At 63.4% G+C, this 57,671-nt stretch carries 49 protein-coding genes and 3 pseudogenes (2 of these 52 only partly in view); 30 read left to right on the top strand and 22 right to left on the bottom strand.

The features are described 5' to 3' along the window. A pseudogene (locus AWB79_RS38915) lies at positions 1-5 on the top strand (chromate transporter); its annotated part reaches 502 nt to the left of the window's first position; the annotation flags it as partial. A gap of 108 nt (positions 6-113) precedes the next feature. On the opposite strand, the gene AWB79_RS19335 reads toward AWB79_RS38915, so the two are convergent. Further along, positions 114-1,409, bottom strand: a complete 1,296-nt coding sequence (locus AWB79_RS19335; RefSeq protein ID WP_061169036.1) for an MFS transporter — start codon at positions 1,407-1,409, stop codon at positions 114-116. A gap of 212 nt (positions 1,410-1,621) precedes the next feature. Between AWB79_RS19335 and AWB79_RS19330 the strand changes: the two genes are divergently transcribed. From AWB79_RS19330 to AWB79_RS19320, 3 genes are all read left to right on the top strand, one after another. After that, positions 1,622-2,182, top strand: a complete 561-nt coding sequence (locus AWB79_RS19330) for a GNAT family N-acetyltransferase (RefSeq protein WP_061169035.1) — start codon at positions 1,622-1,624, stop codon at positions 2,180-2,182. 238 nt (positions 2,183-2,420) lie between these two features. After that, positions 2,421-3,695 (top strand): hypothetical protein, encoded by a 1,275-nt coding sequence (locus AWB79_RS19325; protein ID WP_157695807.1) that lies wholly within the window; start codon positions 2,421-2,423, stop codon positions 3,693-3,695. Between the two features lie 92 nt (positions 3,696-3,787). Continuing rightward, positions 3,788-4,519: a DUF2968 domain-containing protein gene (locus AWB79_RS19320; protein ID WP_061169033.1), complete on the top strand. Its 732-nt coding sequence runs from the start codon at positions 3,788-3,790 to the stop codon at positions 4,517-4,519. 110 nt (positions 4,520-4,629) lie between these two features. Here AWB79_RS19320 and AWB79_RS19315 read toward each other — a convergent pair whose 3' ends face one another. From AWB79_RS19315 to AWB79_RS19295, 5 genes are all read right to left on the bottom strand, one after another. Then, complete coding sequence (locus tag AWB79_RS19315) at positions 4,630-6,069, bottom strand: gamma-glutamyl-gamma-aminobutyrate hydrolase family protein (RefSeq protein ID WP_061169032.1); 1,440 nt, start codon at positions 6,067-6,069, stop codon at positions 4,630-4,632. A gap of 163 nt (positions 6,070-6,232) precedes the next feature. Beyond that, positions 6,233-7,990 (bottom strand): cation:proton antiporter, encoded by a 1,758-nt coding sequence (locus AWB79_RS19310; protein ID WP_061169031.1) that lies wholly within the window; start codon positions 7,988-7,990, stop codon positions 6,233-6,235. Between the two features lie 200 nt (positions 7,991-8,190). Continuing rightward, on the bottom strand, positions 8,191-8,529 hold the full coding sequence (gene glnK / locus AWB79_RS19305) for a P-II family nitrogen regulator (RefSeq protein WP_008342452.1): 339 nt from the start codon (positions 8,527-8,529) through the stop codon (positions 8,191-8,193). A gap of 77 nt (positions 8,530-8,606) precedes the next feature. Next, complete coding sequence (locus AWB79_RS19300; RefSeq protein WP_061169030.1) at positions 8,607-10,307, bottom strand: NAD+ synthase; 1,701 nt, start codon at positions 10,305-10,307, stop codon at positions 8,607-8,609. A 63-nt stretch (positions 10,308-10,370) separates the two neighbouring features. Further along, on the bottom strand, positions 10,371-11,513 hold the full coding sequence (locus AWB79_RS19295) for a GNAT family N-acetyltransferase (protein ID WP_061169029.1): 1,143 nt from the start codon (positions 11,511-11,513) through the stop codon (positions 10,371-10,373). A 175-nt stretch (positions 11,514-11,688) separates the two neighbouring features. Between AWB79_RS19295 and AWB79_RS19290 the strand changes: the two genes are divergently transcribed. Then, entirely contained in the window at positions 11,689-11,982 is a 294-nt protein-coding gene (locus AWB79_RS19290) for a GIY-YIG nuclease family protein (protein WP_061169028.1), read from the top strand. Between the two features lie 46 nt (positions 11,983-12,028). Here AWB79_RS19290 and ppa read toward each other — a convergent pair whose 3' ends face one another. Beyond that, a complete protein-coding gene (gene ppa / locus AWB79_RS19285; protein WP_061169027.1) occupies positions 12,029-12,556 on the bottom strand; it encodes an inorganic diphosphatase in 528 nt (175 codons plus the stop codon). A gap of 207 nt (positions 12,557-12,763) precedes the next feature. Here ppa and AWB79_RS19280 point away from each other — a divergent pair, with 207 nt between their 5' ends. The 4 genes from AWB79_RS19280 (at position 12,764) to AWB79_RS19265 (ending at position 17,876) form a co-directional block, all read left to right on the top strand. Next, entirely contained in the window at positions 12,764-14,203 is a 1,440-nt protein-coding gene (locus tag AWB79_RS19280) for an aldehyde dehydrogenase family protein (RefSeq protein WP_061169026.1), read from the top strand. Between the two features lie 21 nt (positions 14,204-14,224). Continuing rightward, positions 14,225-15,001 (top strand): SDR family oxidoreductase, encoded by a 777-nt coding sequence (locus AWB79_RS19275; protein WP_061169025.1) that lies wholly within the window; start codon positions 14,225-14,227, stop codon positions 14,999-15,001. A gap of 175 nt (positions 15,002-15,176) precedes the next feature. After that, entirely contained in the window at positions 15,177-16,493 is a 1,317-nt protein-coding gene (locus AWB79_RS19270) for an MFS transporter (RefSeq protein ID WP_061169024.1), read from the top strand. Between the two features lie 702 nt (positions 16,494-17,195). After that, complete coding sequence (locus AWB79_RS19265) at positions 17,196-17,876, top strand: GntR family transcriptional regulator (RefSeq protein ID WP_061169023.1); 681 nt, start codon at positions 17,196-17,198, stop codon at positions 17,874-17,876. Positions 17,877-17,896: 20 nt separating this feature from the next. On the opposite strand, the gene AWB79_RS19260 is transcribed toward AWB79_RS19265, so the two are convergent. Together AWB79_RS19260 and AWB79_RS19255 are read right to left on the bottom strand one after the other, a co-directional pair. Beyond that, on the bottom strand, positions 17,897-19,099 hold the full coding sequence (locus tag AWB79_RS19260) for a mandelate racemase/muconate lactonizing enzyme family protein (protein ID WP_061169022.1): 1,203 nt from the start codon (positions 19,097-19,099) through the stop codon (positions 17,897-17,899). A gap of 54 nt (positions 19,100-19,153) precedes the next feature. Further along, positions 19,154-20,458 carry an MFS transporter gene (locus AWB79_RS19255; protein ID WP_061169090.1) on the bottom strand — a complete coding sequence of 435 codons (1,305 nt, stop codon included), beginning with the start codon at positions 20,456-20,458 and terminating at the stop codon, positions 19,154-19,156. A 330-nt stretch (positions 20,459-20,788) separates the two neighbouring features. Between AWB79_RS19255 and AWB79_RS41060 the strand changes: the two are divergent. The 3 genes and pseudogenes from AWB79_RS41060 to AWB79_RS19250 form a co-directional block, all read left to right on the top strand. Further along, positions 20,789-20,917, top strand: a pseudogene (locus AWB79_RS41060) (ESPR-type extended signal peptide-containing protein); the annotation flags it as partial. 30 nt (positions 20,918-20,947) lie between these two features. Then, positions 20,948-22,498 (top strand): two-partner secretion domain-containing protein, encoded by a 1,551-nt coding sequence (locus tag AWB79_RS38320; RefSeq protein WP_374728554.1) that lies wholly within the window; start codon positions 20,948-20,950, stop codon positions 22,496-22,498. Continuing rightward, positions 22,383-24,133, top strand: a pseudogene (locus AWB79_RS19250) (ShlB/FhaC/HecB family hemolysin secretion/activation protein). Before AWB79_RS38320 ends, AWB79_RS19250 begins: the two are co-directional and overlap by 116 nt. Before the next feature lie 37 nt (positions 24,134-24,170). On the opposite strand, the gene AWB79_RS19245 reads toward AWB79_RS19250, so the two are convergent. Further along, on the bottom strand, positions 24,171-24,857 hold the full coding sequence (locus tag AWB79_RS19245; RefSeq protein ID WP_157695806.1) for a tyrosine-type recombinase/integrase: 687 nt from the start codon (positions 24,855-24,857) through the stop codon (positions 24,171-24,173). Positions 24,858-24,991: 134 nt separating this feature from the next. Then, positions 24,992-25,327, bottom strand: coding sequence for an Arm DNA-binding domain-containing protein (locus AWB79_RS19240; RefSeq protein ID WP_061169020.1), 336 nt, complete (start codon positions 25,325-25,327; stop codon positions 24,992-24,994). Between the two features lie 457 nt (positions 25,328-25,784). Between AWB79_RS19240 and urtA the strand changes: the two genes are divergently transcribed. From urtA to AWB79_RS19175, 13 genes are all read left to right on the top strand, one after another. After that, positions 25,785-27,092, top strand: coding sequence for an urea ABC transporter substrate-binding protein (gene urtA / locus AWB79_RS19235; RefSeq protein ID WP_061169019.1), 1,308 nt, complete (start codon positions 25,785-25,787; stop codon positions 27,090-27,092). Positions 27,093-27,183: 91 nt separating this feature from the next. Next, positions 27,184-28,788: an urea ABC transporter permease subunit UrtB gene (urtB, locus tag AWB79_RS19230; RefSeq protein ID WP_061169018.1), complete on the top strand. Its 1,605-nt coding sequence runs from the start codon at positions 27,184-27,186 to the stop codon at positions 28,786-28,788. 4 nt (positions 28,789-28,792) lie between these two features. After that, on the top strand, positions 28,793-29,986 hold the full coding sequence (urtC, locus tag AWB79_RS19225) for an urea ABC transporter permease subunit UrtC (protein WP_061169017.1): 1,194 nt from the start codon (positions 28,793-28,795) through the stop codon (positions 29,984-29,986). Beyond that, on the top strand, positions 29,983-30,837 hold the full coding sequence (gene urtD / locus AWB79_RS19220) for an urea ABC transporter ATP-binding protein UrtD (RefSeq protein WP_061169016.1): 855 nt from the start codon (positions 29,983-29,985) through the stop codon (positions 30,835-30,837). Before urtC ends, urtD begins: the two co-directional genes overlap by 4 nt. A 69-nt stretch (positions 30,838-30,906) precedes the next feature. Then, the gene (gene urtE, locus AWB79_RS19215; RefSeq protein WP_061169015.1) at positions 30,907-31,599 is read left to right on the top strand and encodes an urea ABC transporter ATP-binding subunit UrtE; all 693 of its coding nucleotides are present in this window, start codon (positions 30,907-30,909) and stop codon (positions 31,597-31,599) included. 30 nt (positions 31,600-31,629) lie between these two features. Then, positions 31,630-32,490 carry an urease accessory protein UreD gene (locus AWB79_RS19210; protein WP_061169014.1) on the top strand — a complete coding sequence of 287 codons (861 nt, stop codon included), beginning with the start codon at positions 31,630-31,632 and terminating at the stop codon, positions 32,488-32,490. A gap of 174 nt (positions 32,491-32,664) precedes the next feature. Next, positions 32,665-32,967 (top strand): urease subunit gamma, encoded by a 303-nt coding sequence (locus AWB79_RS19205; protein ID WP_008342482.1) that lies wholly within the window; start codon positions 32,665-32,667, stop codon positions 32,965-32,967. Between the two features lie 3 nt (positions 32,968-32,970). Beyond that, the gene (locus AWB79_RS19200) at positions 32,971-33,276 is read left to right on the top strand and encodes an urease subunit beta (RefSeq protein ID WP_061169013.1); all 306 of its coding nucleotides are present in this window, start codon (positions 32,971-32,973) and stop codon (positions 33,274-33,276) included. A gap of 21 nt (positions 33,277-33,297) precedes the next feature. Beyond that, on the top strand, positions 33,298-35,004 hold the full coding sequence (gene ureC / locus AWB79_RS19195) for an urease subunit alpha (protein ID WP_061169012.1): 1,707 nt from the start codon (positions 33,298-33,300) through the stop codon (positions 35,002-35,004). A 4-nt stretch (positions 35,005-35,008) separates the two neighbouring features. Beyond that, positions 35,009-35,620, top strand: coding sequence for an urease accessory protein UreE (gene ureE / locus AWB79_RS19190; RefSeq protein ID WP_061169011.1), 612 nt, complete (start codon positions 35,009-35,011; stop codon positions 35,618-35,620). After that, positions 35,607-36,287, top strand: a complete 681-nt coding sequence (locus AWB79_RS19185) for an urease accessory protein UreF (protein WP_061169010.1) — start codon at positions 35,607-35,609, stop codon at positions 36,285-36,287. The genes ureE and AWB79_RS19185 overlap by 14 nt, the downstream gene beginning before the upstream one ends. Positions 36,288-36,298: 11 nt before the next feature. Continuing rightward, on the top strand, positions 36,299-36,949 hold the full coding sequence (gene ureG / locus AWB79_RS19180) for an urease accessory protein UreG (RefSeq protein ID WP_061169009.1): 651 nt from the start codon (positions 36,299-36,301) through the stop codon (positions 36,947-36,949). Between the two features lie 213 nt (positions 36,950-37,162). Continuing rightward, positions 37,163-38,353 (top strand): glycosyltransferase, encoded by a 1,191-nt coding sequence (locus AWB79_RS19175; protein WP_061169008.1) that lies wholly within the window; start codon positions 37,163-37,165, stop codon positions 38,351-38,353. A 61-nt stretch (positions 38,354-38,414) separates the two neighbouring features. Here the strand turns inward: AWB79_RS19175 and waaA are convergent, their stop codons facing one another. The 4 genes from waaA to AWB79_RS19155 form a co-directional block, all read right to left on the bottom strand. Beyond that, positions 38,415-39,743, bottom strand: a complete 1,329-nt coding sequence (gene waaA / locus AWB79_RS19170) for a lipid IV(A) 3-deoxy-D-manno-octulosonic acid transferase (RefSeq protein ID WP_061169089.1) — start codon at positions 39,741-39,743, stop codon at positions 38,415-38,417. Between the two features lie 32 nt (positions 39,744-39,775). After that, positions 39,776-40,660 carry a Kdo hydroxylase KdoO gene (gene kdoO, locus AWB79_RS19165; RefSeq protein ID WP_061169007.1) on the bottom strand — a complete coding sequence of 295 codons (885 nt, stop codon included), beginning with the start codon at positions 40,658-40,660 and terminating at the stop codon, positions 39,776-39,778. A gap of 62 nt (positions 40,661-40,722) precedes the next feature. Beyond that, positions 40,723-41,718: a lipopolysaccharide heptosyltransferase I gene (gene waaC / locus AWB79_RS19160; protein WP_061169006.1), complete on the bottom strand. Its 996-nt coding sequence runs from the start codon at positions 41,716-41,718 to the stop codon at positions 40,723-40,725. Between the two features lie 157 nt (positions 41,719-41,875). Further along, positions 41,876-43,276, bottom strand: a complete 1,401-nt coding sequence (locus AWB79_RS19155; protein ID WP_061169005.1) for a phosphomannomutase/phosphoglucomutase — start codon at positions 43,274-43,276, stop codon at positions 41,876-41,878. Between the two features lie 482 nt (positions 43,277-43,758). On the opposite strand from AWB79_RS19155, the gene AWB79_RS19150 reads away from it, so the two are divergent. From AWB79_RS19150 to AWB79_RS19130, 5 genes are all read left to right on the top strand, one after another. Further along, positions 43,759-45,021: an oligosaccharide flippase family protein gene (locus AWB79_RS19150; protein WP_061169004.1), complete on the top strand. Its 1,263-nt coding sequence runs from the start codon at positions 43,759-43,761 to the stop codon at positions 45,019-45,021. Continuing rightward, positions 45,018-45,833: a glycosyltransferase gene (locus AWB79_RS19145; protein WP_061169003.1), complete on the top strand. Its 816-nt coding sequence runs from the start codon at positions 45,018-45,020 to the stop codon at positions 45,831-45,833. Before AWB79_RS19150 ends, AWB79_RS19145 begins: the two co-directional genes overlap by 4 nt. Positions 45,834-45,950: 117 nt before the next feature. Beyond that, the gene (locus AWB79_RS19140; protein WP_061169002.1) at positions 45,951-47,090 is read left to right on the top strand and encodes a glycosyltransferase family 4 protein; all 1,140 of its coding nucleotides are present in this window, start codon (positions 45,951-45,953) and stop codon (positions 47,088-47,090) included. A gap of 24 nt (positions 47,091-47,114) precedes the next feature. Continuing rightward, entirely contained in the window at positions 47,115-48,173 is a 1,059-nt protein-coding gene (gene galE, locus AWB79_RS19135; protein WP_061169088.1) for a UDP-glucose 4-epimerase GalE, read from the top strand. A gap of 67 nt (positions 48,174-48,240) precedes the next feature. Then, positions 48,241-49,350: an MraY family glycosyltransferase gene (locus AWB79_RS19130; RefSeq protein WP_061169001.1), complete on the top strand. Its 1,110-nt coding sequence runs from the start codon at positions 48,241-48,243 to the stop codon at positions 49,348-49,350. Positions 49,351-49,411: 61 nt separating this feature from the next. On the opposite strand, the gene AWB79_RS19125 is transcribed toward AWB79_RS19130, so the two are convergent. The 7 genes from AWB79_RS19125 to AWB79_RS19095 form a co-directional block, all read right to left on the bottom strand. Then, positions 49,412-50,107 carry a dienelactone hydrolase family protein gene (locus tag AWB79_RS19125; RefSeq protein ID WP_061169000.1) on the bottom strand — a complete coding sequence of 232 codons (696 nt, stop codon included), beginning with the start codon at positions 50,105-50,107 and terminating at the stop codon, positions 49,412-49,414. Positions 50,108-50,301: 194 nt separating this feature from the next. Beyond that, positions 50,302-50,790 carry a hypothetical protein gene (locus tag AWB79_RS19120; RefSeq protein ID WP_061168999.1) on the bottom strand — a complete coding sequence of 163 codons (489 nt, stop codon included), beginning with the start codon at positions 50,788-50,790 and terminating at the stop codon, positions 50,302-50,304. A 27-nt stretch (positions 50,791-50,817) separates the two neighbouring features. Beyond that, positions 50,818-52,722, bottom strand: coding sequence for a S8 family serine peptidase (locus AWB79_RS40830; RefSeq protein ID WP_157695805.1), 1,905 nt, complete (start codon positions 52,720-52,722; stop codon positions 50,818-50,820). 654 nt (positions 52,723-53,376) lie between these two features. Next, the gene (locus AWB79_RS19110; protein ID WP_061169087.1) at positions 53,377-53,838 is read right to left on the bottom strand and encodes a hypothetical protein; all 462 of its coding nucleotides are present in this window, start codon (positions 53,836-53,838) and stop codon (positions 53,377-53,379) included. A gap of 144 nt (positions 53,839-53,982) precedes the next feature. After that, positions 53,983-55,170, bottom strand: coding sequence for a polysaccharide biosynthesis/export family protein (locus AWB79_RS19105; RefSeq protein WP_198399053.1), 1,188 nt, complete (start codon positions 55,168-55,170; stop codon positions 53,983-53,985). A gap of 17 nt (positions 55,171-55,187) precedes the next feature. Then, positions 55,188-56,567: an undecaprenyl-phosphate glucose phosphotransferase gene (locus AWB79_RS19100; protein ID WP_061168997.1), complete on the bottom strand. Its 1,380-nt coding sequence runs from the start codon at positions 56,565-56,567 to the stop codon at positions 55,188-55,190. A gap of 139 nt (positions 56,568-56,706) precedes the next feature. Next, positions 56,707-57,671, bottom strand: partial view of a mannose-1-phosphate guanylyltransferase/mannose-6-phosphate isomerase gene (locus AWB79_RS19095; RefSeq protein WP_096031566.1) — the 3' portion only. 556 nt of this gene lie beyond the right edge of the window; 965 of the gene's 1,521 nt are visible here — the last part of the coding sequence; its start codon lies beyond the right edge, outside the window; it ends in the stop codon at positions 56,707-56,709.

Here is a 57,671-nt window from a genome sequence, read left to right as displayed (position 1 = left end):
CCAAGCACTCTGGATGTGACCCGCTCGCAAAAAAGCCCCCGAACGCCGGACGGTTGTCCGACGTTCGGGGGCCGTTCGATGCGCGGGGACTTATCGAGACGAATCGCCTCGCGTCACGCCGCCTTGTACTGATTGCGCGCTTCCGGCGAGCGATACAGCACGAGCGTCGCGATCAGGCCGCAGACCGCGGCCAGGCCCATCCACAGACCGGGCGCGGCCTTGTTGCCGGTCGCGTGAATCAGATATGTCGAAATCGCCGGCGTGAACCCGCCGATGGTCGTCGCGAGACTGTAGGCCATCGAGAAGCCCGTCGTGCGCACGTCGACCGGCATCACCTCGGTGAGCGCCACCACCATCGCGCCGTTATAGCTGCCGTACAGGAACGACAGCCACAATTCGCACATCAGCAGGCGCATGAACGACGGATCCGCGACCAGCCACTGCACCGCCGGATACGAGGTCAGAATGGTGAGAATCGTGAACACGAGCAGCACCGGACGACGACCGACGCGGTCGGACACCGCGCCCATCAGCGGCAGCCAGATCAGATTCGAGATGCCGACGCAAACCGTGACGACGAGCGCGTCGATTGCGGAAAGCTTGAGCACTTCCTTGCCGAAGGTCGGCGTGTACGCCGTGATCATGTAGAACGACACGGTCGTCATGATGACCATGCCCATGCCGGCGAGCACCACGCCCCAGTTCTGCCCGATCGAGCGCGCGATCTCGCCCATGCTCGGGCGATGCTTCCTCGCGAGGAACTCGTCGGTTTCGCGCAGCGAGCGGCGGACGATGAACAGGAACGGCACGATCAGACAGCCGATCAGGAACGGCACGCGCCAGCCCCACGCGGTCATCTGCTCGGGCGGCAGCAGCCGGTTCATGAACACGCCGATCAGCGCCGCGAACACCACGGCGACTTGCTGGCTGCCGGACTGCCAGGAGCAATAGAATCCCTTGTTGCCCTTGGTCGCAATCTCCGACAGATACACCGAGACGCCGCCCAGTTCCACGCCTGCCGAGAAGCCTTGCAGCAGCCGCCCGCCCAACACGATGATCGGGGCGAGCGCACCGATCGTCGCATAGCCCGGCACGAGCGCGACGCACGCGGTGCCGACCGCCATGAGCGCGAGCGTGAGAATCAGGCCCTTGCGCCGCCCGTGATGGTCGATGTACGCGCCGAGCACGATGGCGCCGACCGGCCGCATCAGGAAGCCCGCGCCGAACACGGACAGTGCGAGCATCAGTGACGCGAATTCGTCGCCGCTCGGGAAATAGGTCTTGGCGATTGCGGAGGCGTAATAGCCGTAGACCATGAAATCGTACATTTCAAGGAAGTTTCCGCTGACGACGCGAAACACCGTCTTGAATTTCGATTCGTTGGCGGGTGCTACGTGGGCTGAGGACATGGACTTTCTCGGGAGGCGGGCTGTGGGCGCACATCGGTTTCGCGTGGGTACGCAAGAACCGTACACGGCCGTGGCGAACCCACGACCGAATCAGAGATCGACTCTGTTTCACTGTGTGTAAATGCGACGCCCTCAATCTTAACGCCGCCGTCCGCATCACTGCACACAACTTCGCCCAATTGCCCTTAATCAAGCTTAAATTACGATTACATATGTCTAACTCGAAGCTGACGAACGAACGGGACGCCCATCTGCAATCTGAAGCCGCCGGGCTTTCCCTGCGTGCCGCGACATCCGACGACACCGTGCTGATTGCCTCGATGCACGCGCAAAGCTGGGCGCGCGCATACCGCGGCATCCTGCCGGACGACTGGCTCGATCGCGACCTGCAGGCCGAGCGCGCCGCGCACTGGCAGACACGCATGCAGGAAATCGTCGCGGGGGCGAGTTGCCTGCTCATCGCGGAGCACGCGGGCGAGCCGGTCGGATTCGTTTGCTTCGACCAGCCGGATGCATCGGGCAGCGTGTACATCGACAATCTGCACGCACTGCCCATGGGACGCGGTCTCGGCGCCGGCACCGCGATGCTGGCTGAAGCAGCACGCTGGGCGCGCTCGCGCGGTGCGCACCAGTTGCATCTGCTGGTGCTGGAGCAGAACACGGCGGCGATCGGCTTTTACGAGTCGCGCGGCTGGAAGCGGGAGGCGCGCCTGGCGGAGCAGATGGCAGGCATCGATGTCTTTTCGCTGCGCTACGTCCTGCCGCTCGAATAGGTTCGCGCTTCTTCGAAAGTCACTCGTCCAACCACGAAGCCGCACGCTCGTCAATAAGCATTCCTGTCAAAAAAGATGAATAGGAATGCTCTGGTCGCCGTAAATCTGACGGTTTCGTATGATCGCGGGTCACAATTTCGGCCATTTCGCGCCGATCCCGCGGTGCGTTCCCTGCGCCGCGAAGGTCCGTGCGGGCCGCCTTGTTGCCCGCGCTCCCGCGCACGCATGTGGAATCTTCATGACCGAAACCTTGATCGCCGTCGAAGGCAATCTCCGTCTGCCGACGCTGCGTCCGCTGACGCATCCGTCCCTGAGTTTCGGTCAGCAATGGTTGCCAGCGCGCGCGCGTCCCGTTCGATCGCAGACCGAAATCGAGTTGTTCGGCGCTCGCCTCGAAACCGGCTATGTCGCCGCGCTGAGCCTGTCTGATACCGATTCGCCCTACAGCGCAGTGAGTCTCTGGGGCGTGTTCGTCAAGGAAGAAATGTCGCACGGGATGCTGAGTCTGAGGGAAGTTCTCAAGCGCCCCGCCGCGGACCCCCTCGTCGAACCGATCCATCTTGCCGTCGCTGCGCCCGTGGCCGCCGGCACGCGCAAGAGCTTCTTCAGCAAACCGGTCGCGGCGGCTATCTCCATTGCGTCCGCCGGGTTCATCCTCTGGATGATCTTCGGGACCGAACCAGGCTCGTCGCGCAAGACGCCGTCGTCCGTTCCGGATGCGCGAGCGCAAGTCGGAGCGCAACAGGCAACGCCAGAAGTGGATCGGCCGCGCAGCGTCGGGAAAACCACGAAGGACGATCCGGTCGTCACGCGGACAGAAACCGTTCCGGCTGTCGTCGATGCAGGGATCGACAGCGAGAAGAGTGCGACGGCATCGGGCGCGAATCCCGCAAAAACGGACGTCGATCTGGCCGCCGAGCGCGCGGCTAGGCGTGAGGCCGTGCGGATGGAAGCAGCCAGACGCGAAGCCGTCCGGCTCGAAGCGGCGCATCGCGAGGCCGCGAAGCGTGAGGCCAAGAAACAGGAAATCGCCAGTCGCGCGGCCGCGAAGCGCGAAGCAAGAAAGCTCGAACTCGAGAAACGCGAGACTGCGAGACGCGAAGCGCTGGCGCGCAAGGCTGCGAAGCGCGAGGCGGCACACCGCGAGGCCATGGCGCGCGCGGCGGAACGGCGCGAGACGATGGCCCGCGAGTCCGCGAGGCGAGAAGCAGCAAAGCGCGAAGCGATGGCAATGGCCCGCGAAACCGTGCGGCGCAAGGCCGCTGAGCGCGAAGCCATGGCGTCCGACCGCGAATCCGGAATGCGCCGGGCGGCGTTGCACGCGCCGGTACAGCGGGAGCCGGCAGCAAGCGAGCGGCTGAAGTCCGTCCGAGCAACATCGGTCGACATCGCCCGAAATCAGTCCGCGAGAACGACCGACTCGCTGAACGCCGCGACGCTATACGAAATGCTTCAGCATTCGCCGACGCTCGACAGCAATGCCACGTCCCGCAGCACGGCAAACACACAGTAACTATGCAGATGAGGCCGTCTTGCGAACCTGCGCGTGCGCGCCCCCGGACGCCTTCACTGCCCGATCTCAACCTTTCCGGCCATGACGCCAACATGAAGCAACTTCGTTTTATCCGATACGCGACGCTCGCGCTCGCCTTGTCCCTTTGCGGCATCCTCGCGCCGATCGCGAGCACGTTCGCAGGCTCGCTGTCAGCACAACCCGCCTCGAACGCGAATCAGCCGATACGGCCAGCGCAACCCGCTCAGGCCGCGGCCGAAGACCTTTCCGATCTCAACGCGGACAGCAGCGCGCCGCGCGTCGACGGCAACATCGCCGAGCTGCAGGCGCTCGTGCAGGCGGGAACCGTCACGGAAATGCGCGCGACCCGCAACGGCAGCTACGGCGCGAAGCTCTTCTTCCTCGCTCAGGACATGGTGTATTACGTCGCGCTGTCGCAGGATGCGAGCTGGTGGCGCGTCGTGAAAACGCAGGACGTGGGACGCGCGGAATCGATCTATGCGCAGTTCGCGCGCAAGAGCTTCGACCTCGCCGATGGCGAAATCCGTCGCACGCAGTTGCAGGCGCAGAAGGCGCTGATCGAGCGCGTCATCGCAAAATCGGCGGATCGGGCGAACCGCCTTTCCGCGGATCTGGCGCTCGCGCAGCAGCAGGACTCGCAGGTCTCGCAGCGTCAGCAACAGTTGCAGGCCGAGTCGGCAGTGCTGCAAACCGACAAGCTCGAGGCGGAACGAAAGCTGCGCACCTTGCAGCTCCAGGTCGAGCAGTTGCAGAAGCAGACGGAAGCCGGACTCACGCCACTGAGCCCGACTCCATCGCGCTGACAGGCGCGGCGCGCGTCCGAAACACGTCCGAAACACGCCCGAAACACAAGAGGCCCGCTCGATTCGAGCGGGCCTCTTCGCTTGATGGCTTGCCGGACCGCGCGCGGAACTCAGAAGCGCGTTTCCCGTGCGACGCGCAGGAAAGTATCGAGGAGCGGCGTGCAGTCGAGCAACTCGGCCCCACCCGCGCGATGAAACTCCGGATGCCACTGCACGCCGACGACGAACGGCGCCTTCCGGTAGCGCACCGCCTCGATGATCCCGTCCGAAGCCGATACGGCCTCGATGTTCAGATCGCGCCCCACCGTCTTCACCGCCTGATGGTGGATCGAGTTGACGATCGCCTCGCGCTGATGCGGGAACATGTTGGCGAGTGTCGAGCCGTCGGGGAAACGGATCGAATGGCGATGCTGGTCGTATTGCTCGTTGACGTGGATGCCGGCCGTCGGCACGTCCGTGGCGATATCGCCGTAGAGCGTGCCGCCGAACGCCACGTTGATCAGCTGGCAGCCGCGGCACACGCCGAGCACCGGCTTGCCCGACTCGATGAACTCGTGCAGCAGCTCGAGCTCGTACATGTCACGCACGCGGTCGCCGGGCCATTCGGGACGCGTCGTCACTTCCTCGTAGGACTGCGGCGACACGTCCGCGCCGCCTTGCAGCAGCAGGCCGTCGAGATGCTTCGCGTAATCGCGCAGGCGAATGTTGCTCGTGTGCAGCATGCCCTGATTGCCGACTGTCGGAATCATGAAGACGAGCACGTCGCGCGACATCACCCAATGCGCGATGGATTCCTCCAGATATTGCAGCGTCTTGCCGCGCAAGCCTCGTGCGCCCGGCTCCGGATGAAAGATCCGCGCCGATACGCCGATGCGCAAGGTGCGTTGCGTGACCCGCTGTCCCGCGCGATCGAAAATCTGCCGGGCGCGCGCCGCGATGATGCGGCCGAACACCGACCACGCCGAATCGGATTGCTTCAGATAGGCGGGCTGCGGCGGCGCGGCATGCTCGGGCAGCGGCAGCGGCGGCGCGTTGAGCTTGCCGAAATCGGGCGCCGCGGTGAATTCGGGCGGCAGACCGACCGCGGGCTGCGAAGCGGTGCGGCCCATCGGGGAATCGGATGACGCGGAATGTGAATTCGCGGCGCTCGCGGCTTGCGCTTCGGTTGCGGTTTCGAGGTTCTGCGCGAGGCTGGCGCGGGAATCCGCGCGCCTCGTTTCGGGCACCACCGCTTCCTGCGCGGCCGTGGCGCTCGCCGACGAGGCGCGGGCCTCGCGCGTGGCCTGCCGCGCTTCATCATGCCGTGCCTGGGAAGGGTCGACCGGTTCGACATTCGATGCGCTCGAAGGCGCATCCGTCGATGCCCGCTCGGTCGCGCTCGCCTGCGGGCCGGGCGCCGAGGCCGCAGCCGCCGCTTCGGGCGGCGCGGTGGGATTCGCGCTGCGCCTATCGCGTGTCTCGTCTTGCGAATGACCCGCGGCTGAGGAATCGGCGCCGCTTCGGCGCGCGTCGGTGCTGCTCGAGTCGTTGGACGTTTTGTTATCGCTCATTCCGGGTTCAGGCGGCAAGGCGCCGTAAGGAGAATGGACAGACTCCTGATTATCCGCCTCCGATCAGCACGGGGCAAACCAGCACACAATTGGTCACATTGGGTCACATTATCGCGGGAACCCGGCGCGCGCCGCTGTCAGGGGTATCCCGCGAAGCACCGGGTCAGTGGTCGCGCGGCTCCTCGAAGGTCTCGCGCAGGGCGATCTGCATCGTCGCATGAATCTTCACGCACCAGCGCCACAACACCGTCAGCAACAGCGCCGCGCATAGCAGCACGCCGATCATCAGGCCGAACGGCGGCAGGATGGCGCCCGAAAGCGCCGCGACCAGCAGAAAGACGCCGAACATCGCGACGATCGGAATCAGCCCGGAAATCGCCGAGCGGATCGCGCTCGTGAAGCGCCCCGCCTTCGCCGGCTGCACGCTCACTTCCGCCAGCAGCAACGCGAGCGATTCGAGCTTCCGATACACCGCGACCAGAAACGGCAGCGCGACGACCAGCGCCGCGCCCCACAGTACGACGCGCTGCGCGTTGTCGGTCTCGAGCCAGCGCGCGAGATAGCCAGACGCGAACGGCGCGGCATATGACGCACCGAGAAAGATCGCCGCGACCATCGCGAGATTCACCGCGATCTGCACGACGATGCGCCTGGTCATCGAGAACAGCGTCGGGCCGCCGGAGACGGGTGTGAGGCTCGCGAGCCATTGCGAATAGAGGCCGAAGGTATTCACGATCGGCGCGGGCATCGCGCGGGCGAGACGCGCGGTGAGCGGATCGGCGGCGCGGATCAGATACGGCGTGAAGAGCGTGGTGAGCGCCGACACGGCCACCGCGATCGGATAGAGAAAACTGCTCGTGACTTTCAGCGAAAGCCCGAGCGACGCGATGATGAACGAGAATTCGCCGATCTGCGAGACGCTCATGCCGACGCGCATCGACGTGCGTCCGTCCTTGCCCGCGAGGAACGTGCCGAGCCCGCACGACACGATCTTGCCGAGCACGACCGCGATGGTGATGACGGCGATCGGCCATGCGTAATCGACGAGCACCGTCGGATTCAGCAGCAGGCCAATGGTGACGAAGAAGATCGCCGAGAACATGTCGCGCACCGGCGCGATCAGATGCTCGATGCGCGCGAGGTGCTTCGATTCGGCCATGATCGCGCCGATAAGGAACGCGCCGAGCGCGATCGAATAGTCGAGCTTCACGCACAAGAGACAGAAGCCGAAGCAGAAGCCGAGCACGGTGACGAGCAGCATCTCGTCGCTCTTCGCCTGCGCCACGTAATTGAGCGCGCGCGGCACGGTGAGAATGCCGACGACCAGCGACACCGTCATGAAGAGCAGCAGCTTGCCGAGCGTCACGACCGCGACGCCCGCGCTCACCGATCCGGTCTGCGCGATACCCGACAGCAGCACCAGCATGGCGATCGCCAGAATATCCTCGACGATCAGAATGCCGAACACGATCTGCGCGAAATGCTCGCCCTTCATGCCGAGCTCGGAGAGCGCCTTGACGATGATGGTCGTCGACGAGATCGCGAGCATGGCGCCGAGGAACATGGAGTCCATCGCGTTCCAGCCGAACCATCGGCCGATCTCGTAGCCGATCCAGATCATCAGCACGATTTCCGAGAGCGCGGCGACGAAAGCCGTCGCGCCGACCTTGAACAGCTTGCGCAGGCTGAATTCGAGCCCCAGCGAGAACATCAGGAACACGACGCCGAGCTCGCCCAGCGTCTGGATCGTCGCTTCGTCGTGGATCAGGTTGAAGGGCGGCGTGTACGGCCCGATGATCACGCCCGCCGCGATGTAACCCAGCACGACCGGCTGCCGCAGGCGGTGAAACAGCACCGTCACGACACCCGCGATGGCCATGATCACCGCGAGATCCTGAATGAAGCCGATCGCGTGATGCATCCGGTGATTCCTTACAAAATAATTATGAGATAGCCGATGTTACCGCACGGATGCAACATCCTGCGTTCTGGCGAGAGAGACGGCGGAAAAAAACGGCGCTGCGGCGCGCATCGCGCTGGTGCGTGCGCATGGCGCAACACTGAAAAACAAGGCCCGCGCGAACGGCGGGCCGGAGATGGCGGAGGAAGAAAGCGCGCCGTTCAGACGGCCGCTTCGTTTTCCTCGCCGGTGCGGATGCGGATCACGCGCTCGACATCGGCCACGAAAATCTTGCCGTCACCGATCTTGCCGGTGCGCGCCGCGCCGATGATCGCGTCGATCACCTGATCGGTCTGATCGTTCGCGACGACCACTTCGATCTTCACCTTCGGCAGGAAGTCGACCACATACTCTGCACCACGATAGAGCTCGGTATGCCCTTTCTGGCGGCCGAAGCCCTTCACTTCCGTGACCGTCAGCCCGGTCAGACCGACTTCGGCCAGCGCTTCGCGGACTTCGTCGAGCTTGAACGGTTTGATGATGGCGGTGATGCGTTTCATGGCGTGCCTCGCTTCGATATGAAATGGGTGTCCCGGATGGACGGATTCGGAGAGATGCTTTCGATTCTAGTCGCGTTTCATCGAGCGAGTGACTCGGCGAGTGATTCATTGAAGCGCGAAGTAATCGGATAACGCCAGTCGCGGCCGAACGCGCGATGCGTGACGCGTATGCCGATCGGCGCCTGCCGGCGCTTGTATTCGTTGATCTTGATGAGGCGCGTGACGCGCTTCACATCGTCCGCGCCGTAGCCCGCCGCGACGATCTCCGCGAGCGAACGGTCTTCTTCCATATACATGCGCATGATCGCGTCGAGCGCTTCGTAGGGCGGCAGGCTGTCCTGATCGGTCTGGTTCTCGCGCAGCTCGGCGGAAGGCGCGCGCGTCAGAATGCGCTCGGGGATGACGTCGCGCCGGCCGTAGGCATCGGTCGCGTTGCGGTAATGGCAGACCTTGTAGACGAGCGTCTTCGCAATGTCCTTGATGACGGCGAAACCGCCCGCCATGTCGCCATAGAGCGTGCAATAGCCGACGGCCATCTCGCTCTTGTTGCCGGTCGTGAGCACGAGCGAGCCGAACTTGTTCGACAACGCCATCAGGAGCGTGCCGCGAATGCGCGCCTGAATGTTCTCTTCGGTCGCGTCTTCCGGGCGGCCCGCGAATTCATCGGCGAGCACGCCGCGGAACGCCTCGAACATTGGCGCGATCGCGATCTCGTCGTACTTCACGCCGACGCGTTGCGCCATGTCGCGCGCATCGGTCGTGGAGATGTCCGCTGTGTAGCGCGAGGGCATCATCACGGCGCGCACGCGTTCCGGGCCGAGCGCATCGCAGGCGACGGCGAGCACCAGCGCCGAGTCGACGCCGCCCGACAAGCCGATGATCGCCCCGGGAAATCCGTTCTTGCCGATGTAATCGCGCACGCCGACGACCAGCGCCTTGTACACCTGCGCCTCCAGCGACAACTCCGGCGCAACGGCGCCGCGCACCGGCGTGGTGCCGTCGAAATCGACATGGCCGATGGCTTCGTCGAACTGCGCGAGCTTCGTGACGAGTTCGCCGTTCGCATCGAGCACGAAGGAGCCGCCGTCGAAGATCAGTTCGTCCTGGGCGCCTGCGAGATTCACGTAGATCATCGGAATGCCGGTCTCGCGAATGCGCGCGCGCAGAATGTCGAAGCGCACCGATTCCTTGTTGAGATGAAACGGCGAGCCGTTCGGAATCAGCAGCACTTGCGCGCCCGCCGCCTTCGCGAGTTGCGCCGCCGACGCGTGCCACGCGTCCTCGCAGATCACGACGCCGTAGCGCACGCCATCGAGATCGAACACGAAGGGACGCGGGTCGGTGGCGAAGTAGCGCTTCTCGTCGAAGACTTCGGTGTTGGGCAGATCCTGCTTCAGATATGTGCCGACGATTTCTCCGTCGGCGATCAGCGAGGCCGCGTTGTACGTATCGAGCGGCGGCACGCCGCGCGCGATGGGCGCATCCATATTCGCGCCCTCTTCCCGCATGCGATGCGGATGGCCGACCAGCACGTGCAGTCCCGCGAATTCCTTCAGTTGCGCGGCGAGGTTGGCCAGCGCCTGCGCATTCGCCCGATAAAACGCCGGGCGCAGCAGCAGATCTTCCGGCGGATAACCCGACAGCGCCAGTTCCGGCGCGATCATGAGCCGTGCGCCTTCATGGTGCGCGACGCGCGCGGCATCGACAATACGCGTGACGTTGCCGGTGAAGTCGCCAACCGTGACATTGATCTGGGCTAGTGCGATGCGGGTTTTCATATCGATGGCGTGCGATGAAACGGGGCGCGATGAGGGCCGATTATCGCACGCGAAAATTCGCGTTTAAGCCTTCTTCCTGAACGGTGTATGGGCTTCGAGCGCTTCGATGTGCTGGTCCATCGCTTCGGTTTCGGTATCGAGAAATTCGGCGATCGCGTGCGCGAATCGCTGATCCGCGATCCAGTGCGCGGACCACGTCGGCGTCGGCAACAGACCGCGCGACATCTTGTGCACGCCCTGCGCGCCGCCCTCGAAACGCGCGAGACCGTGCTCGATGCAATACGCGATGCCCTGCATGTAGCACGTCTCGAAGTGCAGGCCCGAGACGAACTCGCGCGTGCCCCAGTAGCGCCCGTACATGGTGTCGCCGCCGATCATGTTGAGCGCGACCGCGAGCCGCTCGCCGTCCGCTTCGGCGATCACGAGCAGCATGCTGTCGGGCGCATCGGCATGAATGCGGCCGAAGAACTCGCGCGACAGATACGGCGCGTTCCAGTGCTCGCGATACGTGTTGTCGTAGCAGTCGTAGAAGAAGTCGAGCGCGCTCGCATCGATCTGCGCACCGCGCAGCCACGTGTACGTGACGCCCGCTTCCGTCACGCGACGGCGATCCTGCTTCACCTTCTTGCGCTTGTCGTGGCTCATCGTCGCGAGGAACGCGTCGAAGCTCTCGTAGCCCTCGCCGGGCAAGTTCTCCCAGTGAAACTGCACGCCTTCGCGCAGCATGTAGCCCGCGTCGGTTAGCGCCTCGACGTCTCGCGCGTGCGGAAACAGCACATGCAGCGACGACAGCTCCAGCCGTCGCGTCAGCTCGATCGCGCCGCGTGCGAGCAGCACGCGATCCTCGTGATCGGCGGCGATGAGGCGCGGGCCCGTCACCGGCGAGAACGGCACCGCGGCCAGCGCCTTCGGGTAGTAGCGCAGGCCGTGACGTTCGAAGGCGTCGGCCCAGGCGTGATCGAACACGTATTCGCCACGCGAATGAGACTTGAGGTACAGCGGCATTGCGCCGGCGAGTTCGCCGCCGCGCCTGAGTATCAGATGATGCGCGCGCCAGCCGGTGCGCTTCACCGCGCAGCCCGTCTCCTGCAACGACGAGAGGAACGCGTGACGCACGAACGGATTGTCGCCGGCGAGCCGGTTCCAGTCGTCGGCCGGGATGTCGTCCAGCGCATCGACCACATGAATTTCGACTTCGCGATTCAACAGGCTACCTCGCAGAAATATCGATGGGCGCACGCAAGACGATACCGCGCCCGAAAGCGGCTATTCTCGCGCAAGTCGCCATGGCACGCCGAAGCGGATAAAAGCGCCCCGGCGTGGTGCTTTCAGCGATAATGCGCGGCAACTATTACACCCGGACACCCAGCCGACCGACGCGATGCCGTGGTTCCTCTATCTGATCGAATGCGCCGATGGCAGCCTCTACACGGGCATCGCCACGGACGTCGAAGCGCGTTTCGTCGCGCACGCGAGCGGCAAGGGCGCGCGCTATACGCGGGCGAGAAAGCCCGTGCGCGTCATGGCGTCGTTCGAGCTGGCGGGAAGATCGGAGGCGTTGCGCGCCGAATATCGCGTGAAGCGGCTGACCGCGCAACAAAAGCGCGCGTTGATCGCGGGGGATTTTTCGATCGGATCGTTGCTGCCTCAGACCGAGGCGAGCGACGAAGAATGAAGCGCCGCCGCTTCGAAAGCATGCAGCGGCGCCCGGTGCGCGAGACTTACTTCTTGTAGTTCGCGACGCCTTCCGAGATTTCCTTGTGCGCGGCGTCGATGCCCGCCCAGCCTTCGACCTTCACCCACTTGCCCTTTTCGAGCGCCTTGTAGTTCTCGAAGAAGTGCTTGATCTGATCCTTCAGGTATTCGGGCACGTCGTCGATCGACTTGATGTTCGCCGTCATCGGGCAGACCTTGTCGTGCGGCACGGCGAGCAGCTTCGCGTCCACGCCCGATTCATCGGTCATTTGCAGCATGCCGAGCGCACGCGCGCGCACGACCGAGCCAGCCAGCAGCGGGAACGGCGTGATGACGAGCACGTCGACCGGGTCGCCGTCACCGGAGAGCGTCTGCGGAATGAAGCCGTAGTTGACCGGGTAGCGCATTCCGGTGCCGACGAAGCGGTCGACGACGAGCAGGCCCATGTCCTTGTCCGCTTCGTATTTGACCGGATCGCTCTGCGCGGGAATTTCGATGATGACGTTGAAATCCTGCGGGAGATCCTTGCCGGGAGGTACGTTGTTGAAGCTCATGAGCGCTCTCTGGAGAAGTTGAGTCGGAGATGGAATCGCACGGGCGGACGGTCTCGGGCAGCACTACCGTGCCCTCGCGCATGTCTGCGCTTGAATACGCCATTATAGCCAATCGACCCCGACGGCCGGCGCGCGGCGGGCGTTGGCGCGATAATCGGTTTCAGCATCGGTTTTCGGCAGCAGAGCATCCGATTTCAGGAGACATGCATGGAAGACGCGAAGCATTTCATCGGCAATCGCTGGGTCGCGGCATCGGGCCACGAGACGATTCCCGTCGTCGATCCGTCCGACGGCCAGATCTTCGCGCAGATCGCGCGCGGCACCGCGGCCGACATCGATCTGGCCGTCGGCGCCGCGCGTGAGGCGTTCGACGGCGACTGGGGCGCAATGAGCGCGGCGGAGCGCGGACGCATCCTCGCGCGCCTTTCGATGCTGATCGCCGCGTGCCACGAGGAGATCGCGCAGATCGAGGCGCGCGACACCGGCAAGCCGCTCAAGCAGGCGCGCGCCGACGCCACCGGCATCGCGCGCTATTTCGAGTTCTACGCGGGCGCCGCCGACAAGCTGCACGGCGAGACCCTGCCCTATCAACACGGCTACACCGTGCTCACGATCCGCGAGCCGCACGGCGTCACGGGGCATATCGTGCCGTGGAACTATCCGCTGCAGATTTTCGGGCGCAGCGTCGGGGCGGCGCTCGCGACCGGCAACGCGTGTGTCGTGAAGCCGGCGGAGGACGCGTGCCTGTCGCTGTTGCGCATAGCGGAGCTGGCGGCCGAGGCGGGATTGCCCGATGGCGCGCTCAACATCGTCACCGGTTACGGTCAGGAAGCGGGCGCGGCGCTCGCGCGGCATCCGGGCATCGATCACATATCGTTCACCGGCTCGCCCGCGACGGGCGCGGCGGTCACGAAAATGGCCGCCGACAACCACGTGCCCGTCACACTGGAACTGGGCGGCAAGTCGCCGCAAATCGTTTTCGCCGATGCCGATATCGACGCCGCGCTCCCCGTGCTCGTCGCCGCGATCGTGCAGAACGCCGGACAGACGTGCTCGGCGGGCAGCCGCGTGCTGATCGAGCGCGCGGCGTACGAGCCGCTGATCGAGCGTCTGTCGCAGGCGTTCGCGGCGCTCAAGGTCGGGCCGAGCAAGCTCGATCTCGACTGCGGTCCGCTCATCAGCGCGAAGCAGCAGCAGCGCGTGTGGGACTTTCTCTCCGATGCACAGCACGACGGCATCGCGATGGCCGCGCACGGCGAAGTCGTCGGCGATGCGCCCGAAGCGGGCTTCTATCAGGCGCCGACCTTGTTACGCGATGTCCCGCCGACGCACCGTCTCGCACGCGAGGAAGTGTTCGGCCCGGTGCTCGCCGCCATGCCTTTCAACGACGAAGCCGACGCGTTGAGACTCGCCAACGGCACGGACTACGGGCTCGTCGCGGGCATCTGGACGCGCGACGGTGCGCGTCAGATGCGTCTTGCGCGGCGCGTGCGTTCGGGGCAGGTGTTCATCAACAACTACGGCGCGGGCGGAGGCATCGAATTGCCGTTCGGCGGCGTGAAGCATTCGGGGCACGGGCGCGAGAAAGGCTTCGAGGCGCTGTATGGCTTCACGACGCTCAAGACCATCGCGATCAGACACGGATAACGGAACTTACCGGAGGCACGTATGCGACTGCAAGGCAAGACGGTGATCGTGACGGGCGGAGGCTCGGGATTCGGCGAAGGCATTGCGAAGACCTTCGCGCGCGAGGGCGCGAACGTGGTCGTCAACGATCTGAACGGGCCGGCCGCCGAGCGCGTGGCGAGCGAGATCGCGCTGGCTTCATCGGCGGAGGTGAAACACGGACGCGCGATCGCCGTTCAGGGCGACGTCACGAAGCGCGCCGACTGGCAAACGCTCTTCGATGCCGCGATCCAGGACTTCGGCAGCGTGCAGGTCGTGGTGAACAACGCGGGCACGACGCACCGTAACAAGCCCGTGCTCGACGTGAGCGAAGCCGAGTTCGACCGCGTCTATGCGGTCAACGTGAAGAGCCTCTACTGGAGCGTGGAGCAGTTCGTGCCGTATTTTCGCGAGCGCGGCGGCGGCGCGTTCATCAACATCGCATCGACAGCGGGCGTGCGGCCGCGCCCCGGACTCGTCTGGTACAACGGCAGCAAGGCGGCGGTGATCGTCGCGAGCAAGGCGCTCGCGGTCGAGCTGGGCGTGGATCGCATCCGCGTGAACTGCATCAATCCGGTGATGGGCGAAACCGCCCTGCTCACCGAGTTCATGGGCATGGAGGACACGCCGGAGAACCGCCGCAAGTTCCTCGCGACGATTCCGCTCGGGCGACTTTCGACGCCGCAGGATGTGGCGAATGCCGCGCTCTATCTCGCCTCCGACGAGGCCGAGTTCATCACCGGCGTCGCGCTCGAAGTGGACGGCGGCCGCTGCGTGTGAGCGTGGTGCGAGCGCGCCGCGCGACGAGTGCGGCGCGCGTTTACATCAGTGCTTTCCCTAGCGAAAACAAGCGCTTAACGTCGATGCCGACGGGCTAGAATCCTTACGCGACCGTAAACGAGAGCGGGCCCATCCGCTCAGCCTGGCGCACACAAAAATATCGGAGACAAGCAACATGGCCAGCACCGCCAATCCCATGCCTCGCCCCGGCGCGGGGACGCCATCCGCGTTCGAGGAGGCTACGTATAAAAAGGTCGTCTGGCGGCTCGCGCCGCTTCTGCTCATCTGTTATGTGGTCGCGTATCTGGACCGCGTGAATGTCGGCTTCGCCAAGCTTCAGATGGCCGCCGACCTGCAACTCTCGGATGCCGTGTACGGCTTCGGCGCGGGCATTTTCTTCTTCGGCTATTTCATCTTCGAGATTCCGTCGAACATCATCCTGCATCGCGTCGGGGCGCGCGTGTGGATCGCGCGGATCATGATCACGTGGGGCATCATTTCCGCACTCACGATGTTCATCACCACGCCGACCATGTTCTACGTGATGCGCTTCCTGCTCGGCGCGGCGGAAGCGGGCTTCTTCCCCGGCATCATTCTTTATCTGACGTACTGGTTCCCGGCGCGACGTCGCGGGCGCATCACGACGCTGTTCATGACGGCGATCGCGCTTTCCGGTCTGATCGGCGGGCCGATCAGCGGCTGGATCATGGACGCCTTCCACACGAAGAACGGCTGGCACGGCTGGCAATGGCTGCTGTTGCTCGAAGGCATTCCGTCGATCATCGTGGGCATCGTCGTGTTCCTGAAACTCGATGACCGCATCTCGGAGGCGACGTGGCTCACGGCGGAAGAGCGCGAACTGCTCGAGCGCAATATCGCGAGCGATAACGTCGAGAAGGAAGACATGCCGCTGGGCAAGATTCTGTCGAGCCCGAAAGTCTGGCTGATGAGCATCATCTACTTCTCGTTCGTGATGGGACTTTATGGTGTGAGCTTCTGGCTGCCGACCATCATCAAGTCGATGGGTGTGTCGGATGCGCTGCACGTGGGGCTTTTGTCGGCGATTCCTTATGGCGCTGCGGTGATCGGCATGTTGTATGCGGCGCGAAGCGCGGATCGTTCCGGCGAGCGTCGCTGGCACATTGCGATTCCGGCGTTGATCGGCTCGATCGGTCTCGTGCTGTCGGTCGTGTGGTCGTCGAACACGACGCTGGCGATGGTCGGCCTCACGCTTGCGACGATGGGAATTCTTACGACGTTGCCGCTGTTCTGGAGTCTGCCGACGGCGTTTCTCGCAGGCACCGGCGCGGCCGCCGGGATCGCGATGATCAACTCGCTGGGGAATCTTGCGGGGTTTCTGAGCCCCTATCTCGTGGGGTGGTTGAAGCAGGCGACTGCTTCGAATGCCAGCGGCATGTATATGCTCGCGGGGTTCCTCGTGCTGGGTGCGTTGCTGGTGTTGAGCGTGCCGGCGCGGATGGTTAATCGGTAAGGGTTCTTTTGCTTTGGGCTGGGGGCGCTTGGGCTTTCGTGAAATCCTGATTTCGCGTCGGACTATTAGCGTCGCCCCTCCCCAGGGCGGGGGTAACTTTCTTTGCGGCTGCAAAGAAAGTCACCAAAGAAAGCAGCTTCTTCAGGCCCGCAGTCACACGCAATTTGGCCACGCTTACTCCTTCCCAATGGCCCTCGCCTAAGTGTCGCCCTCATAGGCCCCAACGGGCCTGGATCGCGGACCCACTGCCACATCGCGCAATTCAACTGACTGGTGCAGCGCCAGCAAGCTCCGGCGCTGCGCTTCGCGCCGCCGATGGGTCAATCGGGTCCGCGCGCACTCCCCTTCTAATGTCTCCATCTCGCTGCATTCGCCGCACGATGGTTTCCCCTGCATACCCAACGGCAGCGCGTAGCGCTGTGCCGGAACTCTTCGGTGCTGAACCCCAGCCACCTATAGCAACTAGCTGGTCAGACCGTGCGCGATCCACTTCGCGTTAGACCCGTGCGCGGGAACGACATCGATGTGAGCGACGTCGGCGGGCATGGCGGAGGACTCAAGATCCCCGCGCCCGAACATTCGGGCATACTCCAACTCAAACATTGAGGCGCACATAAAATTACAAACACGCGTTTCACTAACGTCTCGAAAGTGTCGTAATCTGCAACTCATCAAACAATATAGCTGAGAGAGAGGCAGAGGATGAAAGGAGCCGATAGCGACGCGATCGATCTACCGACATTAGGCGACGCCACGGAGGAACGGCTTCGACAATTAATTATCAGCGGCGACCTGGAGTTCGGCGAGCAGGTCACAGGACGCCGTCTGTGCGCTCGCTTTGGCTTGAGTTCCACTCCCGTTCGTCAAGCGTTGTGGCGTTTGAGCGTCGGTGACCGCCTTGTCGTCATAGAGCGGCGCAATACTGCAACGATATTCGCGCCGACAATAAAGGACATCAACGACATCAGCGCGGTACGCATCACGCTTGAACAGGCCGCCATACGCGCGGCAACGCGCGAGAACCGGTTGCCACTTGTGACGGATCTCAAGCGGAACATCGCAGCGTCCATGTCTCTCGTGGACACGCTCGATCTTTCGAGTTATCGCGCCCTAGACCATGAATTCCACAATATGATTCTGCGTCACGCGGATAACGCTTATCTCACAGACTGCTACTCGGCCATCAGTAGCAAGGTGCTGGCGATGCGTAACCGCTTGAGTTTCTCGCGCGAGTACGTGGGAAAGTCGATCGATGAACATCTGGCGATCACCAATGCTTTGCAGGACGGAAAAGTAGACGATGCTTGCGAGATAATCGCGCGGCACGTCAACGCGGGATTCACTGAGCGGACGCGACGCCTTTTGGCAGACATCGCATCCTGACAATAAGCCCCTCGTAGCACTTACTCGATGGTGTAGGCGTGATAGTCCCGCATCACTGATTCGTTGAGATCCAGCCCCAAACCGGGAAGATCCGGGATTGCATAGTATCCGTTATCCGGTTGATAGTCCTGCACGCATAGCTCGCGAATGCACTGTTTGAGGCTGTGCGTGTGGTGCTCGTGAATGATGAAATTCGGTATCGCTGCCTCAAGGTGCAAGGCCGCAGCGGTCGAAACCGGGCCACCGCATATGTGCGCCTGGACAGTTGCGTCATAAAGATTCGCGTAGTCGCAGATTTTCTTTGCTTCGGTCAGACCGCCACACAGGCAGACATCGGGTTGAATGACTGCGACGGCTTGCTTTTCAAGCAGTTCACGAAAGCCCCACCGTGTATAGGACCGTTCGCCGGTTGCAACGGGAATGTTGATGCTGCGCGCCACCAGCGCCATGTTGTCAGAGTTCAGAGGGTGTACAGGTTCCTCATAGAAGAAGATTCGATGTTTCTCGACGGCTCGCGCAAACTGAATGGCCGCGTTGGTTCCCAAAAGCGAGTGAATCTCGATGATGATGTCGACGTTGGGACCAACCGCTTCACGCATGGCAGCGATGCGTTCCTCACCCATGCGCAACTGATCCTCGTACAACAAGCCGAAGTAGTTTTGGTTTATCTCCCAATCGAGCGGCGGGCCTCCGTTTCGGTCCACTTGCAGCGGATCGACCTTGATTGCCGTGTAACCCTGCTCGACGGCTTGCCGTGCCGCTTCTGCATACTGCTCGGGTCGGGTGAGCATTTGATGAACGTCGCTCCAACCGAACTGGAGCTGGCTCGCGTAGGTACGCAGGCGCGTATTTGTCTTTCCGCCAAGCAACTGATAGACCGGCGCATTCAGAGCCTTACCGCGAATGTCCCAAAGTGCAATGTCGATTGCGCTCATGCCGGCGTACATCACATTGCCGCCCCCCATCCCCCAAAAGGTCGCCCGGAACAGGTTCTCCCATATTGCCTCGACTTTCATCGGGTCTTTCCCGATAATGCGCGGCGCCAGGTCGCGCACAATGCCGACGCCGGCTTTCGCTCCCGCCCCATACGCCAATCCTACTTCCCCAAGCCCGCTAATGCCTTCATCCGTGTGAACACGAACGATGATCGGATTGAAGCGCGCCATTCGTGGATCACGTCGATTGACCTCACAATCAAAAATTTCAACTTTTCTGATTTTCATTTATTCGTATTCCTTATTTATATGCGTGAACGTTGACTAGTTTGTGTGCCGGCGTTACGCCGCTGCCTCTTGTTCGACAGTGCGAATGCTGCGCGGAATGCGCATTGTTACAAGCACGACGAATGCGACCACGCAAAGGGCCGATTCCACGGCGAATACTCCCGCCGACCCGAGCTTTTGGTAGATCTGACCGAGCGCCTGATTCGCGAGAAATCCACCAAGGCTCGAACATGAGTTGATGAACGCGATGCTCAGAGCGAGACCTGCTGGTGAAAGCAAGGCGGGGGGGATCGCCCAATAAGGTCCGTAGAAGCTGAGAATTCCAACGCCAAACAAGGCCAGACCTACGAGTCGCAAGGGCATGATGGCCGCGCTAGCGATGACGTAGAAGCCTATGCCGGCCAGAAGCATCGGTAGTGCTGCGTGCCACTTGCGTTCTCCGGTTCGGTCCGAATGGGCAGCCCATAGCGGCATTGCGACCATCGCGCAGACAAACGGCAACGCCATAATGATGCCCACCTGGGTATCGGTCAAAGACGGGTCGAATTCCTTCACCTGGCCGGGAAGCCAGTAATTTGACGCTTGAGAAGCTGCCTGGATCAGCATGTAGGCGATCGCGAGTCGCCAGAGAGTGGCGTTCGAAAACACCATCTTGAGTGTCGGCTTTTCGACCTGCTGGTGCGACCCTGCCTCGCGTCGAAGTTCCGATTCGAGCCATGTTCGCTGCTGCTCCGTGAGCCATCGGGCCTCAGAAGGTTTATCGACCAGTACCACGAAGGTCAGAAATCCGAGCAGAACTGTCGGGACGCCTTCGATTGCAAACAGCCAACGCCAGCCATCGTATCCGGAAATGTGAACGTGCTCGACGATCCAGCCGGACATTGGGCCTGCAATCACTGAGGCGAAGGCGATTGCCAGCATGAAAAGGGAAGTCACCTTTGCGCGCTCCCGAGCCGGAAACCAGCATGCCAGATAGTAGATCATGCCGGGAAAGAAGCCCGCTTCAAATACACCAAGCAGCAGGCGCGCAAGTGCTAAGTGAGTTGCGTTCTGAGCAAAGAACGTCAGTGTTGTCACCACTCCCCAAGCTACGATGATGAAGCCGATCCATCGACGCGGCCCGAAGCGCTGAAGCGCAATATTTGCGGGAATCTGAAAAAGCAGATATGAGGCGAAGAATATTGAAGCGATGGTGCCAAATTCCGTGGGCGTTATGTTCAAAGCCCGATTCATTTGAAGCGCCGCAAACCCCACGTTGACGCGATCTAGATAATTGAAAAAATAGAGCACAAATGCGAAAGGAACGATCTTCCACCGTAGTGTATTGATAACCTGCTGACTAAACCTCTGAGAATCCACGCGACCTCCAAGTGACGAACCGAGTGTATGTTGGTAGACGACAGGGGCACGGTATATAGCGAACCGTTTGCCGTCAATGCGTTTGTCTTTTGTCTTATACAACGTTTCGCAATCCATATTATTACATCATCGAACCGGGTCTGAAATTGATTGCCTCGGTCTAGATCCGAAGCCTTGCCGCTCCTTTTTGGCCCTGCCTGCGCCCCCTCCTTAGCAGCCAGGGCTCTTTTTTTGACAAGTGCAGATTCAATTTTTCAGAACGTTCTGAAGGCAGCGAATTGATCGGGGAATCAAAGACCAGGATGGAATCAAAATTCGGACAGCCGAGATATGAATAAAAACGCTCACAGATTGGTCTACAACCGAGTGCGCCAGATGATCGTCGCGGTGGCTGAATTCGCAACAGCACACGGTAACGGCAAGGCGCGCGGGGAAACAGCCGCAAGAACCGCATCGCAAGCTTCGGTCTTTGGGCCTTCAATCCGAATCATGGCGTGGGCGGCGATGCTGCTGCTCGGCACTGCATCGACGTACTCGATCGCGCAGATCGTCGCCGCGCCGGGCTCGGGCGCGCAAGTCATCGAGACGCGAAATGGCCTTCCACAGGTAAACATCGCCACCCCGAGTGCGGCGGGTGTCTCCGTCGGTACGTTCAGCCAATTCGACGTCCAGCGTCAAGGCGCCATCCTGAACAACTCCGCGACCATCACGCAGACTCAACAGGCCGGCTTCATCAATGGAAATGCAAACCTGACGCCCGGCAACGAAGCGCGGATCATCGTCAATCAGGTGATGTCGAATTCGCCGTCGCAGTTGCGCGGCGCGCTTGAAGTCGCCGGTCCACGCGCGGAAGTCATCATCGCGAATCCGAATGGACTCGTGGTCGATGGCGGCGGATTCATCAACACGTCCCGCGCGGTCCTGACGACCGGGACGCCGAGTTTCGGGCCGTCGGGCAACCTCGCGGGCTTCAACGTAACGGGCGGCAACATCACCGTGCAAGGCGCGGGGTTGAATGCAACAAATGTCGATCAGGTGGACATTCTGGCGAGAGCGATTCAGGTCAATGCGGCGATTTACGCGAACAACCTGAATGTGATCGCCGGTTCAAATCGGCTCGATCACGATACCCTCACCGCGTCGGGCAATGCGACGGTGCGTGCGCAGAGCATCGACAACCATACCGGTAGCATGACGGCGGGCCGCGCGCTGAACGTCGCCACACCCGGCGCGCTGAATAATGCGGGCGGCACGCTTTCGGGTTCCACGACGACCGTTTCGGGCGCGAGCATCGACAACACCATCGGCAGTATCGACGGCGATACGCTGTCTGTGTCGACGCCGGGCAATCTTAACAATCGCGGCGGCAAACTCACGCAATACGGCGCGGCCGATCAGACGATTGACGTGGGCGACAAGCTGGATAACAGCGGCGGCACGATCGCGACCAACGCGACGAACCTGAACGTCGAGGCTCAGGACATCACGAACGACAAGGGCAAGATTCAGCACGCCGGCAGTGGCACGCTTGCCGTGATCGCGAACGGCGCCCTTTCGAACGTCGGCGGCAATGTGCAGACCAACGGCGCGCTCATCGCCGCGGGCACGAGCATCGACAACACGTCTGGCACGTTGCTGGCCATGAGAAGCGCGCGCGTGAATGGCGCAACAGGCATCGTGAATCGCGATGGTTCGTTCTATGGCGGCAATGGTCTGAATGTCGATGTGCAAGGCGATTTCGACAACGCGAATGGCTCTGCACAGACAGCTGGAGATCTGTCCATCAACGCGGGCGGCGCGCTGAACAACGCGCAAGGCACGATCGCCGCCAACGGCGCGCACGGCACGATGGCCGTGACGGCGGCGCGCGTCGACAACACGAGCGGCAAGCTCAACAACGCAGGCGACGGCGCGATGAACATCAATTCGTCGAACACGACCGTCAACGCGACGAACGCAATGTCGAATGCGGGCCGCATCGAAGGCGATGCGGTCACGACGAACAGCGCTACAGCAGCAACGCGAAGCACAGCAGCGTGACGCCACCGTGCAAGCGCCGGCGGTGCGCTCGACTTTGCCGAAAGCCAAAGCGTTTCCCGATCTGCCAAAGAGTCGCCGTGCTTTCGCATCGACACGTTCGCACTCGTCGTGCCGGAGACCTTGCCTGATTCGGTTCGTGACAAGGGCGCATCGTCTCTTCCGCTCGACCGCTTCGCCTTCGCACGCGAATGGCTCGACCACTACATGGGCCAATGCGTCGGCAAGGAAGGCGTGAGTCTGCTGATGAAAGGATTACAGCAAGCGATCCTTTCGCGCGGCTACATCACCACGCGCGTGCTGGTCCCCGAGCAGGACATGTCCGACGGCGCGATGGTGTTCGCACTCGTGCCCGGCGTCATTCGGAATGTGCGTTTCGCGGAACCTCTGTCATGGGGCACATGGAAGACGGCATTCCCGACGAGACCCGGCGACGTGCTCGACCTGCGCGACCTTGAACAAGGGCTTGAGCAAATGAAGCGCGTCGCGAATCAGGATGTCGCCATGAAGATCGAGCCGACCGACACGCCCGGCGAAAGCGACGTCGTGCTCACGGTCAAACGCACCAAGCCGTGGTCGCTCGTCGCGTCGGTCGATAACTCGGGGAGCCGCGCCACCGGCAAGCTACAAGGCAATCTCAGTCTCGGCGTGAACAACCTACTTGGCCTGAACGACGTGCTGAGCTTGGGCGTGAATCAGGACTTGTACATTGCAGACAAAGGACTCGGGTCGCACGGCTTCAACGGCGCGTATTCCGTGCCATGGGGGTACTGGACTGCGACGCTGTTCGGCAACTCGAACACCTATTATCAGCAGATCGCCGGCGCGAGTCAGACGTTTGTTGCAAGCGGAAATTCGCAGTCTGCCGGCTTCAAGCTGGCGCGCGTGCTGCGACGTAGCCAGAGCGATGTGTTCGGCGCGTATGCGCAACTGTCGAAGCGCTTCGGTGCAAGTTTCCTCGAAGACGCGACGATTCCGCAACAAGGGCGAAACAACACGTTCTTCGAAGCCGGTCTGACCGATCGTCATTACTTCGGCGGCGCGCAGCTCGATGGCTCACTGGCATACCGCCAGGGCATAGGTGCCTTCGGCGCGACGCCGGACCCTGTGTTCGATGCAGACCTGAGCCCTTCTCCATCGGGAGTAGCGACGAAGCCGGCCAGTCCGACGTATCGTTTCAAGATGGCGGTGCTCGACATGAACCTGTCCGCGCCGTTCGCGATCGGCGATCAGGCGTTCCGCTACGCGACGACCTTCCGCGGCCAGTACACGAACGATACGTTGTTCTACGTCGACGACCTGACCATCGGCGGCCGCTACTCGGTACGCGGTTTCGACGGTGAGCAGATGCTTGCTGCGGAGCGCGGCTTCTACTGGCGCAACGAAGTTCAGGTACCGATCGGCAAGACTGGCCATGCGCTTTATGCGGGCATCGACTATGGCCGCGTGTTCGGACCGAACACTGCGTTTCTTGCAGGCACGCAGCTCGTCGGAGCGGTAGTCGGCATTCGTGGAGGCTTGCCGATGAAGTACGCCGGTTTCAGCTATGACGTGTTCGCCGGAACGCCGATCTATAAGCCGTCGGCGTTCGAAACATCGCGTGTAACGTTTGGCTTTCAGATGACGGCGCAGTTCTGATCCGCGCAACGCCAACGCCTGATTCATGCAGGATCGGTCATACCGGATCTTTTGTCTCGGGCGGACTGATGGACAGATAGCGGCGTAACAGTATCAATTCGTCATCGGTTCGGCAGCGTTCCATGACCAACTGGACAGTTTGGCGTTGCAAGCGGTCTGCTCTTTCAACCTGTTCGCCGATCGGCTTGCTGGCGTCGTAAGGACGAGGCGCCTTGTACCGCATTTGCAAATCCAGAATCTCGGCGGGTGCCAGGCTCGTCAGATCATCGTCCTGCAAACGCAGCGCGCCGTTCAGCGGCAAAAACCGCCGCGTGCCGGACTTTGCGTTACCGTCGATGACCGCTATCGTGCGGTGAATCAGATCGATGTGTTCGAGCTCAAGTCTCAGCAGCTCACCGCGGCGCACGCCCGTGTTGAGGCTGACGAGAATCTTCACGCGCAGTTCGTCGACCGCGCGCTCGTCGTCGAGTCTGACACGCAAGGCGTGCTCCCGTGCATCCAGCGCCGCGTGCAGCCGCGCGTCTTCATCGTCGTGCAAGAAGCGCACGATGCCCGACGGCTCCCGCAGCTTCTTCACCTGCGACATTGGATGCACGGCGAGCACTTCGGCGTCCACGGCGAGCGAAAACACGCCGCGCATACCGTTCGTCTTGCGGTTGATGGTCGCGTCCGCATAGCCCGCGTCTTTCTGGTCCGAGATCCAGTCGATGAAATCCTGCTTCACGATGGTATCGAGCCGTCGAGCGAGCAAACACGGAAACCCCTTGCGCACCGTGCCGGTGTTGGCCTCGACGCGATGCTTCTTCTGCTTGATGTTCAGGTGCTTCGTGTACGGGCCGTCGATGAAGTCGCCAAGCGTCAGCATGTCGACGACGGCGCGGGCGTCGACGCGGCGCTCCCGGCGCGCAACTTGTTGGGTGAGCGAGTCGCCCTTATGGTCGAGCAACGTGGATTCCTGACGCGCGAGTTCGCGGGCTTCGCCGGGTTGCAGGCGTGGTAGTGCCCGATGATCTTGCGCGGGCGCGAGCCGTCGGGCGCGGTATAGCGGTAGGTGTAAGCAACCGCACCGGTCGGCGTGACCTTCACGCCGAAGCCCGCCAGTTTGTTGTCGGCGTATTCCTGATACTTGCCGGTCGCGACGATACCGCGGAGAAAGTCGCGGTCGATCGTGATGGAGTTCTTCTTGCGGCTCATGCGTGCCTCCGAGTGCATCCCCGGTGATGCCGCCGCGCCCGACCCACATTAGGGGATTTTTAGGGGCAAACATGCGGTGATACGCAGGGTAATGCGGGGTTACGGGAGACGCAAGCGTAAGCCTAAGTCATTGATTTTTGGACACTATAGGGCCTCGTAGAACACGCTGGAACAAGATGTTTTTCCGGGGACGGGCAGTGCTAATAGACCGACACGAAAACAGGATTTCACAAAAAGCCCAAGCGAACGACAAGACCGCACCGCAACGATGCACGCCCTTGCCCGCGTGCACCAAAACCCCGCCGCCGGGCGCGAATCCCACGAAGTAAAACTTCCTTCAAACAAGCTTCAACCCTTTGCCACACGGGCATTTCACCCTGATTGGCATAACCCTTGCAGAACGCCACGAGCAATCGTCATTGCTCAAACAAACACATCGGCAAGGGGAACACACATCATGAAACGACGCAGTCTGCTGAAGTTCGGCTCCATGTCGGGCGCGCTCGCCCTCGCGGGTCAGCTTCCGATCACGAAAGCCCATGCCGCCGATACCGGTCCGATCAAGGTCGGCATCCTGCATTCGCTGTCGGGCACCATGGCCATCTCCGAGACGTCGCTCAAGGACACGGCGCTCATGACCATCGCCGATATCAACAAGAACGGCGGCGTGATGGGCCGCCAGATCCAGCCGGTGGTCGTCGACCCTGCGTCCAACTGGCCGCTCTTCGCGGAGAAGGCGCGTCAACTGCTCACGCAGGACAAGTGCGCAGTCGTGTTCGGCTGCTGGACTTCGGTGTCGCGCAAATCGGTGCTGCCGGTCTTCGAGGAACTCAACGGCCTGCTGTTCTACCCCGTGCAGTACGAAGGCGAAGAGATGTCGCGCAACGTCTTCTATACGGGCGCGGCGCCCAATCAACAGGCGATTCCCGCAGTCGAATATCTGATGGGACCGGAAGGCGGCAGCGCCAAGCGCTTCTTTCTACTCGGCACCGACTACGTGTACCCGCGCACGACCAACAAGATCCTGCGCGCGTTCCTCCACTCCAAGGGCGTCAAGGATGCGGACATTCAAGAGGTCTACACACCGTTCGGACATAGCGACTATCAAACCATCGTCGCGAACATCAAGACCTTTGCCCAAGGGGGAAAGACGACCGTCGTCTCTACGATCAACGGCGATTCCAACGTACCGTTCTACAAGGAGCTCGGCAACCAGGGCCTGAAGGCGACCGACGTGCCCGTCGTCGCGTTCTCGGTCGGCGAGGAAGAGCTGCGCGGCATCGACACCAAGCCGCTCGTCGGCCATCTCGCCGCGTGGAACTACTTCATGTCGGTGAAGAACCCGAACAACAAGAAGTTCGAAACGCAGTTCGCCGAATGGGTCAAGTCGCAGAGCCTGCCGGGCGGCGCCAAGCGGGTCACCAACGATCCGATGGAAGCGACCTTCGTCGGCATCCACATGTGGAAACAGGCCGTCGAGAAGGCGAAGAGCACTGAGGTAGACAAGGTGCGCGTCGCGATGGTCGGTCAGTCCTTCGCCGCACCCTCGGGCTTCACGCTGACCATGGACGGCAACCATCATCTGCACAAGCCCGTCATGATCGGCGAGATTCGCGGCGACGGCCAGTTCAACGTCGTGTGGAAGACCAAGACCGCGGTGCGTGCGCAGCCGTGGAGCCCGTTCATCGCGGGTAACGAAAGCAAGCCGGATGTCGTCAGCTCGATTCCGTCGTTCCTCCGGCGTCAGCGCGTGCGTGTCGCGTAACGCGTCCGAGTCCTGATGTAACGAAGCCGCGCGCTCGTCCTGACGCAACGAGGCCGCGCGCGGCGCCTCGCGTTCCACAAGAAAGGCCACCATGACTGGTTCCATCGTGCGCGCCCTGCTCGCGCTTGCTTTCGCGCTGTCGTCCCTGACGGCTCACGCGCTCACCAGTGACGAACTCGCCCCTCTCGCGGGCGATGACTTCGAAGCCAGATCCGCCGCCATCGACAAGGTCATCGCCAATGCGGACGCGCCCTCCATCGCCATGCTGAATGCGTTGTCGGATGGCTCGGCCGTCGCAACCGACGACGGCCATGTCTACATCCAGACCGACGACGGCAACAAGGACCCGCTCACGGGCAAGATCGTCGAAGCACCGGACGCGCAGGCGATCACACTCAACAATCTGCTGCGCTCGAAAGTCGCGGGCGCATTGTCGGGGCTGCAACTCGCTTCGACCGACGTGGCCAAACGCCGCGAAGCGATCGCCGCGCTGCTGAAGAACCCCGACGCGTCGATGAAGCCGATGATCGACCGCGCCCGCGCTGCGGAGCAGGACCCCGACCTGAAGAAACGCCTCGACACCCTCTGGGCGATGACCGCGCTGCACGATCCCGACGTGAACAAGCGTCTCGAAGCGGTGCAGCTCGTCGCCGCGCGGCATGACCTCGACATGTACGAACTGCTGCGTCCGCTGGTCGCGAAGCAAGCCGGCGGCGCTTACAACGAACCCGACGAGCGCGTGCGCAACGCAGCGCAGGACGGCATCCGCGCGCTCGATTCGATCCAGCGCCGCAGCGAAATCTTCGGCACGCTCTTCGCCGGCCTGTCGCTCGGCAGCGTGCTGCTGCTCGCCGCGCTCGGGCTCGCGATCACGTACGGGCTGATCGGCGTCATCAACATGGCGCACGGCGAATTCCTGATGATCGGCGCGTATGCGACCTATGTCGTGCAGAACCTCGTGCAGCATTACGCGCCGGCCGCGTTCGACTGGTATCCGCTGTTCGCGGTGCCGGTATCGTTCGTCGCGGCGGCGCTGGTCGGCATCGTGCTGGAAAGGCTCGTGCTGAAGCATCTGTACGGGCGTCCGCTCGAAACCTTGCTGACGACATTCGGCATCAGCCTGATCCTGATTCAGGCGACGCGCACGCTGTTCGGCGCGCAGAACGTGCAGGTCACGAATCCGTCGTGGATGAGCGGCGGCGTCGCGATCATGCAGAACCTGATCCTGCCGTACAACCGGCTCGCCATTCTCGCGTTCTCGCTCGCGGTCGTGCTGATCGCGTGGGGCGTGCTCACGAAGACGCGTCTCGGCCTGTTCGTACGCGCGGTGACGCAGAACCGCCGCATGGCCGCGTGCGTCGGCGTGAAGACCGCGCGGGTCGATTCGTATGCGTTCGCGTTCGGCGCGGGCATCGCGGGACTCGGCGGCTGTGCGCTTTCGCAGATCGGCAACGTCGGCCCGGACCTCGGCCAGAGCTACATCATCGATTCGTTCATGGCAGTGGTGCTGGGCGGCGTCGGCCAGCTCGCGGGCACGGTGATCGGCGGCTTCGGGCTCGGTCTCGTCAGCAAGGCGGTCGAGCCGTTCTGGGGCGCGGTGCTCGCGAAGATCGCGGTGCTCGTGCTGATCGTGTTGTTCATCCAGAAGCGTCCGCAGGGCATGTTCGCCCTGAAGGGCCGCAGCGCGGAGGCCTGAAGTCATGACTGCTTCATCCAATCTCACGGCCAGTCTCAACGTCGCGCCGCAATCCGATGCCGGCGCCGCACACGCGGGCTTCGCCCTGGGCCTGCCGCCGCGCGCCGCGTTGCTGCCGCGCAATGGCTGGATCGCGTTGATCGCGCTGATCGTCGCGATGGGGGTCTTCGTTCCGGTCTCCGCGCTCGTCTTGCCCGAAACGAGCACGTTCCACCTGTCCGCGTACGCGATGACGCTGATCGGCAAGCTCATGTGCTATGCGATCGGCGCGCTCGCGCTCGATCTCGTGTGGGGCTACTGCGGCATCCTGAGCCTGGGTCACGCGCTCTTCTTCGCGCTCGGCGGTTATGCGATGGGCATGTACCTGATGCGCTCCATCGGCCGCGAAGGGACGTATCAGAGCGATCTGCCGGACTTCATGGTGTTTCTCGACTGGCACAAGCTGCCGTGGTACTGGGAAGGCACCGAGCATCTCTGGTATGCGCTTTTGCTCGTCGTGCTGGTGCCGGGCGTGCTCGCGTGGGTATTCGGCTTCTTCACGTTCCGTTCGCGCGTGAAGGGCGTATATCTGTCGATCATCACGCAGGCGATGACCTTCGCCGCCATGCTGCTCTTCTATCGCAACGAAACGGGCTTTGGCGGCAATAACGGCTTCACGGATTTCAAGCGCATCGCGGGCTTTTCCGTCACGCATCCGGGCACGCGCACCGCCTTGTTCCTGATGACCTTCGCGGTGCTCGTTCTCGCGTTTCTCGCGGCGCGCTGGATCGTCACGTCGAAGCTCGGGCGCGTGGTCACCGGCGTGCGCGACGGCGAAGCGCGCCTGATGTTCCTGGGCTATTCCCCGCTCGCGTACAAGCTGTTCATCTGGACGGTATCGGCGGTGCTGTGCGGCATTGCGGGGGCGTTGTATGTGCCGCAGGTGGGCATCATCAATCCGGGCGAGATGTCGCCAGCGAACTCGATCGAAATGGCGATCTGGGTCGCGGTCGGAGGGCGCGGCACGCTGATCGGGCCGATCATTGGCGCGTTCGCGGTGAATGGCGCGAAGAGCTTTTTCACGGCGCATTTCGCGGAATACTGGCTGTTCTTCCTCGGCCTCATCTTCACGCTCGTGCCCTTGCTCTTGCCTAACGGCATCATGGGTCTAATCGATCTCGCGCGCCGCAAGAAGGCGCATGGAGACTCCGCGGAATGACTGCACACAATGCGTTGATCGTCGATCTGCCGCCGGATCTGACGAATGTGAATGGCGTGGCGGGCCTCGGGCATGTGCTCGCGCCGGGCGAGATCGACGTGTCGCACGGCACGATTCTGTATCTCGAAGACGTGACTGTGAGCTTCGATGGCTTTCGTGCGCTGAACAAGCTGACGCTTTCGATCGATGCGGGTGAATTGCGCTGCGTGATCGGCCCCAACGGCGCCGGCAAGACGACGATGATGGATGTCATCACCGGCAAGACGCGACCCGACGATGGCCGTGTGTTTCTCGGGCAGACCTTCGATCTCACGCGCATGTCGGAGCCGGTGATCGCGCGCACGGGCATCGGACGGAAGTTCCAGAAGCCGACTGTGTTCGAGAATCATCCGGTGTGGGAAAACCTCGAACTTGCGATGAAGACGGAAAAGCGCTGGTTTGCTTCGTTACGCGCGCGGCTCGATCGGCAGGCGCAGGCGCGGATAGGGGAGACTTTGGAGCTGATTCGCTTGCAGCATCAGGCGACGCGGCTTGCAGGCGAGTTGTCGCATGGACAGAAGCAGCGGCTCGAGATCGGCATGTTGCTCATGCAGCAACCGGCGCTTTTGTTGCTCGACGAGCCCGCCGCGGGCATGACGGATCACGAGACGATGGAACTCGCTGAGTTGCTCAACAAGCTGCGCGGCTCGTGTTCGATGATGGTCGTCGAGCACGACATGGAGTTTGTTGCGGCGCTTGCTGGCGATAGCGGGAAGGTCACGGTTATGGCCGAAGGCAGCGTTCTTGCAGAAGGCGCACTCGATGATGTCAAGCGTGACGATGCAGTCATCGAGTCTTACCTTGGACGGTGAGCCTTTTTGCTTGCTTGTGGTTTCGTGAAGCGCAAGCAAGCGATGAACCCAAGATAGAGACAAAGAGAAATGCTAGAAGTCGAAAACTTGAACCAATACTACGGCGGCAGCCACATCCTGCGCGATGTGAAGATGACCGTCCCCGAAAGAAACCTCACCGTCCTGCTAGGCCGCAACGGCGTCGGCAAAACGACGCTTCTGCGTTGCCTGATGGGTGTTGTCCCCGCCAAAACCGGCGCCATTACCTGGCGCGGCAGCAAAATTTCATCGCTGCCCACGCATGCGCGCGTCGCGAGCGGCCTCGCCTACGTGCCGCAAGGACGCGACATCTTCGGCCGCCTGACAGTCGAGGAGAACTTGCTGGTGGGCGCGGCAAGCCGCAAAGCGCCATCGAAAATTCCCGATCGCATCTACGAACTGTTCCCGGTCCTCAAGGACATGAAGCACCGCCGAGGCGGCGACCTTTCCGGCGGTCAACAGCAGCAACTCGCAATCGGCCGCGCGCTGATGAGCGAACCGCAACTGCTGATTCTCGATGAACCCACCGAAGGCATCCAGCCATCCATCATCCGCGATATCGGCCGCACGCTGCGACAGCTCGTCGAGGAAATGGGCATGACCGTGCTGCTCGTCGAGCAGTATTACGACTTCGCGCGCGAGCTCGCGGACCGCTACTGGGTGATGAGCCGCGGCGAGATCGTCGCGGGCGGCGCGGGCTCGGAAATGGATGCGCATGGAGTGCGCGAACTGATCGCCGTATGATGGCGGCTCACTCTCTATCGTCTCGCTCCCATGCTGCATGAACCGCACGCGACGCTGCTCGACCCCACCGTCTGGCGCGGCTCGCTCGAACTCGGCTATGCGCGTCAGCATGGCCGCACGGTTTGCGTTCATCGCAAACACGAGGGACCGCTACGCCTGCAGCGCCCGCTCTATCCCGAAGGCGATATCTGTCATTCTGTCATCGTGCATCCGCCCGGCGGCGTCGCGGGCGGCGATCGGCTGCATATCGACGTGCAACTGCAGGAGCACACGCACGCCGTCATCACCACGCCCGGCGCGACCAAGTGGTACAAGGCCAACGGCCGGCTCGCGACGCAGCGCATCGATATCGGTCTCGCACCGCACGCGAAGCTCGACTGGCTTCCGCAGAACAACATCGTGTTCGAAGCATCGAACATCGAACTCGAATTCGATCTGACGCTGGGTGAAGGCGCGACCGCCATAGGCTGGGATGCGATGCTGCTCGGCCGCGCCGCCGCCGGCGAGACATGGACGCAAGGTCACATCAAGGCGACATCGCGTATCGCTCACAGCAACGGCGGGACGCTCTGGTTCGAGCGCACGCTGCTCGATGCAGCCGATCCGCTGCGCGCGGCCGCGCAAGGCCTCGCCGGCTTTCCCGCCTACGGCGCGCTCTGGGCGATCGGCCCCGCTTGCGACGATGCACTCGCCGAAGCGCTCACCGCGCAACTGCCCTTCGACGGCGAGATGCGCGCGGCGGCGTCGTGCGTCGCGCCTGGCGTGCTGATCGTGCGCGCGCTCAGCCGCTCGATGGAGCCTTTGCAGCGCGCGCTCACCGATTGCTGGACGCGGCTTCGGCCACTCGTGCATGGTGTCGAAGCGAGGCCCCTGCGCCTGTGGACGACCTGACGACGACCTGAACGCGCACCATTCCGATGCGCTGTTTCGCCCCGTCATGGTGCGCGCTTCGCGCCCTCTCACCGGGTCATGCACACGATGGGTGCAAATGTCCGATGGCATGACTCTCGCTAGAAAGCTCAATCGATTCGAGGCCCGTGACGCGGGCCGCCAACATAACGATCCATGAAACTCACGCCCCGAGAAAAGGACAAGCTGCTGATCTTCACCGCAGCCTTGCTCGCCGAACGCCGACGCGCGCGCGGCCTGAAGCTCAACCATCCGGAAGCCGTCGCGTTCATTTCGGCGGCATTGATGGAAGCGGCGCGCGACGGCAAGACCGTCGCCGAAGTCATGCACTACGGCACCACGCTGCTCACCCGCGACGACGTGATGGAAGGCGTCCCCGAGATGATCCCCGACATCCAGATCGAAGCGACCTTCCCCGACGGCACGAAGCTCGTCACGGTTCATCATCCGATTCCCTGAAACATGATCCCCGGCGAATATTTCATCGAAGACGGCGAGCACGAACTCAACGCAGGCCGCGAGACCGTGACGATCGTCGTCGCGAATCACGGCGACCGGCCCGTGCAGGTCGGCTCGCACTACCACTTCTACGAAGTCAACGCGGCGCTCAGGTTCGAGCGCGAAACAGCGCGCGGCTTTCGCCTGAACATCGCGGCGGGCACCGCCGTGCGCTTCGAGCCGGGACAGGAGCGCACCGTCGAACTCGTCGCGCTCGCGGGCGATCGTCACGTCTATGGCTTCAACGCGCTCGTCATGGGTCCGCTTTAATTCAAAAGCCAAAGGAAGAATATGACGCTACGCATCGGCCGCCGCGCTTATGCGGAAATGTTCGGCCCGACCACCGGCGACCGCGTGCGCCTCGCCGACACCGAACTCATCATCGAAGTCGAACGCGACTTCACCACCTACGGCGAAGAAGTGAAGTTCGGCGGCGGCAAGGTGATCCGCGACGGCATGGGTCAATCGCAACGCCCCGCCGCCGACGTGGTCGATACCGTCGTGACCAACGCGCTGATCCTCGATCACTGGGGCATCGTGAAGGCGGACATCGGCATCAAGGGCGGACGCATCTTCGCCATCGGCAAGGCAGGCAATCCGGACATCCAGCCGAACGTGAACATTGCGATCGGCGCGGCGACGGAAGTGATCGCGGGCGAAGGCATGATCGTCACGGCCGGCGGCGTCGATTCGCATATCCACTTCATCAGCCCGCAACAGATCGACGAAGCGCTCGCGAGCGGCGTGACCACGATGCTCGGCGGCGGCACCGGCCCCGCGACCGGCACGAACGCGACCACCTGCACGCCGGGCCCGTGGCACATGGAACGCATGCTGCAGGCGGCCGACGGCTGGCCGGTCAATCTCGGCTTTCTCGGCAAGGGCAACGCGAGCCTGCCGGAGCCTTTGGTCGAACAGGTGAAGGCCGGCGCGATCGGCCTCAAGCTGCACGAGGACTGGGGCACGACGCCCGCCGCGATCGACAACTGCCTCTCGGTCGCCGACGACACCGACACGCAGGTCGCCATCCACACGGACACGCTCAACGAAGCGGGTTTCGTCGAGACGACCATCGCCGCGTTCAAGGGCCGCACGATCCACACGTATCACACGGAAGGCGCGGGCGGCGGCCACGCGCCGGACATCATCAAGGTGGCGGGCGAATCGAACGTGCTGCCCTCGTCCACCAATCCCACGCGCCCCTACACCGTCAACACGCTCGACGAACACCTCGACATGCTGATGGTGTGCCACCACCTCGATCCGTCGATCGCGGAAGACATCGCGTTCGCGGAATCGCGCATTCGTCGCGAGACCATCGCGGCGGAAGACATCCTGCACGATCTCGGCGCCTTGTCGATGCTGTCGTCCGACTCGCAGGCGATGGGCCGCGTCGGCGAAGTCGTCATTCGCACATGGCAGACGGCGCACAAGATGAAGGTGCAGCGCGGCGCCTTGCCCGAAGACAACGCGCGCAACGACAACTTCCGCGCCAAGCGCTACGTCGCGAAGTACACAATCAACCCGGCGATCACGCATGGCATCGCGCATGAAGTCGGTTCGATCGAGCCGGGCAAGTGGGCTGACCTCGTGTTCTGGGAACCGGCGTTCTTCGGCGTGAAGCCAGCGATGATCGTCAAGGGCGGCATGATCGCGGTCGCCCAGATGGGCGACCCGAACGCATCGATTCCCACACCCCAGCCGGTGCACTATCGTGAGATGTTCGCCACGCGCGGCGGCGCGCTCGGCAAGACCTCGCTCACCTTCGTGTCGCAAATGGCGATGGAAGCGCGAATCGCCGATCGCTATGGCTTGCAGAAGCAGGTGGTCGCGGTGAAGAACTGCCGCAATGTGAAGAAGGCCGACATGATTCACAATGCATGGCAGCCGTCCATCAGCGTCGATCCGCAGACCTATCAGGTGATCGCCGATGGGCAATTGCTCACCTGCGACCCCGCCACCGTGCTGCCGATGGCGCAACGCTATTTCCTGTTCTGAGCCCATGCGCACCATCGACAAACGCCTTTCCGCGAAACTCGCCCCCGTGCTCGTCAAGCGCGCGCCCACGCTGACGCTCGCCTTCGACGCGCGCTGCAAGAGCCGCCTCGCCGCCACGCTCGACAATGGCGAGGAAATCGCCATCGTCATGCCGCGCGGCACCGTGCTCGCCGATGGCGACATGCTCGTCGCGGATGACGGCGGCTTCGTGCGCGTCATCGCCGCGCCGCAGGACGTGCTGATCGTGCGCGCGCCGAGCGTGCGTCTGCTCACGCGCGCGGCGTATCACCTCGGCAACCGGCATACGCCGGTGGAAGTCGGCGCGGATTACCTGAAGCTCGAAGCCGATCCCGTGCTCGAAGACATGCTGAAGCGCCTGGGCGTGCTCGTCGCGCACGAAGCGCAGCCATTCCAGCCGGAAACCGGCGCGTATGGCGGCGGCCACAAGCACGGCCACGACGAAACCTTCGGCGAGGATTACGCGCTCGCGCAGAAGGTGTTCGACGAGCATCATGGTCATGCGCACGATCACGATCATTCGTCGTGCGGCCACGATCACAGCCACGATCACGATCACAGCCACGGTCATCACCACCACGGCCATGCGCATCGCTGAACTCACGGCGCTCCTGCATCTCGCGTCGCCGGCGCTGCCGATCGGCGCGTTCAGCTATTCGCAGGGACTCGAAGCGGCGATCGAGCACGGCCTGATCCACGACGGCGACAGCGCCCGCGACTGGATCGCGAGCGGCCTCGCCGATGTGCTCGCGCGCGGCGAACTACCCTTGCTCGCGCATCAGATGGAGCATTGGCGCACGCACGACGAAGCCGCGTTGCGCGCCGCGAACGATGAGTACATCGCGAGCCGCGAGTCGGCGGAATTGCGGCGCGAGACGGAACAGATGGGCTGGTCGCTCGCACAGCTTTGCGCGTCGCTCGAATGGGGCGATGCCGCGCGCCGCGCCACGCTCGCCTCGATCAAGCCGATTGCGCAGCCGACCGCGTTCGCCTTCGCCGCCTTCGCGCACGACGCATCGCCCGATGCCGCGCTCGCCGCGTATGCGTTCAGCTGGGTCGAGAATCAGGCGGCCGCCGCGCTCAAGGCCGTGCCGCTCGGACAGGTCGCGGGGCAGCGCATCATCGTCGCGTTGCGCGAGCCGATCGATGCCGCCGTGCGCCGCGCGCTCGATACATCGCCCGAACAGATCAACACCTTCGCGCCGCAACTGGGCATTTTGTCGGCGCGGCACGAATCGCAATACTCGCGGCTATTCCGCTCCTGAACCGAGATCACATGAACGCACCCGCCTATTCCTCCGCCGCCCGCCGAACCAAGAAGCTGCCGCCGTTGCGCGTGGGCGTGGGCGGCCCGGTCGGCTCCGGCAAGACCACGCTTCTCGAAATGCTCTGCAAGGCGATGCGCGAGAAATACGACCTCGTCGCGATCACCAACGATATCTACACGAAGGAAGACCAGCGCCTTCTGACCGTCGCGGGCGCCTTGCCGGCCGAGCGCATCATGGGCGTGGAGACGGGCGGCTGCCCGCATACGGCAATCCGCGAAGATGCATCGATTAACCTCGAAGCGGTGGATCGCATGGTGTCTAAGTTTCCCGATGCCGATATCGTGTTCATCGAATCCGGCGGCGACAATCTCGCGGCCACGTTCAGCCCCGAACTCTCCGACCTGACCATCTACGTGATCGATGTCGCGGGCGGCGAGAAGATTCCACGCAAGGGCGGGCCGGGCATCACGAAGTCGGATCTGCTCGTCATCAACAAGACCGATCTCGCGCCTCATGTCGGTGCGAATCTCGACATCATGGCAAGCGACGCGAAGAAGATGCGCGGCGAGCGGCCCTTCGTGATGTGCAATCTGAAGGCGCTTGACGGGCTCGATCAGGTGATCGGGTTCATCGAGAAGAAGGGGCTGCTGATCTCGTGATCGTGCCAGGCGGCACGGTGCGGGCCCCGAACAATTTTTGCATTTCTCCCGAGCGCGCGCGCTAGCATCCCAGCTTCGCAATCTTTCCGCTCGCGTCACCAAGGCGCGAGTGCGCTCACGTTGTCAGTCGCAATTGAATCGCCGCGTGCGTCCACGACGCTTACACGCGCCACACCGGCCGCATCCGCGCCATGCGCGCGAGAACGCATCCCGGTGCTCTTTCACATCTTTGGCTTCGGCGATGGCGGCATCGAGTCATCGCTGATTCAATGGCTGCGCATTTTCGATCGCGAGCGCTTCGTCGTGACCCTCTCGGTCATGCACCCGTCGCCCGCGCTACACGAACGGTATCGCGCGCTCGTTCCGAGTGACGTCGAGATCGAGATCCTCGCCGACAAATCCTGGCTGAACTTCTTCCAGGCGCGGCGATACGCACGGCGTCTGTCCGGGCTCGGCCGCATCGGGCGTGACGTGTTCAACACGCTCGCCGTGCGCCCCTATGTGAAGCGCCGCGTCGCCGAACTCGCGCAACGGCATGCGCTGATCGTCGACTTCGACATGTCGCTGCGACGTCTCGCGGGACGGTTCGGCGTCGCGTGGCTCGGCGTGAATCATTTCAGCCTGGACACGCGCTATGGCAAGCGTGAACGCAAGATAAGGCGACTCGGCGCGCAGTTCGCGCACTACGACGCCCTCGCTGTGCTCAATCACGACATGGCGGCACAAGCGCTCGAAATGTTCGGCGACAGGCTCAAGCGTCTCTTCGTGCTGCCCAATGCGATCGACATCGAACGCGTCCGCGCCGCCGGCCGGGCGCAGGAAACGCCGCCGTGCGATGCGCCTTATATCGTGTCGGTGGGGCGTCTCGACGAGCTGCAGAAGGATCACCGCACGCTGCTGCGCGCCTATGCCAGCCTGGTGAACGTCACGCAGGCCGAAGAACATCTGGTGATCGTCGGCGACGGCGCGTTTCGCGGCGAACTGGAGACACTCGCGAAGGAGCTCGGCATTGCCGACCGCGTGCACTTCGTGGGGTATCGCAACAACCCGCACGCGCTCGTCGCGCGCGCGCGGCTGCAGGTACTCAGTTCGCGCACCGAAGGCTTGCCCATGGTCCTGCTCGAAGGGCTTGCGCTCGGCAAGCCCGTGGTGGCCAGCGACTGCCCGACGGGGCCACGCGAGATCCTGGGCGATGGCCGCTTCGGCATGCTCTTTCCGGTCGGCGCGGTCGATGCGCTCGCCGACGCGCTGCGCCGCGTGCTGGGTGACGAAGCGCTCAGAGCGCGGATGCAGGCGGGCGCGCTCGAGCGCGCGAAGGACTACGGCATCGCCGCGAGCAATAACCGCTTCGCGCGCTGTGTGGCGGAACTGCTCGACTCCACCGGACACGCTGTACGACGTTGAGCCAGGCTAGGTCCGCGTTCTGCGGCCTCGCGCTGCGCTATCGCAGCGAAGGGCGGCGCACTTACAACGTCGACTGGCCTTCTTCCAGCAACGCACCGAGCACACTGACCGTGCGCTCCGTCGCTCCGCGATGCCGCGCCGCGAACGCCGAAGCCGCCGCGCTCATCGACAGCCGGCGCGCGCGATCGCCGAAGATTTCGCGCAAGCCGCGCGCGAGCTCCTGCGGGTCCTGCACGCGCAACGCGGCGCCTGCCGCGATGGCGTCGTTGGTCGCCTGCGTGAAATTGAAGGTATGCGGCCCGATCAGCACAGGCACGCCCGCCGCGCACGCCTCGATCAGGTTCTGCCCGCCCAGCGGCAACAGGCTTCCGCCAATGAACGCCAGATCCGAAGCCGCGTAGTACGCGCCTAGCTCGCCCATCGAATCGCCGAGCAGAACCTGCACGTTCGCGGGCAAAGGCTCCGGCACATCCGCACCCGATCCCGCCGCGGCCGGCTTCGGCGCCCACACCGAACGGCGCGCGCCCGTCAGCCCGAGACTTGCGATCAGCGCAGACACTTCATCGAATCGTTGCGGATGACGCGGTACGAGAATCAGCAGCGCGTCGGGCACGTTCAGGGCCGCGAACGCGCGCAGCACCAGCGCTTCCTCGCCCTCGCGCGTGCTCGCGGCGACCCACACGGGCCGCTCGCCGATCGCCGCGCGCCACGCCTGACCGCGCGCGATCAGCTCGGGCGGCGCGCTCATGTCGAACTTCAGATTGCCCAGCACGGCGACGTTACGCGCGCCGAGCGCGGTGAGCCTTTCGGCGTCGGACGGCGTCTGCGCCAGCACGCGCGAGAAGCCGCCGAACACTTCGCGCACCGCGCGTCCGAATTTCGTCGCGCGCCGGTACGAGCGTTCCGACATGCGCGCGTTGGTCAGCACCAGCGGCACGTCGGCGCGCTTGCATTCGTCGATGAGCGTCGGCCAGACCTCGGTCTCCATCACGATGCCGAGCGACGGGCGCCACGCGCGCAGAAAACGCCGCACGAGAATCGGCAGATCGTAGGGAAGATAGCTGCGCAGCACGCGATCGCCGAAGAGCTCGACGCCGGTCGCGCGTCCGCTCGGCGTCATGTGCGTAAGCAGGATGCGCGCTTGCGGATGCGCCTTCATCAGCGCTTCGATGAGCGGCTGCGCCGCGCGCGTCTCGCCGACCGACACCGCATGCACCCAGATGAGCGGCGCAAGATCGTCGGTGCTGCGCCCGCTCCGGGGCGGCACGCGCCCGAAGCGTTCGCCGATGTGCTCGCGATACCCGCGCTCCTTGCGCGATCGGATATAGAGCCGCAGCACCGCCAGCGGTGCGACGATCCACCAGAGCGTCCGATAGACGAACCTCAGCACGCCAGCCGACGCGCCCGGAGCCGCGGCGCCGCTCAAACGAGCGCCCTGCCCTTCAGGCGCTCGAGAATGCCGAGCGGCGCGCACTCGGGACGCGCCATCGCCTTGACGGGCAGGAAGAAGGTCTGCTCCATCATGAACTGGCCGGACATGACCGCATGCGAGGTCTGATCGGAGAAGCAGACCCACACCGAGCCGGGCGGGAACGGCATGGTTTCCTGCGGCGAGACCTTTTGGTAGTCGAGATCGGCCTTCATCGAATCGTGCAGATTCAGCATCAGATGGTCGTATTCCGAGCGCTTCGACTTGGTGATGTGCAGCAGGTTCATGAGCCACGCCGAGCCAGGCGCCTGCGTCTTGATGCCGGGCAGGAAGCGCTTCGCCATGTCCTCGAACGGCTCGCCCACGCGCCATACGCGCGGCGCTCCCTGCGGGTTGATGTTGGTGAACACGCGCAGGATGCGCTCGCCGTAGTTCGGCCGCGACGGGAAGGCGTCGACGTGCAGGCGGCTGTCGTCCTTGCGCCACGAGGTTTCGCGCGTTTCGACCTGATGCAGCCGCAGACTCGTGGGCGCCACGCGCAACCGGCCGTCGTATTCGGGGAAAAGTCCGTCGACGAGCGAGCGCGCGTTGTCCTGATAACGCTTGATGAGCGAGCGCACCGCCGACTGCATCACGTTGTCGCCGAGTACGCCATTTAGCGCGCCGCCGTTGGGCGCGAGGCTGATGTTCTTGCGCTTGGGGTCCGCGATCTTCGGATCGAGCAGCGCGAGTTCGCCGCCTTCGATCGGAAAACGCAGATTGGAGAAATACAGCACCTTGCCGTTTTCCACGCCGGCCAGGAGCGTCTCGCGCGGCACGGAAAGATTCTTTCCGTGCCAATCGCCGGACGCGACTTCGATGATTTGAGATTCCGTCATGTTGCCTTCGACCCAAAGTTACCAACGCACGGCGCGGCGCACGATGAAAACGCCACGGCAGGCTACAGCAGGCCGAAGCCCGCCAGCGCGGTCTTGACTTCTGAGAGCGTCGGATGCCGGCTCGCGTCGCCGAGATTGACCACCTGCGGCGACCAGTACCCGCCGGTGCGCCATGCGGTCGAGAAATTGTACAACTCGACCGTCGGGCGCTTCAGCGCCGCGGCAATATGCACCAGACCCGTATCGACGCCGACCGTCGCGGCGGCGCCGTCGATCAGGCCAACCACCGCGGGCAGCGAGAGCTTCGGCGGCACGATCGCGGCCGCGCCGAATTCCTTCGCGAGCTTCTCGCTCGTCGCGCGTTCGGCCTCGCTGCCCCACGGCAGCACGATGGATGCGCCGCGCGTCACCAGCGCCTGCCCCAGCTCGATCCATGCGGCCTCGGGCCACTGCTTGTCGGCGCGAGAGGTAGCGTGCACGAACACGACGTAAGGCACCGGCAGATTCAGCCCGAGCGCGGAGACGGCGAGCGTCGCGCGATGCGTGTCGAGGCCGAAGTCGATGTCATCGGTCATCTGCGGTTTCGGCAGGTCGAGCGCGGCCGCCACGAGTTGCCGCGTCCGCTCGACGACATGCGTGCGCGGCTCGATCGGCACGCGCCGGTCGTAGAAGAAGCGCACCGGCCATTCGTAGCCCGCGCCGTCGGTGCGGTTGCCGAGCCCGACGAGCGGCCCGCGCGCCCAGCTCGCGACCCACGCGGTCTTGATGAGGCCCTGGCAGTCGATCACGAGATCGTATTTCTCGGCGGCCAGCTCGCGCTTGAACTTGCCGATCTCGCGCCAGTTCTCGGGCGATGCGAACGACTTGCGCCAGCGCCTGAGCGAGAACGGGATCGCGCGACGCACGCCGTGCACCAGTTCGACGAGACTCGCGAAGCTTTCCTCCACGAGCCAGTCGATTTGCGCATCCGGATAACGGCGGCGGATGTCGGCCACGGCCGGCATGTTGTGAACGACGTCGCCGAGCGACGACACGCGGACGATCAGGATTTTTTGCACGCTGGGATTGAGAGGCGCGGACGGCGCGGCGGTGTGAGCGGGAAAACGGGGATTTTAGCGCGGCAAGCGCGTCGGATAAGCAAAAAAGCGGCGCGATCTGATTGACCGCACCGCTTTTTAATCAGGCATCAGACGATGCTCTCGAAACGCAGACAGCTCAGAACGGCAACTTCGCGTCCGGCTTCTCCGCCAGGATCACGCGACGGAAATCCTCCTGAATGCGCTTCAGCGCCGCATCGTTATCCGCCTCGAAGCGCATCACGACGACCGGTGTCGTATTCGACGAGCGCGCGAGGCCGAAACCGTCCGGATATTCCACGCGCAAACCGTCGATGGTCAGCACATCGTCCGCGCCGGTGAACTTCGCGTTCTGCTGCAGCTTCGAGATCAGCGCGAAGTTCTCGCCCTCTTCCAGCTTCAGTTGCAGCTCGGGCGTGGAAAGCGAATTCGGCAGATCGTTGAGCAGCTTGCTCGGGTCGGCCACGCGCGACAGGATTTCCAGCATGCGCGCGCCGGTGTAGAGGCCGTCGTCGAAACCGTACCAGCGGTCCTTGAAGAACACGTGGCCGCTCATTTCACCGGCGAGCGGCGCACCAGTTTCACGCAGCTTCGCCTTCACGAGCGAGTGGCCCGTCTTCCACATGACCGGCTCGCCGCCCTGCTCGCGCACCCACTTCGCCAGATTGCGCGTGCACTTCACGTCGTAAATGATCTGGCCGCCCTTGTTTCGCGACAGCACTTCCTGCGCGAACAGCATCAACTGACGATCCGGGAAAATGACCTCGCCGTCCTTCGTTACGACGCCGAGACGGTCGCCGTCGCCATCGAATGCGAAGCCGACTTCGGCGTCGGTTTCCTTCAACGCCTTGATGACGTCCTGCAGGTTTTCCGGATGCGCCGGGTCCGGGTGATGGTTCGGGAAGTTGCCGTCGATGTCCGTGAACAGTTCGACAAGTTCGCAGCCGAGCGCCTTGAACAGACGCGGCGCGAGACCGCCCGCGACGCCGTTGCCCGCGTCGACGACGATCTTCATGCCGCGCACCGGCTTCACGTCCGACACGATGCGATCGAGATACATCTGCTGCACGTCGAATTCGGTGTAGCTGCCTTCGCCCGTCGTGAAGTCGCTGTTCACGATGCGCTGGTACAAGCCCTGAATCTGGTCGCCGTAAATGGCCGCGCCGCGCAGCACCATCTTGAAGCCGTTGTAATCCGGCGGGTTATGGCTGCCCGTCACGACAATGCACGAGTCCACACGACGCTCGCCCGACGGCAGGGGCAGCGGCACGCTCGCCGCGAAATAGCCGACCGGCGTCGGCACCATGCCGACATCGACGACATCGACGCCCGCCGCGCGCAGGCCGTCCGCGAGCGCGCCGACGAGCTCCGGTCCCGACAGACGGCCGTCGCGCGCGACCACGACCGAGTCGCCACCCTGCTTCTTGATCTCGCTGCCGAACGCCTGGCCGATTTGCTTCGCGACGTCGCGATCTACCGTCTTGCCGACGATGCCGCGAATGTCGTAGGCCTTGAAGATGGATTGGGAAACTTGGCTCATGAGATGGCTACCTCTTGTCTATTAATTGATGGATTCTCGGCGATGCAGCCATGAGGGCATGCAGGTCGTGACGGTTGGCGCCCCTGCGTTGCGCCGGGCGCGAACGACTACCAGATGACGTATCGAATTCTGCCTATGCGCCTATTAAATCAATACGACGGAAACAAATGGAAGTAAATCGAAGCAAATTGAAGCAAATTGACGCAAAACGCCAAAGCCACGGGCGCGCCACGGTTCACACTTATAATCGCTGTCTTTCGGCGCTCTCGTTCTCGTGGTTGCGCGCGCTGGGCTCACCCGGTACCCGGTTCAAGCTTGCGCATTCATTCTAATCCAATGCTCAAACGCCCTTTCGCCTCGATGCCTCCGAATGAGGCGCGTTCGCGCGCAAACCCACACTCCCTGGTCGACAACGCGCGCACCCTGGTCAATCAGGCTGCGCCAGCATGCGGCGTGCCCGCCCGCCTCCCGGAATCCGCCGCATGAAGGCGCTCACGCGCTCGGCCAATCCGGATGTGGCGCGCGCGCTCGCCAATATCGTCTGGCTCGGGCTCGAACGGCTCACGCAGATCGCGGTCGCCATCGTCGTGTCGGGCCTGCTCGCGCGCTATCTCGGCCCGGACAACTTCGGCAAGTGGCAGTACGCGACCACGCTGCTCCTCGTGATCGCGCCGGTCACCTGGGTGTGCGGCGCGGAGATTCTCGTGCCGACCATCATCCACCGCACGCCGGCTGAAACCGGCACGGTGCTCGGCAGCGCGTTCGTGCTGCGCATCGGCGTCTCGGTGCTGGCGCTCGCGCTCACGTGGATCTGGATCGCGGCGGGCGGCCCCGATCCGATGGTCGGCGCGATGCTCGCCGGTCTCGCCGTCACGCTGCTGTTTCGCGAGCCGTTCATCGGCGTCATCAATTCGTGGCTGCAAAGCCTGACCTACAGCAAGCCGCAGCTCATCGCGAGCATGGCGACGGCGATCGCCAAGGCAGCGCTCGTGTACGTACTCGTGCGCATGGCGGTCCCGCCCGCGCGCTTCGGCTGGCTATGGGCGCTCGAAGCGGCGGTCATCGGCGGCGCGCTGGTCATGTACTACATGCGCCGGCACGGCGGCAGGCTCGGCTGGCATTTCGATCGCGCGCTGTTCCGTCATTTCGCGAGCGCGGGCACGGTGTTCTGGATCGGCCTCATCTGCATGTACCTGTTCCTGAAGCTCGACCGGCTGATGCTCGCGCATCGCGTGTCGTTCGCGGAACTCGGTCTGTATTCCGCCGCGCAGCAACTCAACGAGAACTGGATCGCGCTCGCGCTGATGCTTTCGCAGACCATCGCGCCGGCGTTCGTCTATCGCGTGCAGGAAACCGCGCGCCTGAAGCGCAATCTCGCGCGTCTCTTCGCGATGACCGCCGCGCTGATGATCGCGGGCGCCGCGATCCTCGACGCGCTCGCGGGATTCATCATCGCGCGCGTGTTCGGCCCGCACTACGCGGGCGCCGCCGATATCTTCCGCTGGGCCGTGTGGCTCTCGGTGCCGGCGGGCATCGAGGCGATCGGCAATCTCGTTTTGCTCAAATATCAGGCGAAGTACGTGCTGCTCTCCAAGTGGCTGCTCGCGCTCGCCGTCGCGTTCGCGGTGAACTGGTTCGCGATCCCGCGCTTCGAAGGCTACGGCGCGCTGATCGGCCTGGCGGCGGGCTATGTCGCGGCGGCGGCGGTCAACTTCTACTACATTCGCTTCCGGCTGAACGCATGAACGATTTCTCCGACTTGTCCGATGTCGCCGTCCTGATGCCCGCCTTCAATGGCCAGGCCGATGTCGAGCGCACGCTCGCATCGTTCAGCGAAAGCGCGACGGTGCACGTGCTGATCGTCGACGACGGCAGCACGCCGCCGATCGCCGCGCCGCGCATCGACGGCATGGACATCGAGATTCTGCGTCTGGCGAAAAATGGCGGCATCGAACGCGCATTGCAGGCGGGCATGGAGGCGCTGGCCGCGCGCGGCGTGCGCTATGCGGCGCGCATCGATGCCGGCGATCTCGCTTCGCCCGACCGGCTCGCGAAGCAGCGCGTCTATATGGAAACGCATCCGCGCGTGGCGGTGCTCGGCATGTGGACGCATGTGGTGTCGACGAGCGGCGCGCCGCTCTTCGATCTGACGCCGCCGACCGAGCCCGCCGCGATCCGCCGCGAAATGCTGCTGCGCACGTGCTTCACGCATCCGTCGCTGATGCTGCGCGTGGCGGCCGTGATCGAGGCGGGTAACTATCGCGCCCGCTACCGCGCGGCCGAAGATCTCGATCTGCTCATGCGGCTGCTGAAACGCCACGACGGCGCGAATCTGCCCGAGTTCGGCCTGTTCTACGAGTTGAACGAAAGCGGCATCAGTGCGACGAAACGGCGCGCGCAGGCCGTTTCGACCTTGCGACTGCAACTGCGTCACGCGCGCGTGACCAACCCGCTCGACTGGATCGGCATCGTGAAGAGCATCGCACATCTGGTGCTGCCCTATCGCGCGTTGCGCAGCCTGAAGGCGAAGCTTTTGAAAAGCGCGCCATCGGCCTGAAGCGCGCGTACTAAATTTTGTCGAATTTTTTTGTTTGGTTTTGCGCTACGTTGAGCGCACGGCGAATCCGCGCGATGCAGGTCGCGCGATCCATGCCGCTGAAATCGTGACCTCCGGATGACGAAAGAAAAATCGACTCTTCGCATTGCGCTCGTCTGCAACACGGCGTGGGCGATCTACACCTACCGGCGCGGCGTGCTGCGCATGCTGACCACGCGCGGCGCGGAAGTGACGATCATCGCGCCGCGCGACCGCACCTTCGAGCCGCTCATCGAAATGGGCTGCCGCTGCATCGAGTTGCCGGTGGCGTCGAAGGGCACGGACCCGCGCGAGGACCTGAAGACGCTCGCCGCGCTGTATCGCGAATATCGCGCGAGCCGGCCGCATATCGTGTTTCATTACACGATCAAGGCGAACATTTACGGCTCGATCGCGGCGATGCTCGCGCGCGTGCCGTCGATCGCGGTGACGACCGGTCTCGGCTACACGTTCATTCAGAAAAGCCGCGCCGCGCAGATCGCCAAGCTGATGTACCGTTTCGCGTTCCGTTTTCCGCGCGAAGTCTGGTTTCTCAACAAGGACGATCATCACGCGTTCAAGCACGAGAACCTGCTCGCGCATCCGGATCGCGCGCGGCGCCTGCATGGCGAAGGCGTCGATCTGGACGAATACGCGCTCGAACCGCTGCCGGCGCGCGAGGATTTCGTCTTCATCCTGATCGGCCGGCTCTTGTGGGACAAGGGCGTGGCGGAATATGTCGAGGCCGCGCGGCGCCTGAAACCGAAATTTCCGCACGCCCGTTTTCAATTGCTCGGGCCGGTCGGCGTCGATAACCCGAGCGCGATCAGCCGCACGGACGTGGCCGGCTGGGAGGCCGAAAATATCGTGGAGTACCTGGGCGAAGCCAGCGACGTGCGGCCGCTCGTCGCCGCCGCGGACTGCGTGGTGCTGCCCTCTTACCGCGAAGGCGTGCCGCGCACGCTGATGGAAGCCTCGGCGATGGGCCGCCCGATCGTCGCCACCGATGTGCCCGGTTGCCGCGAGGTGGTCGAGCACGGCGTCAACGGCCTGCTTTGCGAGGTGAAGAGCGCGGACAGTCTCGCCCAGGCGCTCGAACGCATGCTGACGCTGCCCGCCGACGAACGCGCGGCAATGGCTCAGCGCGGCCGCGAGAAGGTCGCCCGCGAATTCGACGAAAAGAATGTCGTCGAGCGCTACAAGGGCACAATACATGCCATCACCGGCATTTCACTCTGATTCGAGTCATTTGGAGAGCACATGATGAATGGCAACCAGTCGCAGAATTCCGCGACCGAAGGCAAAACCAAGGGCACGATTCTCGTGACGGGCGGCGCGGGCTTCATCGGTTCGCATACGTGCGTCGAGTTGCTCGATGCGGGCTACGGCGTCGCGATCATCGACAACCTCGTCAACAGCAAGCCGGAATCGGTGGCGCGCGTGGAGCGCATCACCGGCAAGACGGTCGCCTTCTATCAGGACGACGCGCGCGACGAAGCCGCGCTGAACCGCATTTTCGACGCGCACGACATCACCGGCGCGATTCACTTCGCGGCGCTGAAGGCCGTGGGCGAATCGGTGGCGAAGCCTGTCGAGTACTACAACAACAACATCGGCAGCCTGCTCGCCGTGCTCGCGGTGATGAAAGCGCGCAACGTGCGCAATTTCGTGTTCAGCTCGTCGGCGACGGTTTATGGCGTGCCGAAGAGCGTGCCGATCGACGAAAGCTTTCCGCTTTCCGCGACCAATCCGTACGGCCAGTCGAAACTGATCGCCGAGCAGATCCTGCGCGATCTCGAAGTGTCCGATCCGACGTGGCGCATCGCTACGCTGCGCTATTTCAACCCGGTCGGCGCGCATGAAAGCGGCATGATCGGCGAAGATCCGGCGGGCGTGCCGAACAACCTGATGCCCTACGTGGCGCAGGTGGCTGTCGGCAAGCTGGAGCGCCTGCGCGTGTTCGGCAGCGATTACGATACCCACGACGGCACCGGCGTGCGCGATTACATCCATGTGGTTGATCTCGCGCGCGGACATATCGCGGCCATCGACGCGCTGAAGAAGCTCGACCGCAGCTTCGTCGTGAATCTCGGCACGGGGCAAGGCTACAGCGTGCTCGATGTCGTGAAGGCCTTCGAAGCGGCCTCGGGCAAGAGCGTGCCGTATGAGCTCGTGCCGCGCCGCCCGGGCGATGTCGCCGCCTGTTACGCGGACCCGGCGGCCGCGGCGGAGCTGATCGGCTGGCGCGCGGAGCATGGCATCGAACGCATGTGCGTGGATCACTGGCGCTGGCAGTCGCAGAATCCGCAAGGATTCGCGTAAAGTCTCGCTGCGCCCCGCGCGCGTTTTCGGCCGACGCGGGGCTGCTTCTTCCAACCGGTTCTATTTCATGCTTAGTTTCGCGCTCGCTTTTCTGGTCTCGCTGCTGGTGACGTTATTGATCGTGCGCTTCGCACACTTGCAGGAAGGCGTGCTCGGCGACACCGATCTCGCCGGTGTGCAGAAGTTTCACGCGCGGCCGGTGCCGCGCATTGGCGGAGTCGGCATCATTTGCGGACTGACCGCATCCGCCGTGCAATTGCGATGGGGCTATCCGGCCGTGTCGGGCGGCATTCTCGGCATCATCGCGTGCGGGCTGCCGGCGTTTCTCGCCGGGCTCGTGGAAGACCTGACCAAGCGCGTCTCGCCGCTCGCGCGCCTCATCTGCACGATGGCCGCCGCGGGTTGCGCCTACGCTTTTCTCGATATCGCGGTCACGCGCATCAGCGTGCCACCGCTCGATTTCCTGCTTTCCTACGCGATCATTTCCTGCGCCGTGACGGTGATCGCGGTCGCGGCGCTCGCCAATGCCGTCAATATCATCGACGGCTTCAACGGCCTGGCCTCGATGGTCGGCTTCATGATGTTCGCCTCGCTCGCCTACGTGGCGTTCCAGGTGCACGATCCGGTCGTGCTGTCCGGCTCGCTCATCATGATGGGCGCGGTGATGGGCTTCTTCATATGGAACTTCCCGGCCGGTCTGATCTTTCTCGGCGACGGCGGCGCGTACTTCGTCGGCTTCATGCTGGGTGAGCTTTCCATCATGCTCGTGATGCGCAACCGCGATGTCTCCGCGTGGTATCCGGTGCTGCTCTTCATGTACCCGATCTTCGAGACGTGCTTTTCGATCTATCGGAAGAAGTTCGTGCGCGGCATCTCGCCGGGCATTCCGGACGGCGTGCATCTGCACATGCTCGTCTACAAACGTCTGATGCGCTGGGCCGTGGGCGTGAAGAACGCGCATGAACTGACGCGGCGCAACTCGCTCACTTCGCCTTATCTGTGGTTGCTGTGCCTGATCGCCGTGATTCCCGCGACGCTCTTCTGGCGGCACACGGTGCATCTGTTCTGCTTCGTCGTCGTGTTCGCGGCGACTTACGTGTGGCTGTACATAAGCATCGTGCGCTTCAAGTCGCCGCGCTGGCTGGTGTTTCGCCGGCCGCATACGGCGAAGAAATGACGGTTACTCGCTGACGCGCGACGCCGCCCTGCTCCGGGCGGCGTTTTCGTTTCGGCGCGGCTTATTTCAGGTGCTTCCTGAAGAACTCGGCCGTGCGGCCATTGGCGAGCTGCGCGGCGGCGGCGTCGAAATGCGCGCCCTGATTGCGCGCGAACGCGTGATTGCAGCCGGGATACGTGAACGCTTCGACGTTCGCATGGCCCTGCACCGCGGCGAGAATGGCGTTGCGCGCGTTGGCGTCGATATATTCGTCTTCCTCGGCGAGATGCAGCATGAGCGGCACCTTGATCTTCGGCAGTTCGCTCAAATGCTGGTCCGTGCCGCCGCCGTAATACGACACCGATGCATCGACATCCGTGTGCGCGGCCGTCAGGAACGACAGCAGGCCGCCCAGACAGAAGCCGACCGAGCCGATCTTGCCCTGCATCTGCGGCAATGTGCGCGCAAAACCGATGGTCGCCGCGATGTCCTCCACGCCGAGGTTCACGTCGAACGCTTGGTACAGCTTGAACGCCTGCTGCCATTCGGCTTCGGTGCGGTCGGTGAGTTCGACGTTCGGCTGCAGACGCCAGAACAGGTCGGGACACAGCGCGACGTAGCCCTGGCGGGCATATTCGTCGCAGGTTTCGCGCATGTCGGCGTTGATGCCGAAGATTTCCTGGATCACCACCACGGCAGGCGCGGGCGTCTGCGCGGGATAGGCGACGTAGACGTCGAAGTTGCCATCGGGTGTGGAAATGCTGAGCGTTTCGGACATAAAGGTTCCTTGGGAGGCGCGGGTTGCACGATGTTAGGCGGCGGATCCGGTTCTGGCTAGTGCTCCGTCCGGGAGACGACTCGTGTGAACCGCTTCCTCTCCGGATAAAAAAACGCTCGTCGCGCAGGCGCGCGACGAGCGTTTCAGGATCGGATCGCGCCGTGCTTACGAAACCGGCACGACCAAAGCGGCGATCACTCGGGCAGATCTTCGAAGTACGTCACCGGAACATCGAACGTGGCTTTCGGGAAGGCGTCGTGCAGTTTCGCCTGCAGCGCGGGCAGGTCCTTGAAACTGGACACGCGCACGATCGTCATGGCGACGTTCGGATGGGTTTCGATCGTCGCGCCCGGCGCCAGCGACAACGACTTCGCTTTCACCGCAGCCGTGTCGGAATACACCACGACCAGCTTGTTATCGCTTCGGCCGATCAGGTTGTCGCTGGGGCGCACGACGAGCGTCGACCTCGACGTGCTTGCACCTGCGGATGCGCCCTCGCTTTTCAAGACCGCACTCGAAGGCAGCACGCGCACGGAAGTTGAGCCAACGGTGACCGGCGGCGTGCCCTCGATTTGTTGAACGAGCGAGGCAGGAGCGACGGTGCCGATTTCGAGCGTCTGAGCGCCGGCACAGGAAGCCGCGGCGAGCAGTGAAACGGCACCGAGTTGGAGAATTCTCTTCATGATAATTTCGAGTATAGCCAGACAGAATCAACTGCCCATCACGTTGACGATAGCGCGTTGCAAGACCATCGGCGTGTCGCCGTCGCGACGATTCACGTCGATCAGGCGCAGCTTCCATACGCCCTTGGCGGGCTCGCCGAGGAACACGTTCGAGGCGAGCGTCATGCTCGGAATGCTGATGTCCGTTCCCTGCAGGACGTTGTACGCCTGCAGCAGGACGCTGCGCGTGCCCGAGGGCGAAATGAGTTCGACGGCCAGATCGCCCGGCGTTGCGTTCCCGAGTGTGAGCACGACCCGCACGGACTCCACCTTCGACACAGGAACCGAACCGCCGAGCGTGATCGGGAATTCGGTGCCCGAAACCTTGCCCATGGCGATCGACGTGCCGTTCGCCGACTCGAATTGCAGGCTCTGGCCGCTCTCCTTCATCGGACCGGTGAGATAGCTGGTGTAGGAGCGCGCCATCGCCACCGCTGCTGCGGCATCCACGAGGCCGAAGCCGTAGAGATTGTCGAACCACATTCCAGCGGCGTTACGCAACCACGCAGGTTCCGGCGTGTATGTTTCGCCCGAAGGCAGCGTTGTCGTCGGCGCGACGTGGCCGACATCGATCTGACGCGCTGTCGAGGCGAGGATCACGCGCACATCGCGCCACGTGAGGTTCGGATTGGCCTGGAGCATCAGCGCAACGACGCCCGTGACGGTGGGCGCGGCGGCGGATGTGCCGTTCATCGTGGACATGTAGTTGCACGATGCATTCAACTGCAGATTGATGGCAGTGCCCGGTGTGTCGAAGTCGTTCCGGTAGTTCGTCTTGTCGGTCTTCACCGCACCTCTCGAACATCCCGAGACATCCGTCGTTACGAGCGCGGGACCTGCGGGCTTTTTGCTGGGGTCGGCATATCCGAACTCTCCGCCAAAGCCCGAAACGAGAATATTGGAACCGGCTGACGAATAGCTCGAATGCTTGCCCTGAGCGTTGACTGCGGCAACCAGGATGGTGACGGGCGAGGTACGTTGGGCATCGAGATTGGCGTTGCCGCAACTCACCTGAAGCGCCCTCGACGTGGTGCAGGACCCGCCTCTCGTATAAGCATAATAATTTCCGGCGGAGCGGATATAGACCGCACCCTTGCCCTGACGAAGCTGCTGAAGCCCGTTGAGGGCAATCTCGGCGGAGGACGTAAAGGGTGAATATTCCACCGGTGCGGTCGGCGCCATACCGAACGATCCGCTGAAGATGTCGATGCTGCTCGAATAGCTCGCACCGCCAAGCGTTGCGGGGTCCGTTGTCGCCCCCCCGCAATCGGTACAGCCCAGGACGCTGATGGCGCCCAGCGTCACGCCGGGCGCGACGCCACGCACGCCGACGCCATTGCCGGCCACCGCGCCGATGAGCCCCGCGACAGCCGTCCCGTGCGATTCGGGGAGCGTACTCGCGCCGATCGTCGCGCCGTCAGCCGTGGGCGTGGCGAGCAGATTCGGGTCGATGTTGGCCGCCAGGTCTTCATGCGCGGCATCCACGCCTGAGTCGAGCACCGAAACCTTCACGCCTTTGCCTGTCATCCCGGCCTGATACAGGCTGTCGACATTGAGGTCGAAACCCGATACGCCCGGCACGCCGGCGAACGCGTTCTGTCCGGTGTTCTTCAGATGCCATTGATATTGCTCGAGGGGATCGGGCTTCTTCGGCGGCGTTAGCGTGCCACCACCGGTCGAGCCGCTGCTGGTACCGCCTCCGGTTGTGCCGCCGCCGCTCGTGCCGCCGCCGGTGGCGCCACCGCCGCTCGTGCCGCCTCCGCTTATGCCACGGCCGCTCGTGCCGCTCGCGTTACTGCCGCTGCCGCCGCCGTCGCCACCACCGCCGCATCCCGACAACAGCGCTGCAGCCGAGAAGACTGCGATTGATAAAGTTTGTGAGAGTGACCGCATCTTTGCCCGTCAATTGCTTTGGATGATGTCCGGGCATCGACGTATTGCCATGCGTCCGGACTAGAACTGAACCCGGGCGAGATTTTGATTCATCGGTTTGGCGAAAGAGTGCGGGGGCGACAAAAAACTACGGCCGTTTGTAACGTTAGGTCCCGGAGAAGCCTGGGCGAATTCGATCGGAGGCGTCGAATTTTTCGAACAATACTTTCGTAATCCTATGTGGTTTTTGAGACGAGTTTCGCCGACCCGCACGACGGCGAGATACCGGGCCGCCGTGCCAGCAAGCGTGGCCCTATCCCCGTCACCGCGATGATCGCCAGTCCCCGGATGAAATCGAATTCGATCGATTGATCGGGGTCCCTGCATGCGTGTCGCGCCGAACAAGTCCATGCCGCGTCCCTTCTGCGAAGGCGCTTTCTGATGCTCTGGCTAGCGTGGCCTCGGCCGCGCGTTCCTCGTGGACTCGTACCCCCGTCCTGCGGGATTCCTCGCTTCGGCGCGCACGCGCATCGCGGATATTTTCTGGTCTCATGCCGTTGCCGGCCTTTGAATCTTCGGCTCATCGATTCCGGGCGATCAGCCAGAATCACGCTCTTTGCGGACATCGGCCGCAGGCGGCGACGGCAGCGACAAAGGCGCGCCGAACGCGCGCACTCACTGCGCGGGCAGATGCGATCTCAGATAGGTGACGAAGCCGTTCTGGACGGAGATGATCTTGGTCGCGCAGTCGTCGAAGTCGGAGCCGCGCGCGCTTTCATCGCCATACATGCCCTTGCATTGCGCGAAGAGCGAGATGGTCGCGCCGCCGTTGCCGTTGGCCACGCGCGTCGCGGAGAATACCGGCTTGCCCGAGCCGGACGGCACATCGGTTTCGATCGCGGCGTCGTCCGCGCGCGTCAGGCGCTCTTTCGAACTCTGCTCGACGTAAGTTTTCGTGAGCTTCCAGACCGCGTCGCATTGCGCGGCGTCGCGGCACGAGAGCGTGGCGTTGCGCTGCGCTACGTCGAGCGACTGCTGCGACAGCAAAAAGGTGCGTTCCTTCTGTTGCTCCTTTTCCGCCGATGAGCAGGCGGCAAGGAGAATCGAAGCGAGTGCGAGAGCAGTGAGCGTTTTCACGGGCGAGACACCAAGAAACGAAGTCGGACGCCGATTATATCGATGCCCGTCGCCGTCACGCGGAATCTGCGCTTCGCGAAAACGCCGCTGCTCACGCAACGCCGTGTGAAACCCGCGGCGCGCCGCCGCGCGCCGGTCAAACCGTTACTTCGTCAACACGGCCGCCGTCAGACCCGCGTTGATTGCCGGCAGGAGCAGGTTCAGCACGCGCGAGAAACGAACCAGTCCGTTGTTGTCCACGTAGACCACGTCATGCGGCTGCAGCTCGAAGCTGTTCGCGAGCAGCATCGACACCGGCGAACGCGCGTCGAGGTGATAGACCTCGGGCTTGTCCGTCTCGCCGTTGCGGATCACGTACAACTGCTTCGGATCGGACGTCTCCGCGTTGAAGCTGCCCGCCTGCGAGACGGCGTCGGAAAGCGTGAGCTTGCCGTTGCGCAGCGGGATCACGGTGGCGGGCTTCGTCACTTCGCCCATCACGTACACGCCGTTCTCGTCGCGCGAATCGATGCGCAGCGCGTCGCCCGGCCTGAGGACGATGTCCGACGGGCTCTTGCCCTTCGCCGTCATGCCCGACATGTTGATGTGATACGTGACGCCGTCGCGGATCAGCGTGAGCCGGCTCTGGTCCGCGGTCGTCGCGAAGCCGCCCGCGCGTCCGATGGCCTCGGTGAGCGTCATCGGAATGTCGTTGATCTGCTGCGCACCCGGCGTGCGCACGTCGCCGTCGATATACACCTGCGACGCACGGAACGACGCGACACGCACCGTCACCTGCGGCTTCACGAACACCTTCGAGAGTTCCTGATACAGCTCGCGCTGCACCTGGCCCTCGGTCTTGCCCGCGACATGCAGCGGCTTGTTCACGTACGGGAACTGCAGGTTGCCGTCGGCATCGACGACGAAGCCCGGCGCGGCGTCGGCCGTGCGCGTCTGCTGCGCCGGCTGGCCGAGCGCGGCGACGAGTTCGGGGTGATCCCAGACCGTGATCTGCAGCACGTCGCCGACGCCCAGCTTGTACGGTCCGGCCTTGCCGTAGAGCGACGCGTTCGGATCGATGCTCGACGAAGGCTGTGCGGCCTTCATCTTCTTCACGAGCGACAGATCGATCGGCGTGATCGGAATGTTCATCGTGGACGCCGGATCGCCCTGGTCGTTCGACGTCTCGACGAGTTGCGCCGGCGTGTCCATCTTCATGCCGGGCGCAAGCCCGCAGCCCGCGAACAGCACGGTAAAGGAAGCAGCCGCTGCCAGGCTCGTGAGGCGGAAGATACGCGACACGTTGGTGTTGGCGGCCAGTGAGGTGGTGCCCGGTTGTTGTTGGTTGTGCATAATGGTCGTCCCCTACATCAGTAAGCGTTGGTGTGGCGTAGTCCCTTGAAGATCGTTGCGGCGATGATTTTCATATCCAGTCCGAACGACCAATTACCCAGGTAGTACAAATCGTGAGCGACGCGTCCTTCCATCTTTTCGATCCGATCAGTTTCTCCACGAAAGCCGTTGACCTGGGCCCAGCCGGTGATGCCTGGCTTGATCCGGTAACGATGGATGTACCCCGATACGACCTTCTGATACAGGTCGTCATGCTCTAGCGCGTGTGGACGCGGGCCCACGACCGACATGTCGCCGCGCAGAACATTGAAGAACTGCGGCAGCTCATCGAGGCTGGTACGGCGCAGGAATGCTCCGACGCGAGTCACGCGCGGATCGCCGCGCGTGGCCTGCTGCAGCACTCCGGCCTGTTCCGTGTGCAGGCGCATCGAACGGAACTTGTAAATGGTGAAGACGCGGCCATCCGCGCCCTTGCGGCGTTGCGTGAACAGCACCGGGCCACGCGACGTCAGCTTGATCGCCAGCGCGATGCCGATCAAAAGCGGTGCGACGGCGACGAGCGCGGCGAGCGCGAACACGCGATCGAATACTTCCTTCTGCAGCAGCGCCGAAGGCGACAGCGGCGAGGCGACCAGATTGATCGCGGGCTGGCCGAGCAGGTCGGTCACGCCGCTCTCGAACAGCGCGAGGCTGCGCACGTCGGGAATGAAGCGCACGTTGACGAGGTCGTCGCGGAACTCGTTCACGAAGCGCAGAAGCATGCGTTCCTGCGAGAGCGGCAGCGCGAGCCATACTTCGTGCACGTTGTTGCGACGCACGTAATTCACGAAGCCCTCGAAGTCCTCATAGACCGGCACGCGCGTGTTGAGGCGCATCTTCTCCGGCGTCGCGTTGAACACGGCGCTGGCGCGAAAGCCCGAATCCTGCGCGCGCTCGATCTTGCGGATGAGCGAATCGCAATGCCTGCCGCTGCCGACGATCGCCACCTGATGCAGGTTCATGCCCGCGTTGCGCATGTGCGCGAGGATCGCGTGGGTGATCAGGCGGCCGGCGATCATCAGCCCGCCGGACATTGCGGTCCAGTAGGCGAACCAGAGGCGCGACACGTAATCGAGGCGATGCAGCGAGAACATCAGCACGAGCGCGCAGCCCTGCACGACGAGCCAGCCCAGCGACACCTGGCAGGCGAGCTGGAGCTTGCTGCGGCCGCGCCAGGACTGATAGACGCCGAAGCCAGGGAAGAGCGCGAGCGAGAACGCAGCGGCGAACGCGACGAACGCCACCGACCAGGTGTGCGCCTCGATGTATTCGAACCTGATCTGCGAGGCCACGGCTGCGCCGCCGACGATCACGCAGACGTCGAACAGTCGAGCCAGCAATCCTTCAAAATCGCGCATGTCATTCCCCCGAACGCAATCGCCCTTGTACCGCCCCTTCCCGTGTCCTCCCTCGCCTGAGCCCGTCTTGTGCGGGGCAGTCGTTGCAAAGAAGTCGCTCGCTCTATTGCCTCATGCAGTTCCTGTTCGTTGGACCATCTCAGCTGCGGCCATACGTATCGTCGAAGCGCACGATGTCGTCTTCGCCGAGGTAACTGCCCGACTGCACTTCGATGATCTCGAGCGGCACCTTGCCCGGATTCTCCAGGCGGTGCTTCACACCGAGCGGGATGAAGGTCGATTCGTTCTCACTCAAAAGAAACTGATCTTCGCCACGCGTGACCAGCGCCGTGCCGCACACGACGACCCAGTGCTCCGCGCGATGGTGATGCATCTGCAACGACAGCTTCGAGCCCGGCGACACCACGATGCGCTTCACCTGGAAACGCTCGCCATGCTCGATCGAGTCATAGAAACCCCACGGACGGCGCACCTTGCGATGCGTGTCCGCTTCCGGCGCCTGCTGCTCGCGAATGCGCGCAACCAGCCCCTTGATGTCCTGCACGCGCGAGCGGTCTGCGACCAGCACCGCGTCGTCCGTCTCGACCACGACGATATTGGTCGTGCCCACGCACGCGACGAGCCGTCCGCCTTCGGAGCGCGCATAGCTCGACGTCGCGCCTTCGAACACCACGCGGCCGCTCGCGACGTTGCCGGAGTCGTCCTTGTCCATCGCGTCCCACACGGCGTCCCACGAGCCGAGATCGGACCAGCCCGCGACCAGCGGCACGACTACGCCATCGCACGGCCTGTTCGCGGTGCCGATATGCTCCATCACCGCATAGTCGATGGAATCCGACGGCGCACGGCCGAATTGCGCGGCCTGCGGACGGAAGAACTTGCCGTCATCCTCGCCTTCGCGCGCCGCCGCCTCGCACGCCGCGTACATGTCGGCGTTGAGCTTCTGCAGCGCCGCGAGCCACACGCTCGCGCGCACGATGAAAATGCCGCTGTTCCACCAGTACGTGCCCGCCGCGACGTATTGCGCCGCGAGCTCGGCAGCCGGCTTCTCGACGAAGCGCTCGATCCGGTGCGCGCCCTCCTCCAGCGCATCGCCCAGGCGGA

The sequence above is a fragment of the Caballeronia hypogeia genome (assembly GCF_001544875.2).
GTDB lineage: Bacteria > Pseudomonadota > Gammaproteobacteria > Burkholderiales > Burkholderiaceae > Caballeronia > Caballeronia hypogeia.
This window is presented reverse-complemented; position numbering and strand designations above follow the sequence as displayed.

Excerpts from the sequence above, each read along its gene's own strand:
- AWB79_RS19335 (WP_061169036.1), bottom strand. The coding sequence starts at position 1,409 with ATGTCCTCAGCCCACGTAGCACCCGCCAACGAATCGAAATTCAAGACG.
- AWB79_RS19330 (WP_061169035.1), top strand. The coding sequence starts at position 1,622 with ATGTCTAACTCGAAGCTGACGAACGAACGGGACGCCCATCTGCAATCT.
- AWB79_RS19325 (WP_157695807.1), top strand. The coding sequence starts at position 2,421 with ATGACCGAAACCTTGATCGCCGTCGAAGGCAATCTCCGTCTGCCGACG.
- AWB79_RS19320 (WP_061169033.1), top strand. The coding sequence starts at position 3,788 with ATGAAGCAACTTCGTTTTATCCGATACGCGACGCTCGCGCTCGCCTTG.
- AWB79_RS19315 (WP_061169032.1), bottom strand. The coding sequence starts at position 6,069 with ATGAGCGATAACAAAACGTCCAACGACTCGAGCAGCACCGACGCGCGC.
- AWB79_RS19310 (WP_061169031.1), bottom strand. The coding sequence starts at position 7,990 with ATGCATCACGCGATCGGCTTCATTCAGGATCTCGCGGTGATCATGGCC.
- glnK (WP_008342452.1), bottom strand. The coding sequence starts at position 8,529 with ATGAAACGCATCACCGCCATCATCAAACCGTTCAAGCTCGACGAAGTC.
- AWB79_RS19300 (WP_061169030.1), bottom strand. The coding sequence starts at position 10,307 with ATGAAAACCCGCATCGCACTAGCCCAGATCAATGTCACGGTTGGCGAC.
- AWB79_RS19290 (WP_061169028.1), top strand. The coding sequence starts at position 11,689 with ATGCCGTGGTTCCTCTATCTGATCGAATGCGCCGATGGCAGCCTCTAC.
- ppa (WP_061169027.1), bottom strand. The coding sequence starts at position 12,556 with ATGAGCTTCAACAACGTACCTCCCGGCAAGGATCTCCCGCAGGATTTC.
- AWB79_RS19280 (WP_061169026.1), top strand. The coding sequence starts at position 12,764 with ATGGAAGACGCGAAGCATTTCATCGGCAATCGCTGGGTCGCGGCATCG.
- AWB79_RS19275 (WP_061169025.1), top strand. The coding sequence starts at position 14,225 with ATGCGACTGCAAGGCAAGACGGTGATCGTGACGGGCGGAGGCTCGGGA.
- AWB79_RS19270 (WP_061169024.1), top strand. The coding sequence starts at position 15,177 with ATGGCCAGCACCGCCAATCCCATGCCTCGCCCCGGCGCGGGGACGCCA.
- AWB79_RS19265 (WP_061169023.1), top strand. The coding sequence starts at position 17,196 with ATGAAAGGAGCCGATAGCGACGCGATCGATCTACCGACATTAGGCGAC.
- AWB79_RS19260 (WP_061169022.1), bottom strand. The coding sequence starts at position 19,099 with ATGAAAATCAGAAAAGTTGAAATTTTTGATTGTGAGGTCAATCGACGT.
- AWB79_RS38320 (WP_374728554.1), top strand. The coding sequence starts at position 20,948 with ATGGCGTGGGCGGCGATGCTGCTGCTCGGCACTGCATCGACGTACTCG.
- AWB79_RS19240 (WP_061169020.1), bottom strand. The coding sequence starts at position 25,327 with ATGAGCCGCAAGAAGAACTCCATCACGATCGACCGCGACTTTCTCCGC.
- urtA (WP_061169019.1), top strand. The coding sequence starts at position 25,785 with ATGAAACGACGCAGTCTGCTGAAGTTCGGCTCCATGTCGGGCGCGCTC.
- urtB (WP_061169018.1), top strand. The coding sequence starts at position 27,184 with ATGACTGGTTCCATCGTGCGCGCCCTGCTCGCGCTTGCTTTCGCGCTG.
- urtC (WP_061169017.1), top strand. The coding sequence starts at position 28,793 with ATGACTGCTTCATCCAATCTCACGGCCAGTCTCAACGTCGCGCCGCAA.
- urtD (WP_061169016.1), top strand. The coding sequence starts at position 29,983 with ATGACTGCACACAATGCGTTGATCGTCGATCTGCCGCCGGATCTGACG.
- urtE (WP_061169015.1), top strand. The coding sequence starts at position 30,907 with ATGCTAGAAGTCGAAAACTTGAACCAATACTACGGCGGCAGCCACATC.
- AWB79_RS19210 (WP_061169014.1), top strand. The coding sequence starts at position 31,630 with ATGCTGCATGAACCGCACGCGACGCTGCTCGACCCCACCGTCTGGCGC.
- AWB79_RS19205 (WP_008342482.1), top strand. The coding sequence starts at position 32,665 with ATGAAACTCACGCCCCGAGAAAAGGACAAGCTGCTGATCTTCACCGCA.
- AWB79_RS19200 (WP_061169013.1), top strand. The coding sequence starts at position 32,971 with ATGATCCCCGGCGAATATTTCATCGAAGACGGCGAGCACGAACTCAAC.
- ureC (WP_061169012.1), top strand. The coding sequence starts at position 33,298 with ATGACGCTACGCATCGGCCGCCGCGCTTATGCGGAAATGTTCGGCCCG.
- ureE (WP_061169011.1), top strand. The coding sequence starts at position 35,009 with ATGCGCACCATCGACAAACGCCTTTCCGCGAAACTCGCCCCCGTGCTC.
- AWB79_RS19185 (WP_061169010.1), top strand. The coding sequence starts at position 35,607 with ATGCGCATCGCTGAACTCACGGCGCTCCTGCATCTCGCGTCGCCGGCG.
- ureG (WP_061169009.1), top strand. The coding sequence starts at position 36,299 with ATGAACGCACCCGCCTATTCCTCCGCCGCCCGCCGAACCAAGAAGCTG.
- kdoO (WP_061169007.1), bottom strand. The coding sequence starts at position 40,660 with ATGACGGAATCTCAAATCATCGAAGTCGCGTCCGGCGATTGGCACGGA.
- AWB79_RS19155 (WP_061169005.1), bottom strand. The coding sequence starts at position 43,276 with ATGAGCCAAGTTTCCCAATCCATCTTCAAGGCCTACGACATTCGCGGC.
- AWB79_RS19150 (WP_061169004.1), top strand. The coding sequence starts at position 43,759 with ATGAAGGCGCTCACGCGCTCGGCCAATCCGGATGTGGCGCGCGCGCTC.
- AWB79_RS19145 (WP_061169003.1), top strand. The coding sequence starts at position 45,018 with ATGAACGATTTCTCCGACTTGTCCGATGTCGCCGTCCTGATGCCCGCC.
- AWB79_RS19140 (WP_061169002.1), top strand. The coding sequence starts at position 45,951 with ATGACGAAAGAAAAATCGACTCTTCGCATTGCGCTCGTCTGCAACACG.
- galE (WP_061169088.1), top strand. The coding sequence starts at position 47,115 with ATGAATGGCAACCAGTCGCAGAATTCCGCGACCGAAGGCAAAACCAAG.
- AWB79_RS19130 (WP_061169001.1), top strand. The coding sequence starts at position 48,241 with ATGCTTAGTTTCGCGCTCGCTTTTCTGGTCTCGCTGCTGGTGACGTTA.
- AWB79_RS19125 (WP_061169000.1), bottom strand. The coding sequence starts at position 50,107 with ATGTCCGAAACGCTCAGCATTTCCACACCCGATGGCAACTTCGACGTC.
- AWB79_RS19120 (WP_061168999.1), bottom strand. The coding sequence starts at position 50,790 with ATGAAGAGAATTCTCCAACTCGGTGCCGTTTCACTGCTCGCCGCGGCT.
- AWB79_RS40830 (WP_157695805.1), bottom strand. The coding sequence starts at position 52,722 with ATGCGGTCACTCTCACAAACTTTATCAATCGCAGTCTTCTCGGCTGCA.
- AWB79_RS19105 (WP_198399053.1), bottom strand. The coding sequence starts at position 55,170 with ATGCACAACCAACAACAACCGGGCACCACCTCACTGGCCGCCAACACC.
- AWB79_RS19100 (WP_061168997.1), bottom strand. The coding sequence starts at position 56,567 with ATGCGCGATTTTGAAGGATTGCTGGCTCGACTGTTCGACGTCTGCGTG.